The 44,574-nt window shown below is 37.7% G+C and carries 42 protein-coding genes (1 of these 42 cut by a window edge); 36 read left to right on the top strand and 6 right to left on the bottom strand.

The features are described from left to right. Window positions 1–319 precede the first annotated feature (319 nt). A complete protein-coding gene (gene cobT / locus AC25Y6_RS07565; RefSeq protein ID WP_488142553.1) occupies window positions 320–1,381 on the bottom strand; it encodes a nicotinate-nucleotide--dimethylbenzimidazole phosphoribosyltransferase in 1,062 nt (353 codons plus the stop codon). A gap of 879 nt (window positions 1,382–2,260) precedes the next feature. Here cobT and AC25Y6_RS07560 point away from each other — a divergent pair. Next, complete coding sequence (locus tag AC25Y6_RS07560; RefSeq protein ID WP_488142552.1) at window positions 2,261–3,070, top strand: alpha/beta fold hydrolase; 810 nt, start codon at window positions 2,261–2,263, stop codon at window positions 3,068–3,070. A gap of 215 nt (window positions 3,071–3,285) precedes the next feature. Here AC25Y6_RS07560 and AC25Y6_RS07555 read toward each other — a convergent pair whose 3' ends face one another. After that, window positions 3,286–4,764, bottom strand: a complete 1,479-nt coding sequence (locus tag AC25Y6_RS07555; RefSeq protein ID WP_488142551.1) for a catalase — start codon at window positions 4,762–4,764, stop codon at window positions 3,286–3,288. 1,064 nt (window positions 4,765–5,828) lie between these two features. Between AC25Y6_RS07555 and AC25Y6_RS07550 the strand changes: the two genes are divergently transcribed. Continuing rightward, complete coding sequence (locus AC25Y6_RS07550; protein WP_488142550.1) at window positions 5,829–6,299, top strand: peptide-methionine (S)-S-oxide reductase; 471 nt, start codon at window positions 5,829–5,831, stop codon at window positions 6,297–6,299. A 125-nt stretch (window positions 6,300–6,424) separates the two neighbouring features. Further along, window positions 6,425–7,141, top strand: a complete 717-nt coding sequence (locus AC25Y6_RS07545) for a dihydropteridine reductase (RefSeq protein ID WP_488142549.1) — start codon at window positions 6,425–6,427, stop codon at window positions 7,139–7,141. 215 nt (window positions 7,142–7,356) lie between these two features. Here AC25Y6_RS07545 and AC25Y6_RS07540 read toward each other — a convergent pair whose 3' ends face one another. Then, the gene (locus AC25Y6_RS07540) at window positions 7,357–7,644 is read right to left on the bottom strand and encodes a phospholipase (RefSeq protein ID WP_488142548.1); all 288 of its coding nucleotides are present in this window, start codon (window positions 7,642–7,644) and stop codon (window positions 7,357–7,359) included. A 510-nt stretch (window positions 7,645–8,154) separates the two neighbouring features. On the opposite strand from AC25Y6_RS07540, the gene AC25Y6_RS07535 reads away from it, so the two are divergent. From AC25Y6_RS07535 to AC25Y6_RS07525, 3 genes are all read left to right on the top strand, one after another. Next, entirely contained in the window at window positions 8,155–9,024 is an 870-nt protein-coding gene (locus AC25Y6_RS07535; protein WP_488142547.1) for a fumarylacetoacetate hydrolase family protein, read from the top strand. A 109-nt stretch (window positions 9,025–9,133) separates the two neighbouring features. Next, complete coding sequence (locus AC25Y6_RS07530) at window positions 9,134–10,681, top strand: Na+/H+ antiporter NhaC family protein (protein ID WP_488142546.1); 1,548 nt, start codon at window positions 9,134–9,136, stop codon at window positions 10,679–10,681. Window positions 10,682–10,712: 31 nt separating this feature from the next. After that, a complete protein-coding gene (locus AC25Y6_RS07525; protein WP_488142545.1) occupies window positions 10,713–11,420 on the top strand; it encodes a FadR/GntR family transcriptional regulator in 708 nt (235 codons plus the stop codon). Window positions 11,421–11,909: 489 nt separating this feature from the next. On the opposite strand, the gene AC25Y6_RS07520 is transcribed toward AC25Y6_RS07525, so the two are convergent. Next, window positions 11,910–12,059: a DUF3784 domain-containing protein gene (locus AC25Y6_RS07520; RefSeq protein WP_488142565.1), complete on the bottom strand. Its 150-nt coding sequence runs from the start codon at window positions 12,057–12,059 to the stop codon at window positions 11,910–11,912. A gap of 379 nt (window positions 12,060–12,438) precedes the next feature. On the opposite strand from AC25Y6_RS07520, the gene AC25Y6_RS07515 reads away from it, so the two are divergent. The 4 genes from AC25Y6_RS07515 (at window position 12,439) to AC25Y6_RS07500 (ending at window position 17,570) form a co-directional block, all read left to right on the top strand. Further along, window positions 12,439–13,413, top strand: a complete 975-nt coding sequence (locus AC25Y6_RS07515) for a formylglycine-generating enzyme family protein (RefSeq protein WP_488142544.1) — start codon at window positions 12,439–12,441, stop codon at window positions 13,411–13,413. Between the two features lie 184 nt (window positions 13,414–13,597). After that, on the top strand, window positions 13,598–15,883 hold the full coding sequence (locus tag AC25Y6_RS07510; protein WP_488142543.1) for an arylsulfatase: 2,286 nt from the start codon (window positions 13,598–13,600) through the stop codon (window positions 15,881–15,883). A 138-nt stretch (window positions 15,884–16,021) separates the two neighbouring features. Further along, on the top strand, window positions 16,022–16,747 hold the full coding sequence (locus tag AC25Y6_RS07505; protein ID WP_488142564.1) for an SDR family NAD(P)-dependent oxidoreductase: 726 nt from the start codon (window positions 16,022–16,024) through the stop codon (window positions 16,745–16,747). 370 nt (window positions 16,748–17,117) lie between these two features. Next, entirely contained in the window at window positions 17,118–17,570 is a 453-nt protein-coding gene (locus tag AC25Y6_RS07500) for a GNAT family N-acetyltransferase (protein ID WP_488142542.1), read from the top strand. 194 nt (window positions 17,571–17,764) lie between these two features. Here AC25Y6_RS07500 and AC25Y6_RS07495 read toward each other — a convergent pair whose 3' ends face one another. Next, entirely contained in the window at window positions 17,765–18,256 is a 492-nt protein-coding gene (locus AC25Y6_RS07495) for a hypothetical protein (protein WP_488142541.1), read from the bottom strand. A 449-nt stretch (window positions 18,257–18,705) separates the two neighbouring features. After that, window positions 18,706–19,908, bottom strand: coding sequence for an AI-2E family transporter (locus tag AC25Y6_RS07490; protein WP_488142540.1), 1,203 nt, complete (start codon window positions 19,906–19,908; stop codon window positions 18,706–18,708). Between the two features lie 305 nt (window positions 19,909–20,213). Here AC25Y6_RS07490 and AC25Y6_RS07485 point away from each other — a divergent pair, with 305 nt between their 5' ends. The 26 genes from AC25Y6_RS07485 to AC25Y6_RS07360 form a co-directional block, all read left to right on the top strand. Next, entirely contained in the window at window positions 20,214–20,867 is a 654-nt protein-coding gene (locus AC25Y6_RS07485) for a TVP38/TMEM64 family protein (RefSeq protein ID WP_488142539.1), read from the top strand. 220 nt (window positions 20,868–21,087) lie between these two features. Beyond that, window positions 21,088–21,582, top strand: a complete 495-nt coding sequence (locus tag AC25Y6_RS07480) for a YqeB family protein (RefSeq protein WP_488142538.1) — start codon at window positions 21,088–21,090, stop codon at window positions 21,580–21,582. A 31-nt stretch (window positions 21,583–21,613) separates the two neighbouring features. Beyond that, the gene (locus tag AC25Y6_RS07475) at window positions 21,614–22,117 is read left to right on the top strand and encodes a DUF418 domain-containing protein (RefSeq protein ID WP_488142563.1); all 504 of its coding nucleotides are present in this window, start codon (window positions 21,614–21,616) and stop codon (window positions 22,115–22,117) included. Between the two features lie 224 nt (window positions 22,118–22,341). Continuing rightward, window positions 22,342–23,442, top strand: a complete 1,101-nt coding sequence (locus tag AC25Y6_RS07470) for a hypothetical protein (RefSeq protein WP_488142537.1) — start codon at window positions 22,342–22,344, stop codon at window positions 23,440–23,442. A gap of 75 nt (window positions 23,443–23,517) precedes the next feature. Further along, window positions 23,518–23,841, top strand: a complete 324-nt coding sequence (locus AC25Y6_RS07465; protein WP_482104612.1) for a YnfA family protein — start codon at window positions 23,518–23,520, stop codon at window positions 23,839–23,841. Window positions 23,842–24,038: 197 nt separating this feature from the next. Next, the gene (locus tag AC25Y6_RS07460) at window positions 24,039–24,962 is read left to right on the top strand and encodes a DMT family transporter (protein ID WP_488142536.1); all 924 of its coding nucleotides are present in this window, start codon (window positions 24,039–24,041) and stop codon (window positions 24,960–24,962) included. Between the two features lie 108 nt (window positions 24,963–25,070). Then, the gene (locus AC25Y6_RS07455) at window positions 25,071–25,520 is read left to right on the top strand and encodes a universal stress protein (protein ID WP_488142535.1); all 450 of its coding nucleotides are present in this window, start codon (window positions 25,071–25,073) and stop codon (window positions 25,518–25,520) included. 236 nt (window positions 25,521–25,756) lie between these two features. After that, window positions 25,757–27,205 carry an RNA-guided endonuclease InsQ/TnpB family protein gene (locus tag AC25Y6_RS07450; protein WP_488142534.1) on the top strand — a complete coding sequence of 483 codons (1,449 nt, stop codon included), beginning with the start codon at window positions 25,757–25,759 and terminating at the stop codon, window positions 27,203–27,205. A 120-nt stretch (window positions 27,206–27,325) separates the two neighbouring features. Further along, on the top strand, window positions 27,326–27,796 hold the full coding sequence (locus tag AC25Y6_RS07445) for a GNAT family N-acetyltransferase (protein WP_488142533.1): 471 nt from the start codon (window positions 27,326–27,328) through the stop codon (window positions 27,794–27,796). Window positions 27,797–28,148: 352 nt separating this feature from the next. Next, on the top strand, window positions 28,149–28,823 hold the full coding sequence (locus tag AC25Y6_RS07440) for a DsbA family protein (RefSeq protein ID WP_488142532.1): 675 nt from the start codon (window positions 28,149–28,151) through the stop codon (window positions 28,821–28,823). Beyond that, window positions 28,823–29,263 (top strand): disulfide oxidoreductase, encoded by a 441-nt coding sequence (locus AC25Y6_RS07435; protein WP_488142531.1) that lies wholly within the window; start codon window positions 28,823–28,825, stop codon window positions 29,261–29,263. Before AC25Y6_RS07440 ends, AC25Y6_RS07435 begins: the two co-directional genes overlap by 1 nt. 521 nt (window positions 29,264–29,784) lie before the next feature. After that, window positions 29,785–30,843 (top strand): ABC transporter substrate-binding protein, encoded by a 1,059-nt coding sequence (locus AC25Y6_RS07430; RefSeq protein WP_488142530.1) that lies wholly within the window; start codon window positions 29,785–29,787, stop codon window positions 30,841–30,843. Between the two features lie 5 nt (window positions 30,844–30,848). Beyond that, window positions 30,849–31,619 carry an ABC transporter ATP-binding protein gene (locus AC25Y6_RS07425; RefSeq protein WP_482102903.1) on the top strand — a complete coding sequence of 257 codons (771 nt, stop codon included), beginning with the start codon at window positions 30,849–30,851 and terminating at the stop codon, window positions 31,617–31,619. Window positions 31,620–31,625: 6 nt separating this feature from the next. Beyond that, window positions 31,626–32,417 carry an ABC transporter permease gene (locus tag AC25Y6_RS07420; protein ID WP_488142529.1) on the top strand — a complete coding sequence of 264 codons (792 nt, stop codon included), beginning with the start codon at window positions 31,626–31,628 and terminating at the stop codon, window positions 32,415–32,417. A 373-nt stretch (window positions 32,418–32,790) separates the two neighbouring features. Next, window positions 32,791–33,135: an ArsR/SmtB family transcription factor gene (locus AC25Y6_RS07415; RefSeq protein ID WP_482104604.1), complete on the top strand. Its 345-nt coding sequence runs from the start codon at window positions 32,791–32,793 to the stop codon at window positions 33,133–33,135. A gap of 15 nt (window positions 33,136–33,150) precedes the next feature. Next, window positions 33,151–34,449 carry an arsenic transporter gene (locus AC25Y6_RS07410; RefSeq protein ID WP_488142528.1) on the top strand — a complete coding sequence of 433 codons (1,299 nt, stop codon included), beginning with the start codon at window positions 33,151–33,153 and terminating at the stop codon, window positions 34,447–34,449. 22 nt (window positions 34,450–34,471) lie between these two features. Next, window positions 34,472–34,891 carry an arsenate reductase (thioredoxin) gene (gene arsC / locus AC25Y6_RS07405; RefSeq protein WP_488142527.1) on the top strand — a complete coding sequence of 140 codons (420 nt, stop codon included), beginning with the start codon at window positions 34,472–34,474 and terminating at the stop codon, window positions 34,889–34,891. 89 nt (window positions 34,892–34,980) lie between these two features. Then, a complete protein-coding gene (arsD, locus tag AC25Y6_RS07400; protein ID WP_488142526.1) occupies window positions 34,981–35,340 on the top strand; it encodes an arsenite efflux transporter metallochaperone ArsD in 360 nt (119 codons plus the stop codon). Between the two features lie 12 nt (window positions 35,341–35,352). Further along, window positions 35,353–37,125 carry an arsenical pump-driving ATPase gene (gene arsA / locus AC25Y6_RS07395; RefSeq protein WP_488142525.1) on the top strand — a complete coding sequence of 591 codons (1,773 nt, stop codon included), beginning with the start codon at window positions 35,353–35,355 and terminating at the stop codon, window positions 37,123–37,125. Between the two features lie 83 nt (window positions 37,126–37,208). After that, on the top strand, window positions 37,209–37,634 hold the full coding sequence (locus AC25Y6_RS07390; protein ID WP_488142524.1) for a protein-tyrosine phosphatase family protein: 426 nt from the start codon (window positions 37,209–37,211) through the stop codon (window positions 37,632–37,634). A 29-nt stretch (window positions 37,635–37,663) separates the two neighbouring features. Then, entirely contained in the window at window positions 37,664–37,942 is a 279-nt protein-coding gene (locus tag AC25Y6_RS07385) for a HesB/IscA family protein (RefSeq protein WP_488142523.1), read from the top strand. Between the two features lie 51 nt (window positions 37,943–37,993). After that, window positions 37,994–39,379, top strand: coding sequence for an NAD(P)-binding domain-containing protein (locus tag AC25Y6_RS07380; RefSeq protein ID WP_488142522.1), 1,386 nt, complete (start codon window positions 37,994–37,996; stop codon window positions 39,377–39,379). 295 nt (window positions 39,380–39,674) lie between these two features. Further along, window positions 39,675–40,925 (top strand): benzoate/H(+) symporter BenE family transporter, encoded by a 1,251-nt coding sequence (locus AC25Y6_RS07375; protein WP_488142521.1) that lies wholly within the window; start codon window positions 39,675–39,677, stop codon window positions 40,923–40,925. Between the two features lie 247 nt (window positions 40,926–41,172). Next, window positions 41,173–41,667: a DinB family protein gene (locus tag AC25Y6_RS07370; protein ID WP_488142520.1), complete on the top strand. Its 495-nt coding sequence runs from the start codon at window positions 41,173–41,175 to the stop codon at window positions 41,665–41,667. A gap of 613 nt (window positions 41,668–42,280) precedes the next feature. Next, a complete protein-coding gene (locus tag AC25Y6_RS07365) occupies window positions 42,281–43,618 on the top strand; it encodes a gluconate:H+ symporter (protein WP_482102915.1) in 1,338 nt (445 codons plus the stop codon). Between the two features lie 228 nt (window positions 43,619–43,846). Further along, window positions 43,847–44,574, top strand: the 5' portion of a protein-coding gene (locus tag AC25Y6_RS07360) for an ATP-dependent Clp protease ATP-binding subunit (protein ID WP_488142519.1). The gene runs 1,399 nt beyond the window's last position; only the first 728 of its 2,127 coding nucleotides appear in the window; the start codon lies at window positions 43,847–43,849; its stop codon lies off the right edge, out of view.

The raw sequence follows: 44,574 nt of genomic DNA, 5'->3' as shown, positions 1-44,574 counted from the left end.
TCACGCAGGAGATCGCCGGTTCGATCCCGGTCGGGACCGCCATTTAAATTTAAATTCAGAACCAATTACGGGATTTCATTCCGGAATCGGTTTTTTTGTTGTGCACAGGCGCCTAGAACTTATTTAATTATAAATGAGTATGTTTAATGATTTTTGATATAGATCGTGTTGTGAAACTGTAATCTTCGAATTGAAAAAACAACATATCGACAATCGAAAACGTCAAGTTCTAAGAGAACTTGGCGTTTTCGATGTTTTTTTGGAACAATCATCCACCTTTGTGTCGTGTTGTAAAGGCGATATACGAGTAAGTGGATTTTTATGTTTTTACCGTAGTTTCAAGAACTTCTTTGCCTGATATGCCCGAATTAGCGAATGTAGCCATCTCATTTATCATATTGACAGCGGACTGTAAAATCGGAAAAGCAACGGCCGCACCGGTCCCCTCGCCGAGACGCATATTCAGCTGGATAAGTGGTTCTTTTCGTAAATGTTTGGAAGCTATTGTATATCCGATTTCTGCTGAATGATGCGATAAAATCATATAATCCACTACTGTCGGAGCAATCAGTTCAGCAAGGCAAGCGGACACTGTGCAGATAAAACCATCAAGAAGAATAGGAATCCGCTTTTCTGCAGCTGCAATCATCGCTCCTGCCATTGCAGCTATTTCAAGTCCACCCACTTTTGACAGTATATCAATGGCATCTGTTGGGTTGGGCTGATGCAAGCTGATTGCATCACGAACAACCGCTATTTTCCGTTCATGTTGTTCAGTGGAAATACCCGTTCCATACCCGACAAGTGTAGCGGGGTCCACGCCTGTAATCGATGCGAGAATAGCACTGCAGGTTGTCGTGTTGCCGATACCGACTTCACCGATAATCAGACATTTGACCCCGTTTTCAATAAATCGAATCCCCTCTTCATAACCGATGAGAACCGCTTTTTCTGCTTCTTCTCGTGTCATTGCCAATTCAGTGAGGAAGCTGCCGGTACCCTGGCGAACTTTTTTATGAACAACTTGCTCTTCTGTTATATCTCCCGCTACTCCTACGTCGACGACTTTGAGCTTTGCGCCTATTTGTCTACCAAATACATTGATGGCTGCTCCGCCATTCATAATGTTTGTAACCATTTGGTTCGTCACTTCTTGAGGAAAAGCGGAAACACCTTCTTTTACAACACCATGATCGGCAGCAAATACGATAATGCCTGGAGGTGTAATTTCAAGAGTTAAATTCTCAGTCATTTCTGCAAGACTAATTGCGATTTCTTCCAGTCTGCCCAAACTTCCCAGGGGCTTTGTTAACGTTGCTATGTAAGCGGCAGCTTTTTCTCCCGCCTCTTTGTTCAAAAAAGGTATGTCTGCATTCATCATCGTTTGTCCCAACTTTCTTTTCGATTTACGTGGAAAGGGATTATGGAGCAGTAAAAAAATGACTCATAACCTATTATACTGAATTATGTATTCGAAATGTTAAATGATTGCTAGCCATCTTTGATTCCACGACTGGAAAGCTTTATCGGATTGGTTCGGGAAAGGTATTTTCTAATTTTCATTAGTATTAGATAACTGTGCGCGGAACTATTCAGTAAATACAATTCTATAATAATAGAAAGTAAATCATTGCCTATGCGAATTTCTTTACTTTTTGTCTAATTACATGAATATTTGAATTGCTCGTTTTTTGTCTGGAGCAGGTATCTCTTTATCATTAAAAGGTCATTGCCTTATAGCTAATGGCCTTTTTTGTGTTTATTTTAATGTCAAGCTCTACAAGTTTGTTATATCTGCAAGCAGTTTTTAGTCGTTAATATGAAGAAATGGGCTGGTACGAAGTCCTCGTCCGCATATACGTTAGTATTTCTGGCGAGGATGTATTACAACGGCGCAACTTGTCGGGCGTTAATTGGTGGTAGCTATCGCAATTACGCAAGCGGATGAAACGGACAGAACGGCAGATGGAGACGGCAAATGCGAACTCGAATTGCCGAAGAGGAAGGACGTAAAAAAACTAATTGAATTCTAAAGGATGCATCGTTATTAATCGGCGTCGGTTTCGCATATAAGCAAGGGAGAGAACTAGTCGGGGTGTTTAAGGGCCGAGATGGCTGCGAAGGGATTACTTCGGAGTTACTATATATGCCGCAGTTCGGCGTTGTTTAGGAAATCGAGTTGGGAAATGGCTGCTGCTGACTTCCACGGATTTTAAATTATAGTAACGTGTGTAAAAATACAAACGATGAGGTGTAGAGCATGTTAAATTATACAGATGTAGGGGAAGGTGAAGAACTCTTATTAATTCATGGATTGGGAAGTAGAAGAGAAGCATGGAATCCGCAATTGTCTTTAAGCGCTAATCACAGACTGATTATTATCGAATTAAGAGGTCATGGAGATTCAGTTGAAACGCAAAATTTAACAGTAGAGCGGTTTGCAGCGGATATTATTAGGGTGTTAAACCACTTAAAAATAGAAAAAGTGCATATATGCGGACTTTCATTAGGCGGACTCGTAGCCCAAGAAATCCACAAACGGTATAAAAGCAGAGTTAAATCACTAATATTAAGCAATACACTTTTCTATATACCAAGCTTAGTGGGCAATCTCGCACTGAGTAGAACAAAGAAGTTATTAGGCTTAGATGGTCAACCTGAACAAATTAATGAATTGCTAAAAACTTGCATATACGATGATAAAGATGAAATGAAGATAAGCTTAGTCAAGGATTCTTTCCTAATTAGAAAAGATACTTATTTATCATCAGCTCAATCTTCTTTTGGCAGGAATTATTATTTAGACTTATTCAACATAAAAGTTCCTACGACAATTATCGGCTCATCTGAGGACAAAATGACGCCAATCTATAACTCATATTTAATGTATTATGCTATTCAGAATGCAAGATTAGTCGTATTCCAGCGCACAGGACACTTATCTAACGTAGATAAGCCAACAGAGTTTAACCAAGCGGTTAGCCAGCATATCGGTAGCTATGAAAGCGAAGGAGGGCGTAAGCAGTTTTTTAGTATCTGCGCGAAAAACTGTTCAGTAAATACAGTTTAATTCAATAATAATAAAAACGCCTATGCGACTTTTATTCTCTATTTATATAAACAATTAAAAACGTCAATTGTTCGTCATTGTGTCTGACACATCCTATTTTAAGTAATCAAAAAAGTGGCTAGTCGTAACATCTGTTACGACCGCCACTCAATGTTAAAAGTATTAAGAGGGGATGCTAAACCTGTTGACTACCTGTTTAGAATCATCTCTATTTGTTAAGCCATTGCAGCCTCGATATAGCCCCAAGGAATTTCCATTGCTTCTGCTAGTCCTTGTCCGTAAGCAGGATCTGCTTTATAGCAATGAATGATGTGGCGAACTTTAATGAATTCTTCAACGCCATCCATGTTACGTGCAGTGTTTTCAAACAATACTTGTTGTTTTTCAGGAGTCATCAGATTGAATAATTTTCCTGGTTGTTCATAATAGTTATCATCATCTTCGCGGAAATCCCAAACACCAGCATCTCCTTGAAGTGCTAAATGCGGATCTTTGTATTGAGGTTGTTCTTTCCATTGTCCATAACTATTTGGCTCATAAGGTAATGTTCCACCATGGTTACCATCTACACGCATAGCACCATCTCTATGGAAAGAGTGTACCGGGCATTTTGGTGTATTGACCGGAATTTGCTGATGGTTTACACCTAAACGGTAACGTTGTGCATCTGCATATGAGAATAAACGACCTTGTAACATCTTGTCTGGAGAGAAGCTAATTCCAGGTACAACATTAGACGGTGCAAAAGCGGCTTGTTCCACTTCAGCGAAATAGTTTTCAGGGTTACGGTTAAGTTCCCATTCTCCAACTTCAATAAGCGGGAAGTCTTTTTTATACCAAACTTTGGTTAAGTCAAATGGGTTGTAAGGCATATTATTTGCTTGTTCTTCCGTCATAACCTGAATATACATTTTCCATTTAGGGAAGTCGCCTTTTTCGATATTATCGTATAGGTCACGTTGAGAACTCTCACGGTCTACTCCTACAACTTCAACTGCTTCTTGGTCAGTGAAGTTTTCAATACCTTGTTGAGAGCGCATATGGAATTTAACCCAAACACGTTCGTTATTTGCATTGATCATACTGAATGTATGACTACCGAAACCGTGCATTTTACGATATGAGCTTGGTAAACCACGATCACTCATCACAATAGTTACTTGGTGAAGTGCTTCCGGTAATGATGTCCAGAAATCCCAGTTGTTATTAGCGCTACGCATACCAGTACGTGGATCACGTTTAATGGCATGATTTAAATCAGGGAATTGAAGTGGATCACGGAAGAAGAATACTGGCGTATTGTTACCAACTAAATCCCAGTTTCCTTGTTCTGTGTAGAAGCGCATAGAGAATCCACGGATATCTCGTTCTGCATCTGCAGCCCCACGCTCACCAGCTACCGTTGAGAAACGAACGAACATTTCTGTTTCTTTTCCGATTTCAGAGAAAAGTGCTGCGGAAGTATATTGAGTAATATCATGTGTTACAGTAAATTTCCCATAAGCACCTGATCCTTTTGCATGCATACGACGCTCAGGAATTACTTCTCTATTAAAGTTTGCTAGTTTTTCTAGTAACCAGACATCTTGTAATAATAGTGGTCCACGTGGTCCAGCCGATTGCGAGTTTTGATTATCTCCTACAGGCGCGCCCGCTGCAGTTGTCAATTTGTTGTTAGTTTGATTTTCTGACATTCAATTACCCCCTAGATTGTAATGTTTCTTATACGATAATAATTGTAGCATAAGAATAATTATATTGATAGATTTTAGCTGAGAAGATTTAACGAAATTCAGTTAAATATAATGAAAAAATATAACGAAAATTGCTGTAGGTGTTGATGTTAAAGGGTTTGTATAGAAAAAAACAATTCAAGTACTGACCTTAATTAATTCCTTAAAGGGAAATACATTCTCATTCATACGAGATGGAGAATTAGAACAATCAATTTAAATTCTCAATTAGATTCCCACAAGTGAGGGACCACTTTCTCTGTTGTCCAATTATCACTATCTTCTCACAATACAAACAAGTTTACATATAATTCCCTCGCTTTCTTTTGTAATATACATAGGCTTCTTGTAATTTGTAATGGACTTAAATTATAGGTTCCTATGATTGGGACTATTCAGTAAATATAACCCAATTCAATAATAATTCATAGTAAATCAATGCAATATGATTTTTCATTACTATTTGATAAATACTTGAATGTGTGAATTTTACGTCTTTTTGTCTGAAGCAGTACCTATTTTGAATAGTTACTAACAATTATATGGTGATTGAAATATACTAACGTACTTGGGTATTCATCAAAGTTTAAAGAAGAGGTGTTTTCATATTTAGTTTTTTTTAGTTCTAAGTGTGCGATTTGCAAACGTAAAGTTGATCCGTACCGACTCTATAAAGATATTTGAAACCGGGAGCTCGATTTGTTACTCGTAAGAGCGTAGGGGGCATTGAATGTTGCAGATGAATTGAGCCAGCGATTGTGAACCAGAGGGCCATAATAAGTAAAAGGATTATTTTAGTTACAAGTGAGCGGGAATATTCAGTAAATACAAAGCGAATTAATATCTATGCAATTTTCCTTTATTTTTTGTATGATTAATTAAATGTATGAATTGTTCGTCTTTATATCTGACAAAGTACCTCTTTTAAGTTTCTTGAGAGGGGACCAAAAGTGGAAGATGACCAGATGATCCTCCGGGAATAGGTCTGGGGCAAGCCGGTTTATTAAACAAGGAGGAGAGTCAATTTGGAAGTCTTATATTTTGCGGGTGGATGTTTATGGGGAGTACAAGATTTTATAAAAAATTTACCTGGCGTTATGTTTACAGAAGCCGGAAGAGCTAATGGAACAAGTCATACACTTGAGGGTGATTATGATGGGTACGCCGAATGTGTAAAAACAGGATTTGATCCGACAGTTGTAACGATCAGGGAATTAATGGGGTATTTATTTGAAATCATTGATCCTTACAGTTTGAATAAACAAGGACAGGATGTTGGCGAGAAATACAGAACAGGCGTATATAGTGAAGAGCCTGAACACTTAATAGTGGCGAAGTCGTTTCTTAGAGAGAGAAATGATTATGACCAAATCGTTGTTGAAGTATTACCTCTTACAAACTATGTGAGAAGTGCAGAAGAACATCAAGATAGATTAGCTAGATTTCCAAATGATTATTGTCATATTCCAGAAGAAATATTAAGTAGGTATAAGTAAGGGAGCCATTCTGGACTAAGATTTGGCACCCCTATTATATAAGGTTCATTTAATTGAGAATTGTTATCACTAATTGTATACTAGATGAGTATCAGATAAATATAATTGAGCAAGGAGAATATATAATGCAAATATACTGGACTAAAATAAATAAGATTATTGAAGAAACGCCCGAGGTTAAAACGTACCTGCTCGCCTGTCCGAAAGACTTTACATGGGAAGAAGGTTCCCACACCCACTTCGCACTGGAAGGTTTTAATGCCGGTGATAAACCAAACCGCGGCCTGATTCGTCACATGTCAATCTCCACTTTACCGCACGAAAATTCAATCGGTATCACAACACGCATCAGAGAGCAGTGCTCTGAGTTTAAAACGGTTTTAAGAAATCTTGAGGTCGGTAATGAAGTTGCAATATTTAAAACGCATTCGAATGTACCGCTTAAAAGAGAAAACAAAAATGTTTACCTACTGTCCTCAGGTGTCGGCCTGGCAACTTTCAGACCGCTTGTACTTGAATATTTCGAACGTGCTGACAACGTCAATCAAATTCATTCACTAAACATCGACTCATCAAAAGAGTTCTTATTCACTAATATTTTTGAATCCGCACCTGAAAAGAAATTCACATCACAGTTCGTCGATAACCGGAAAGACTACTATGAAGAAGTGAAGAATCTTACTGCGGACAAGAATGGACTCTTCTATGTTGTCGGCAGCGATGAATTCCTCGTGCAGAACATTAAAGTACTGCGTGAGCAGGGCATCCAGCCGGAACAAATTATGCTCGACAAGCGTGAACAGGCACTGTCAGAGTTTTTATCAATTGATGTGTCAATTTAATCGAGACAATATATTTTCTTGATTAATTACGCCTTGGCGTAATTGCGTCCAGATTTTAAATCGAGCTTGAGGCCTACAGGGGGAAGGATTGAACTGCATCTTTCCTTGTTGTTGCAGGACAAGGAAAGTGAACCGTTAAAAAAGATACCTTATTCTAAATCAACTCTGAATTGATTTAGAATAAGGTATCTTTTCAATTGGGCTCTGTACCGCCACTATCTATAAAAGTTGCAATTGAAACGAGCTTGTAATTTCATATAATTATAGAGCAGACGGGCATGTCTCCCTTGTTTGGTGTATGGATCTATTTTAGAGTGCAGGCGCTTAAGAAATTCTTGGTCACATTCACATGGATTACTGCCTCTTCGATAACATTCGTCATGTGTTTTACACATCGCATCTACATCATTTATGGGAGCACCAGGCCCATTATAACCAGGTCCACACCAGTTATAACCTGGGAAAACACAAAAACGAAATCTTCCATTTCCTCGATGTTGCATATCAAAAACCTCCTTTTGGTGGCTTTACAGCTACTTAATATAGATTATTCAAGGATTTAGAATAATACATAAGCAGTTACCTAGGAGTTTTATAATTAAATTGTAAAATGATGGAGAGATTTAATTTTAGGTCCCTCTTTTAATAGAGGTTATTTAAATAGTAAACCTTCACATTGATTTACAACCGCTTGATCACGAATTTTAATATAATTATCAAGTCCACGTGAAAATATATAAGTTTACAGGTTATGAAATCATTTCATAACCTGTTTTTTTGTAGTTATTTTCCATTCTAGAATAAAAACCAATTCTATCAATGAACTTTCTAAATAATTATTAATAGACGGTAATATTTGATAGGTTGTCTGAGTACAATAGCAATACAATCGTGGTCAGACCATACGACCATGATTGTAATTCTGAGGTGGGAATTTGATAGGTATGTCAGGTAACACGTTTAACAAGTACTTTAAGAATATAGAAAACCTAAAAATTGGAGGATGATTTTCATTGAAATTGCTATCTTTTATTTCTTCTGGTGAGGTTAAATTAGGTGTTAAAACAGAGAGTGGAATAGTCGATGTTGCGGCGACAGCAGCAAAAGAAGGGCTATCTTCACCTAAAGACCTTCAAGAGCTAATCAGCCAAGGAGAGGTAGGGTTTCAAAATGTGAATTCGATTCTATCCTACTCGCCAGTCATGATACCCGATGAAGAACTGCAATATGCACCTCCGTTAAATAAGCCTGAAAAACTAATTTTTGTTGGATTGAACTATGAAAAACATGCAAAAGAAGGGGGTATGCCAATTCCTGAACAACCGATTTACTTTGCAAAATTCGCAAATAGTCTTGCTGGTCACAAAGAAGACACCGTAATATCGGACTTTGTGAAAGAGGTTGACTATGAAGTAGAGTTGGTTGTAGTTATCTCGAAAAAGGCTAGTAATGTGTCCAAAGAAGAGGCATTGGATTATGTATTTGGATATTCGACTGGGAACGATTTTTCCGTGAGGGAACTTCAAACTCGGAGTAGTCAATGGCTTTATGGAAAAGCACACGACGGATTTGCGCCTTTTGGTCCATATGTTGTTACAGCGGATGAGGTGCAGAATCCACAAAACTTGAACTTAAAGTTGTGGGTAAATGGAGAGGAAAGACAAAATTCCAATACTGCGGATATGATTTTTTCCGTAGCAGATATCATTAGTGATCTCTCCAAAATCATGACGCTTGAACCAGGAGATCTAATTTTTACTGGTACTCCTGAAGGGGTTATTTTAGGGATGGAAGAAAAGGACTGGTTGAAGCCTGGAGACATAGTGGTCTGTGAAGTGGAAGGTCTTGGTGCGTTGGAGAATATGTTAGTGGGTGAAAAGTAAAGGCTTACAAGACTAAAATCAAAGAGTTAAATGAAAGCGCTTTCCGATTGAAAATAGGGTTGAATTATATAGTAGATGATTTGCAATCAAATACAAAAGGAGAGTTGCAATGGAAGGTACAATATTATCTCTTTTGCCACCAGTAATTACGATTGCATTAACAATCATTACGAAAAGGATTTTATTATCCTTAGGGGTAGGGGTAGTATTAGGGGCATTAATGGCGAATCAATGGAATATTATAGGTACCGTTTCCTCCATATATGACATCGTGCTGTCGGTATTAGGTGAAGGGAATATCTTTCTCTTCGTTTTATTGGTCGGTGCATTGAATACATTAATCTATATATCTGGCGGTGTACACTCATTTGCTGAATGGGCTATAACGAAAGTGAAAACACCCTTCCAAGCAAAGATGGCCGCAATTTTTTTAGGGTTTTTATGTTTCTTTGACGATGCTTTCAGCTGTTTATTCCGCGGAAGTTTAGTTCGACCAATCACAGATAGGCATCGAATTTCCAGGTCTAAACTCGCTTATATGCTGCACTCGACCTCAGCTCCAGTCATTATTATGCTACCGTTTTCTGCGTGGGCAGGATTCATAGCTGCACTAATTGGAACAATCTTAGTTGATAATAGCATCACGCAATATGAAGGATTTCAAGTGTATTTATTAACAATCCCAACGAACTATTACGCATTGACAACTATTTTACTCGTTATAGCGGTTGCTTATTTTAAATTAAACATTGGTCAAATGAAGCGGGATGAAAAACGTGCAACAGAGGAAGGAATTCTATTCGATACCTCTAGAGGAGCTGTTGCAGGAGAGGAAGAAAGCTCACTACCAGTTAAAGAAGGCGGAAAGATGATTGATCTCCTCCTACCTGTGCTGACGCTGGTCATATTGACCATCATTATCTCTGTGTATATCGGGGTTTCTAACATTGAAGGTAAAATTACACCTCTACAGATTCTGATGAACACGGATGTTATTAAGGCTCTAGTATACAGTTCATTTGTAGCAATAGCGGTAAGCATTATTCGCTTGTTACAACGTAAAGTTGCTATTGGAATCATAACAAAAGCAGTCGGTTCTGGAATGAAGGCAGTTTTGCCGAGTGTTACTATTCTTTTTATGGCTTTAATGACAGCTCAGGTAATCTCTCAGCTAGGTATAGGACAGTACTTGGCATCTCTTATTGATGGCAACATGTCACTTGCATGGTTCCCGATGATATTCTTCGCCATATCTGCTTTTATGTCTTTTTCGATGGGAAGTACTTTCGGAACATTTGGTTTGATGTTGCCGATTGGTGCGGAAATTGTTTCGATTATTGATATAACTTACTTGGTTCCTGTTTTCGGAGCTGTTCTTGCTGGCTGTATCTTCGGCGAACATAGCTCTCCGCTATCTGATACAACCATTCTTGCTTCTATTGGGGGAGGTGTCCATCCAATAGATCATCTCATGACACAAATGCCATATGCAATGATCTCTAGTGTAGTATCGATTATTGGGTATATAACACTTGGATTCACGAAAAGCATCTATATCGGACTGTTTGCGACACTTATTTCCCTTTCGGTGATGATATTCATCCTCTACAAAGTGAAGGACAAATCGTTTAGCAGGAGCAGTACGGTAAATGGGTAGAAACACAGTAAACTAAAAAAGGGGAAGTTCCATGATAGAACCAGTGAAGCGTCTCAATGTAGGTGATGATATTGTAAACCAAATTAAAGACTTGTTTTTATCAGGGAAATTAAAAACAGGTGATCGGTTGCAACCTGAAAGAGAGTTGATGGACTTGTTTCAGGTTGGCAGAACCTCATTGAGAGAGTCTTTGAAAGTTTTAGAGTCATTGGGACTAATCGTTAGGTCACAGAAAGGTACATTCATTTCCTCCAATTTCAATGAGTCCTTTACAGAATCTCTCGTTTACCAATTCTATTTTTCAGAAGCAGAATGGGAAGATATTTTCGAGGCGCGTTGGATTCTTGAAAAAGAGCTGGCTTTTTTAGCTGCTAATCGAGCAACAGAAGAGGATTTAATGGTTATTCAACAGACCATTGACGTAATGGAAGCTGCGTGTGTGGAAAATAATCAAGAAAATTACGTGGAATCTAATATGATGTTTCACGAAAGAATTGCAGCCGCATCAAATAATGTTGTCATGATTGATATGTATAATTCGATTAGCAATCTAGTATTAAAGATTCAAAGCACGTTAGGGACACATAAAGAAACTTCACTTGCTCAGAGTGTCAGGGAAGATTCATTGGAATACCATCGGAAAATAATGACGGCCCTTAATGAGCGGGATGCTAAAACTGCAAGCTCGCTGATGAAAAAACATATACAAATTGTACAAGGTTATTTCAAGAAAGCGTAAGAGGGTGATAGACTCTATATGACTCTCAGATCTTTAGAGAGTTTATTCTTGTAGGAAAATCTGCTGTCCGGTACGATTATATTAGGTACCAAGGCGCGGCACTATGTGTCTGACACAGGTACCTCATTTATGTACTATTTTGCACATCTAACCTTAAAACCCAGTAAACTTCTCATGTGAAGTTTGCTGGGTTCTGTATTTATTTACATCCAATTTTTAAAGAACTATTCAGATCTGCCTAGTAAAAAGACGGTTGCATAGTGTTCTGTAATCACGCCCGTTAGTTGACTTGTAATTTTAATATTGTTCCACTATTTATCTGCAGTTAGATTGATAAATAATTTACTTTTTAAATCGGTTTCCCGTATTAATATATAATCATAAATGCAACTTTGCCAAGAAATAAGACCAGACCAAAGTAGAATAACCAACTAATTTCAAGTGCTTCACTGAGTAACCAAAACAACATACTAAATGACAAAGAAAACATCATTTTCCCCATAAACCTGCAAAGGCAACTTCATCATATTTTTCCTTTTCCTCTGGGGGCATTGTATTATACCCTGCGATTAAGAAGGAGCCTTTTCCGTTGTTAAATACAATTCCTAACGCTATAAACAGCGCAATGACTAACATCATTACAACCACTTTTACCCCCCACTAAGAAGTAAGTTTTTGGTACGCTGTGCGTGAAACTCCTCTGCTAATTCACTACAATTACTTCTGCCTTCACAGTTCGGGACTTGCACCGTATAGACTACGCCCATGCTGGGCACACTACAAAAAGGAAAGAACGCTGAAATTAGCGTTCTTTCCTTTTTAAAGTTCTGAGTTGTTGTAATTTCTACCAATCACATTGACATGGTTATTTATTTTGATATAATCAAAATGTACGAATGGTAGACTAGTGTACGCTATTCGTACAGATTAATGTGCTTTTATATGTAAGCACTTTCATTTTTTTGATAATGATAATTAGTTCTAAAGTAGATTTTGTAATAGGTAGGAGGCGTAGGTAATGGTACAAAATGAAAATTCGCAATGCTGTGCTGCAAGTCGTTTGAATTTCAAGGATGATGATTTGAAACTAGAAAAAGACTTTAAATTGGACCCGAAGTTAACCGGAAAGAAATATTCAAGGGAGAATATGGTTTATATACCTGGAGGAAGTTTTCTCATGGGAACAAACGATAAAGAGGGCTTTCCTTTAGACGGAGAGGGGCCAATTCGAAAAGTATCTGTTAGTTCCTTTTATATGGATGAATGTGCTGTAACAAATGCTGACTTCAAATCTTTTGTAGCTGCAACAGGGTATATTACGGAGGCCGAGAAATTTGGATGGTCATTTGTCTTTTATCAGTTGTTGAGTTCTGAAACTGCTGCAAAAGTGGCGCAGAAAGTACAACAAACACCATGGTGGATGGTTGTAGAGGGGGCTTCTTGGAAAAATCCCGAGGGTCCTGATTCCACGATAGATGACCGCCTAGATCACCCAGTAATACATATTTCATGGAATGATTCGCAAGTGTACTGTAAATGGTCTGGTAAACGTTTACCTACCGAAACAGAGTGGGAATTTGCCGCTCGCGGAGGATTGGAGCAAAAAAAGTATCCATGGGGTGATGAGTTAACTCCTGGTGGAATTCACCAATGTAATATTTGGCAGGGGAGTTTCCCTAAAATAAACAATAAGGAGGATGGGTATGCTGGTACAGCACCAGCTAAGTCATTTCCAACAAACGGATATGGGTTATATAATATTTCTGGAAATGTGTGGGAGTGGTGTTCAGACTGGTTTAGTACAAACATTCATAATCGTGGAGGTCGTAAAAACCCTAAAGGGCCGAAAACAGGCGACATGCGAATTATGCGTGGTGGTTCCTATTTATGTCATCAATCTTATTGTAATCGCTATCGTGTGGCTGCACGAACTTCGAATACGCCAGATAGTTCAACTGGGAATATTGGATTTCGCTGCGTTGTTGATGTCTAAGAAGACCATTAGTGGGATTACAGAGAAGTTTTACTGATTTGGGATACAATGTTCCGTTCTCGTTGCAGTTTAGTAAAATTATCCTAAAAGCTGCTAGGTGATTACTAGAGGTTAGTCGTGAATGAAAAATGAATGAATCCGTAAAATTAATACAATTGTTGTGAGGATAAAAGGGGGAAGAAATATGGAGAATAAGAGGATTTTTTCTAATTATATTAATAAGTTAAGTGTGTTTGGGACAGCAGCTCTAATGGCTTCAGCATTTGTATTAGGTGCTTGTTCATCAGAGAAAAAGATTGAAACCCCAAAAAGGGAATCTGTAGTAACTGATTCAAACGTCATTTATATCGTGTTGGATGATACAGGTTTTTCAGATCTAGGAAGTTATGGATCTGAAATAAAAACCCCGGTTATGGATGGGCTCGCTGAAAATGGTCTAAGGTATAACAATGCCCATGTTACACCACTTTGTTCACCGACGAGAGCATCGCTACTGACAGGAAGAAATTCACACGAAGTTGGTGTTGGAACAGTTACCAATTTCGACATGGGACCGGAATTTCCGAATAAGCGGGGAGCGATTAAACCAGAAGCTGGAACAATTGCGGAAGTGTTAGGGGAGAATGATTATAATACTTTTGCAACCGGAAAATGGCATTTAGCTCCAACAGATCAAACAACTCCTGCGGGTCCTTATGATTATTGGCCACTTCAAAAAGGATTTGACCAATATTATGGCTTTATAGAGGATTCATCAGACCAATATAGACCAGATTTAACGATAGATAATACCCAGATACCTTCACCTAATGATGAGGAGTATCATTTTTCAGAAGCGATCGTTGAGAATTCGAATAGGTACATCACCAATCATACAAGTATTCATCCAGACAAAAACTTTTTCTTGTATCTGACGTTCGGTGCGCAACATTCTCCGCATCAAGTACCAGAAAAGTATATAGATATGTATGAAGGTGTATATGACAAGGGTTGGGATAAAATTAGGGAAGAACGTTTTAAAGAACAAAAAGAGTTGGGCATTATTCCGAAAGATACAAAATTATCGTCTAGCAATGAAGGGATAAAACCTTGGGATGAATTAACTGAAGTAGAGAAAAAGAACTACATCAGGTTTCAACAAACGTACGCTGGTTTCTTAACACATACGGATGAACAAATCGGAAAATTAGTAGATAATCTGCGTAACCTTAATCAATTGGAAGATACAATGATTGTATTAATATCGGACAACGGAGCCAGTGGAGGCGGAGGAGATAACGGTTCGTCTAGTAGAACTCTAGCCTTTAACGGCCAGGGGGAAACAATTGAAGAAGTAGACAAGCATTACGAAAATTTTGGTAATGATCAAACAGGAATGGACTATCCTAAGGGATGGGCGCAAGTGAGTAACACACCTTTTAGAGCATATAAAAACACTGCTTTTGAGGGAGGAACCCATTCACCATTAATTATCCATTATCCGAAGTTAATAAAAGACTCAGGTTCTATCAGATCACAATACGTTAACGTAAATGATATTACACCAACTGTATTTGACATATTAGGAATCACGCCTCCGAAAGAAATAGATGGAGTAAAACAAATGGCATATTCTGGAGAAAGTTTTAAAGAGACATTTGCAAATCCCAAAGCTAAAGGGAGAGAGACGCAGTATTTTGAAGTGTCAGGTCAAAGGGCTATCTATCATGATGGATGGAAAGCAGTAGCAAGTCATACAAAAGGGAAAACGTTTGAAGAGGATCAATGGTCTTTGTATAATGTTGTCGAGGATTTTTCTGAAACAGTGGATATTGCAAAAGAAAATCCCGATAAATTGGAAGAATTACAAAAATTGTGGTTAGATGAGGCGGAAAAGTATGGAGCACTACCACTCACTGATATCTTTATAGAAGGGTTTTTATCTATTCCAGATGATACGTTGAGAGCAAAAAATCATTTTACGTATTATAGAGGAATGAGCAGGTTAACTGACTCAGCAGCCGCACCGATTATTAACCGTTCCTATGAAATAAATATTCCAATTGAACGTAATAACAGCGAAGAAGATGGTGTTCTTTTAGCACATGGCGGCATCGAAGCCGGTTATACAATTTATATTAAAAATAATAAATTGTTGTATGAATATATATTAGGCGGTAGAGAATATAAAATTACATCTAATATTGATGTACCAATCGGTGACTCCGTAGTGACTTACAAATTCGATAAGACAGGTCCACATAAGGGTAAAGGTACATTGTACATTGATGATAAAAAAGTCGGAGAAACCAATTTAGAAGAAACGCAGACCTATAAAATGACATTTGAAGGCCTAGACGTTGGAAAAGACTCAGCCTATCCAGTTAGTCAAGAATATGCGGATCAAGGTGAATTCGAATTTAAAGGGAAACTCCTAAATGTTGAATATAAACTTGGGAATGATGAAGAGTTTATCACACCTAAAAGTTAATCGGCGAGGTGGGACTCCCTAATCCTAGGAATTATATGCCCGTACACTAAAAAACAGGAAAAAGCATTTACAATGCTTTTTCCTGTTTTTATGATATCGAAAAGCATTTGTTATTTGTGTTGAATCAAAAAACATTGAATTAGGCTGATAAATGGTTATTGGTTATTTATAGACAATGGTGCTAAAGTAGTTTTGGTAGATATTAATGAAGAGGCCTTAAAAAGCACAAAGTCTTCATTGAAAGGTGATAGCAATAATATACAAGTTATACAAGCCGATGTAACAGATGAAGAAGACGTGAAAAACTATGTAAAACAAACGGTTGAGGCGTATGGAAAAATTGATGTTTTTTTCAATAATGCAGGAATCAATGGACCCTTTACGCCAATCAAAGACTTAGAAAAAGACAAATTTGAGATGATTTTAAATATAAATGTAACGGGTGTATTTCTAGGGTTAAAGCATGTCATCCGGCAAATGGAAACGCAAGGATATGGTAGCATCATCAATACTGCATCTAACGCGGCTTACATAGGTTCAGCTGGTATGGCCGGATATATAGCCTCGAAGCACGCAGTAGCGGGGTTAACGAAAACTGCGGCACTAGAAGCGGCTGCAAGCGGTATTCGTGTGAATGCCGTTGCGCCAGCAGCAATAGATACGCAAATGCTGGCTGACATTCAGAACAACATTACACCTGGTGAACCAGAAACTTCAGGTGAAGCCATCAGACAAGGAATTCCTGTCGGGCGATTTGGCGCTCCGAAAGAAGTCGCACAAGTTGTCTTGTTCCTAGCATCTGAAAACGCATCATTTGTGACAGGGTCACTGTATAATGTGGATGGCGGTATGCAGGCGAATTGATTACTTGAAGTACTTTAGTCACATACTATCCAGACAATAGGCAACTATTGCATAAAGGAAAAGGAGAAAGTCGACTAGATAACAAATTGTCGGCTTCTTTTTAATTTGTTTGTCTAAAAAGCTATGAACCTTATTTTTCAAGTCATTCATTTCTTCTTCCAAAATTTTAAATACCTGTGCGCGGAACTATTCAGTAAATATAAAATAACTTTTTAATAATAAAAAATAAATCAATACCAACGCGATTTTTCTGCATTTTTTTATAATTGCTGGAATATGTGAATCGTCCTTCTTTGTGTCTGAAAGGTACCTCTATTATGTTAAACTAAATTACTCTTAATTAAATAAGATAAGAAAACGGAGGATAAATTTGATTAAAAAAATTGATATTACTTATCCTGAACTTGCTAAAGAAGTATTAAACATTCAAATACCCTCATACAAGGTAGAAGCTAAAATAATTAATTTTTATGGAATACCGCCATTAAAAGACACAGTGAACATGTTGCAGGAATGTGGAGAGACTTTCTATGGCTGTTATTTAAATGAAGAGTTATGCGGGGTTATTTCTATAAAAATAAAAAAAGGTGTAATTGATATACATCGGTTAATGGTGCACCCTAACCATTTTAGAAAAGGAATTGCCAAGATGTTATTGGATTTCATCGAAAGCAATATGGAAGGCTTTGAAACAATAATAGTGTCAACTGGATCCGAAAATGCACCAGCAGTAACCTTCTATTTGAAGAATGGATTTTTAAAGACAGAAGAAACAAGAGTAACAGAACACCTATCTCTAGCTTCTTTTAAGAAGGAAATTTAAGTTTTAGGTACCTGTGAAACTTCTCTGGTAATTCACTAAAACTGTATAAAAACAGAATGATAATCAGACAAAATGGCGTATGTCTGATCTTTTTTCGTATATATTCAGGTATGTGAATTGTTTACCGTTGTGTCACACAGGTACCACTATTTGAAAAACAGGTGGGCGTTATTTGGCGCATACTTTTAAAATAACTAGCACATGACAATAATTTTGTAGGGTGTGGTTTGGGCTGGTATACTTCTGGTGGTTGCACCATAGACGACAATTAGATTTCGGTTTGCAACACTTCCGATAAAGGTTTGCCCATTTTCTAATAAAATTAGCGTATTTGGAGCAATATTTAATTTTAAACTGCCATCACTACTCACGAATTGGCTGTTAAAATAGTCTACTTTCACATCTTGAAATGGATTATCCTTTGCCATAACAAGTGCTCGATATTGTGGAGGATAGATAAGGGGCACTGGTGCGTTTGCATCATAAAATCCAGTTATTCGGTCACCAACTACAACCATGACATGATCTACAAAATATGTTGTGGGTGACACTACAAAATTCACTTCATTTCCGTATCCATTATCTACAGAAAATATTTTATAACAACCAGCACTTTCAGCGTTTTGCCCAATCGGAAAATCACTAATCTTTGTTACGATCCCATTAAAAGATTGAAAGTTGATCATTCTTTTACCCCCATTGCATATTAAACTCGAATCTATATAGACTATGCATTCTAAGAAAAAAAGTGCAAGTATAAAAAACCTACAATAATAAACATTCAACTAATAATTGATTATCCGCATAGGGCGATTAGAATAAAGGGTAAGTAGTTACTTTAATAACTTTTGGTACCTGGTGTACGAAATAAACAAATTATCTTGATTAACGATAGCTTCGGATAGATACTGTTTTAAATTAGAGGAAATTAATACATAATATGTATTTTTACCATTTACATACTAAATACCTTGATCAGTTCTCTGTATTATTTTTGCATTTCAAAAAAACGCAAAAATCCCCAATCTCAAATTTTCCATTAAATCCTTTGAGATTAGGGATGTAATTCATTTATGGAAAAGAATTTTCGCATGAATAAATAATATGTTATCTGTATAGCATCCTGCACAGACACTCATTTTTTTCTTTTCCCAATAGGTGTGCTTGGTTTAGGGGCGGGATTATAGTCCTGCTCATATAAACCTGAATATGTCTGGTACCGTTTAAACAGATGCTCAAAAATCACTTTCATTACGGCATACGCTGGAATTCCAAGAATCACTCCAGGAATACCAAATAATTTTCCAGCCGTCAGCAAGACTACAATAATGGTTACTGGATGTATTTTTAAATTACTGCCTAAAATTAATGGTTGTATTAGCCGTCCTTCAAGTGTTTGTTCAATGGCAAAAACAATAATCACTTTAACAAGCATCGCAGGTGAAGTCACTAATGCGATGATTAAGATTGGAATAATTGCCAGAAAAGAACCTAAATAGGGCACTAAATTTAATACCCCAGCCAATATCGCTAGTAATACTGCATATTCAAGACCAATAATTGCAAACCCAATCCAGAACATGAGTGCAACAAAAAATGCTACCAATAACTGGCCACGGATATACTGACTAATTTGCGAATTGATTTCTTTTAATAAGTTATACGTACTTAATCGCATTCTCGTAGGAATGAGTTTCATTGTATAGTAAGGTAAATTTCGACCATCTTTTAATAGAAAGAACAAAATTATTGGCATTGTAATAAGTGCGATTACAATATTGGTCATTGTTCCTAGCACACTACCAATTCCGGAAAAGGTTGAATTCACGACACTGTTTGCTTGCTCAGAAATAGATTTTATAATGCTTTGATTTACATCGGTTAATTGAACCTGTAATTGGGAAAATATATTACTTCTCAATAAATTATCGAATTGAGCAATGACGTTGTCCCAATAATTCGGCCAGTTTTCAATTAGACTCATTGTCTGTTCACGTATAATTGGAATTAGTATGATAATTCCCCACACAACCAAACCGATAATAATCATAAAGACAATCGCGATTCCAGCAACACGTGGGATTTTCTTTTTCTCCATCCAATCAATCAAAGGATTTACCAAATAAAATAAAATACCCGCCATCAAAATGGGTAATCCAATCACACTGAAAAATCCTTTGATTGGATTAAATACATACGTGATTTTAGAAAATACAAGGACGTTTAGCAAAAGCAATAATGAGACCAGTAATATTGTTACAACTTTATTATTTAAAAACCATTTCCAAAACCAAGTAGCCGCACTTTTAACACTAACTTTGTCTTTTTCTTGCTCCATGTTCCATGCCTCCTACTACACAATGACTGTTTACCACATTGTACCATGACCGTCGCTCACTACGATGGAAATACAAAATTTCTGCACCTAACTAAGCCTTCACCTTATTGATCTGAACTGGTAAATTTATTTGGCGGTGCGTGGCGAATTCCTTGGCGTGGACTGGTAAAATAGATGTCACAAGTGGTAAGGTCAAGTGACCGTAATCAACGATTTCTTTTATTGTTGGAGTAACATTTTATATGGTGGATTAACACTAGGATGAATATCAAGTTAACCATTGTTTTCAAGGAAGGGTGAGCTTATTGAACAAAGGGAAAAAAGCGGCAGTTATTTTTCTCGTATTTATAGTCTTGTTCTTCGTTAATGTAAATACCGATTTATTTCAAAGCATTATCTCCGGAAACATTCAGTCCATCACTTCTATATTAGATGATCATATAGCTTTCACTCTGTTCATCACCTTAATGATTATGTTGGTTCATAATGCGTTTCCTGTAATTCCACTTTTCCTCGTCATTTTGATAAATAATACTCTTTTTGGTTTTCAATTAGGTATCGTGTGGAGCATATTAACTAGTATTCTCTGTGCAATCATCGTATTTCTAAGTATTCGATACGTCCTCCAAGATTTGGTGTTGAAAAAAGTTAATTCGGCCATTATTAGTAAGGTAGAACGGAGTGGACTATGGTATGTATTTGGGGCAAGGATATTTCCTTTTGCTCCTACAAGTATCATTAACGCCGTTTCAGGTGTAAGTAATATTCGACTCTTGTATTTTACAATCGCAACAGCATTAGGAAATATTATTATATTCTTTGTTTATACTCTTATTCAGGCCGGATTGTTGTCACAAGGTTTTAATGAATATGCAACTGGAATCATCATTCTATCAGGATTTATTATATATTACTTTTTTAAAAAGTTTTTCTTTGCGAAAAAAGGAAATAAACAATAATTTAAATTAACCATTTTAGTTTTCCCGAACCAGAATCTCCTAATATAGAAACAAATTTGCCACTTTCAAAGCTTATACTCATGTCGGGCATAATAGATAATGACTTTTCCAGCAAGTTTATATGATGAATTGATAACAGCGTGTGGAAAATAATTAAATAAGGCAACCATTTGGTTTATTAGTATTCTCTGCAACAGTTAAGGAAAGGAGGGAATCGAATTTGACAGATAACGAAACTGTTCTTGGATTCAGTAAGTTCGAAAAAGCACTTATTGTATTCTTCCATATGGCAATGGCTGGATTGGTTGGTTGGTTTGTCCCTGTTATTGCAGATTGGGTACTAACGCTTCCAATGGTTCCAATCGAGAAGTTAATCTCGTTAATAGCATCACTTAACAGCCTCCGGGTTTCGATTGTGGCTACTGTTATTGGAATGTTTGTTGGCGTATTGTTGGCAGCTATTATTTTTGGCGAGCGTGTTGAAATTACGATTTCCTATCAAAACGTACAATTAAAATTAGGAGATAAGGTAAAAGCCATTGAGAAAAAAGACATTTCAGCAATTTATATGGAAAATAAGCAGTTAGTTATTCTTGGAGAAAATAGCAGTGAATTATATAGAGAAGTAGTTAAAGCGAATTTGGATTCTGTTCGTGAAGCATTTTATCAGTATCAATATCCTTGGGTAGATAAAGATCCGGATGAGAGCCTTTAGGACTTCCCGATTTTCCAGGGGAAATTGACGAATCGCTTTATGTGGAAGAAAACAGCTGTTGACGGCGTCGGAGCGGCATATGAGCAGTTTGAAAATAATAGCTGTAGCTGGAATTTTAGTTTCTATTCTTGGGGCTTTGCCATTAGTATTGATCGATGAAGTATGGCAACCAACTCTCTTTGTAGCTGGAATTAGTAATGGAATTCAAATCATTACAGGGATTGCAGGAGGGATAGGATATGCAGCATTATTTGGTCTTATCGGTGTTCAAATTAAAACGCCTGGCTTGATAACCTATTCATTGACTGCATTAGGAAAACGATCGCTCACATTTTTTGTTTTCAATGAAGCAGTGCTAGTCATCCTATTATCTCCCGCAGTATTGAACTTTGGAGGTATATTAAATAACACGGATGTTACACTAATTGCTATTATTATTTGGATATTAGCCCTAGTCATTGCCACCATTTTAGAAAGGTTCCATATGAATGGACCACTCGAAACTCTCATGCAACATCTAGTTTATAAAAAGTAGTGATATTAAAAAGTTTCTCCAATCACAATTTAAATTAGTGAGCCGCTCTAGTTAGAAAGCGGCTTTTTTTTTATTCTATAGAAATTATAAGAGGTAATCGTAACTTTCCCGCACTAGTCCATCCTTTTGTTTTCACTTTACAATGCTATGGTGGGGATGATGGTACAATATAAATATACTCAATTTTACAGAAACTTAATTTCTTAGATAAGGGGTAATCACATATGAAAAAGGTAATCCTGTGGATTATAGGTATTGTAATAGCGATACTTTTTCTTATACTGGGTCTAGTGTTAGCAATTGGCTTTTGGGTTACCAAGGAAGCCAAAGATTACTCTGGTTATTCGAATGATGATTTGATTAAATATGTGGAGGAAAAGTATGATGTACCAATCGAAGTTGTAAGCAATGAGGGGCGTATACCGTCAAGTTTTGGGGGTCTAGAGTTTTCCGAAGCCCATGTTCGTACAATAGAAAAAGAACCAATCGATTTTGTTATTCACATTAATGTAGCCGGTCATATTTCTAAAGATAATTATCAAAAACAAAAGAATAGATTTGACTTGAATGAAACTCGGGAAAATTCAACAACTTTGAATGAATTAAAAGCATATGGGTTTCGAAATAGTTCATTTGGGGATTCTGAAGAAGATCCTGCATTTTATATGGATTTACCTGAGAATTTATCATTTCGGGATCCAGATGCATTTCAATTAATTTACAAGGCTTTACCCGTGTTAGAAGAGCTTCAAAAAGAGGTTATAAAAGTTTCTTATGATATGCGAACCATTTCAGTTGGGGGGGTACTCTTGAACTTAAATGAGACTTATAAAAATGCTGAAAATGTAAGGAATAAACTAGTGAAAAACAATGTTGATATTTTTGCATCCTATTTATTTGAAAATGATTTTGCATTGATTGAACCACTTCTGACTCTAATTGAAGAACAAGGCTTTAAGACAGACAGGGATATGAAATATGCTTTAAAATGTTATGAAATGACAAGGTATGATAGATGTGATGCTTATTCCTTTATTTTATATCCATTTGAACAATCTACTAATCGTAATGAAAAGTTTCGATATGATAGTTTAGAGGATAGAGAAAGATTATTGATAGCTATCCAAGAGATTCAGAAGGTCCAATTACCAATAAAAAAAGTAATCGTAGATCGTCTATATGTTCCTAAATTATCTAAAAACCAGCATATGACTGAAGAAGAGCTATTGAAACAAGATCCAATGAGTCATTTTGTTAGCAGGAAAGTTGAAATTCAAACGACTAAAAAGTTTCAAACAGTAGATGACTTGAATTTTGTCTATTAAAAAATAAATCAAAGAGACTTAGATGAACAAGTTAAAAGCGTCAGGTTTTTTAGATTACGAAAAGGTGATGTTATTTTGATTACAGTAATACTGCTTTTTTTGTTTGCGGGTCTCGCTGAAATTGGTGGAGGCTATCTCATTTGGCAGTGGTTAAGGGAGGGGAAGCCGGCATATTTGGGACTTGTCGGTGGACTTGTCTTGGCTATGTACGGTGTGATTGCTACTTTCCAACACTTCCCGACATTTGGCAGGGTGTATGCGGCTTATGGCGGTGTATTCATTGTGCTGTCTGTACTTTGGGGATGGGGAATCGATAAAAAGATGCCGGATACATATGATTGGATTGGAGCCGTGATTTGCATAATTGGTGTTTCTGTTATGTTATGGCCTCGCGGTTAGTGCCAACAGTTGTGCAGTTCATTTCCGACGGCGAAGATAAGGTTCGAGCTATTCGAAATCGAGAATCATTGAATACGTCGAATATTCTTCTTTGGTGTATAGTGGAATAAGCTAGAATCTATTGCTAGGAGCATAGTTCAAGCATAATCTGAAATATAGAGTTGTTACTGTTCAACTATTGAAGGGAAGATACGCAATTGGGTAAGCTCTTTACAAAATCGACAGGTGCACTTCTATTTTTAGTCTTCGTTTGGGGTGCTAGTTGGCCAATCTATAAATTAGCAATACCTTATACACCTCCATTATTGTTTGCGGGTATGCGTGCAGTGTTAGGAGGCTTTATATTAGCAGCCTTCATCTATAAAATGCGAAGCAAGATCAACTGGCGTGAAAATTGGTCGAAATATTGTATTTCGGCATTCTTCAATACGATTCTCTTTTATGGGTTTCAGACAGTCGGGCTCGTCTATATGCCGGGTGGCCTATTATCAGTCCTTGTCTTTTTTCAGCCAGTTCTACTTGGATTATTTGCTTGGATTTGGCTGGGAGAACATATGTCACCGGTTAAAATAATCGGTTTAGTCATTGGGTTTCTTGGAATTGTAGTCGTCAGTGTCAATGGATTAACCGTACAACTTTCAATCATAGGTGTTGCTTTAGGATTGCTTACGGCAATTAGCTGGGCACTGGGTGTGGTTTATGTGAAGAAAGTGAGCAACGAGGTAGATGCTTTCTGGATGGTGGCTTTGCAGTGTATTATTGGAGGGTTTATTCTAATAGGTACCGGATCAATCGTTGAAAGCTGGTCTGCCATTGAATGGAATGGTAAGTACCTTTTTGGCCTCGGATACGGTGCGACTTTCGGCATACCCCTGTCATATGTCATTTATTATAAGCTGATTAATGCGGGAGAGGCGAGCAAAGTCGGTACTTTCACATTTCTGGTACCCATTATTGCAGTCCTCATGGGAACGGTGTTTCTAGATGAACCGGTAACGTACCCACTAATCGCAGGCTTGTTGCTAGTAGGTTTAAGTATTTACTTCGTGAACTATCGCGGGAAAAAGGCGGGTGCTCCATTATTCAATGAATCGAAGGTAAAACTTAATATGGAAGAGTAAAAGCATAATTTTAGGTATCTCTTATAATTTTGTCGAAAGATAATGATTTTTTTGTTATTTGGAAGGAAAAGAAGTAGTATACTTAAACAAGGAATGGAGTGAAAATCTATGACATTGATATACAAGCAAATAATTGTCGCAGTAGATGGGTCAAAAGAGTCAGAATTAGCTTTCAAAAAGGCGGTGGCAATTGCTGACCGAAACGATGCCACATTGAATTTGGTCAACATCATCGATACACTATCGTATTCTTCTGTTGAGGCTTATGACCGTTCTATCGCTGAGAGCGCACATAAATCCGCGGTGGAATTGCTAAACAAATACAAAGCGGAAGCTGTTCAAGCAGGCGTGCAAAACGTTAATGTGATTGTCGAAAATGGCTCACCCAAAAAAAAGATTTCAAAAGATCTTCCGGAAAAACTGGGTGCAGATCTAATTATCTGTGGTGCCACGGGTCTAAATGCAGTTGAACGCTTCATGATTGGTAGTGTTTCTGAAAACATTGTACGTTCCGCAAAATGTGATGTACTCGTCATCCGTACCCCTGAAAACTTGTAACGGGAAAGACATAAGGAGTCCGGCGTAAATGCATTTTTAAAAAAAGGGCTGTCACAGAAAGTTAGTATAAACTGACTTTCTACGACAGTCCTTTTATTTTATGGATTAAGCCGAGAACACCCGTGACTTCAGTCGTGGGATGAATTGGCTTTCTTTTTTTCGTTATAAAGTGATATCACTAGACGAACACACATTCCATTTGATAGAATATTCTTAAAGAAGGCAGGTGACAAACTATGGAGCCGAATAAAGAATATCGAACTTTTCAAATCAACATTAAAAATGGCCATAAAATGTATACTTATTTCGATGAACTTTGTCTAAATAGTAATAACCTATATAACACGACAAACTTCTTTATCAGGCAAGTTTATACTACTTTAAACAATGAAGGTGTATTACAACCTTTACAACAAGAAGTAATAAAAGTGATTCTTGATAACATCAATAAAATGAATGTCAATCAACAAAAAGCTTATCTGAAAAAATTAGAAAAAGAACAAATGAAACCAAGAGACGAACAAAAAGAAATAAAGGTAAATCTATTTGAGCTGCCTTCAAAAGAAAAATCCTTCTTAGGTTACAATTTTCTTGATTGTCTATTTAAAACAATTAAACAAAAAGACTATTATTCATTGCCAGGTCAGATAAATCAACAAGTTCTTAGAAATGTCGTGCAAAATTGGACTAGTTTTTTCGCAAGTTTGAAAGACTTCAAAAAGAATCCAGGGAAATATCAAGGAAGACCTTCTATTCCTGGTTACCTATCAAAAGGAAGCAGAAAAGAATCAATCCTATCGAATCAAATTTGCAAAATTAAAGACGGTAAATATCTAAGCTTCCCAAAAACTAAAAAAAAAATAAATATTGGTAAGTTAGCAAATTTCAAAGGTAAGTTTCAACAAGTGAGAATCATACCCAAGCACAATTGTTTTACTGTTGAATTAGTGTTTTTAATTGAGTTGAAAAAACAAATATCTACCAAAATGGAACGATGCATGAGTATCGATTTAGGTCTTGATAACATTGCAGCGCTAGTTTTTAATACAGAGCACGTTCCAGTCCTTTTTAAAGGCGGTAAAGTTAAATCTATCAATCAGTGGTACAACAAAATGCGTGCTTACTACTACGCGGCTCTTCGTAATGGAAAAAAACCAAAAGAAGGTCATTTCTATTCAAAAAAATTAGTGAAATTAGATTCCGCAAGACATAGACAAATCAAAGACTTTTTCCATAAAGTTAGTTTCAATATCGTACGAATAGCGGTGGGAAATAACATTGATACGATTGTCATCGGTAAAAATGTGGGTTGGAAACAAAAAATCGAATTAGGGAAAAGAAATAATCAAAACTTCGTTCAAGTACCTCACTCATTGCTAATAGAATTAATTACTTACAAAGCGAATGCCGAGGGTATTTCGGTGATTGTAACTGAAGAAAGCTACACATCGCAGGCTAGTTTTCTAGATAATGACATTATTCCAACCTACAAATTGGGGAACAATGTCAAACAAGTATTCAGTGGGAAAAGATTAAAACGCGGTATTTACCGTACTAAAAATAATTTTTTAATAAATGCAGATGTTAATGGTGCAGCAAACATCCTAAGAAAAGTAGTGCCGAAAGCATTCGCTAACGGTATAGCGGCTGTGTGTTCCCAGCCTCAAGTGGTCAATGTGCGATAGCACCAACCCTGAAACCCGTGACTTCAGTCGTGGGAGGTTCATATTTCTTTAAGGCATATTTCATTATTTGTGTAAAAATTAACTTAATTGTATATTTATAAAAGGGAAGAGAGGATTACTATGAAAATTAGACTTGCAGAAAGATCTGATGCATCAATAATTCACGACTTGATGATTAAAGCGTTTATGGAATATAAAGACGAAATACCCCCATCTAGTGCTTTAGAGGAAACGGTACAAACTATATCAACAGCGTTAGAAAATGGTGAACAGGCTTTCATTAGTTATATTGATGATGAGCCGGCAGGGATGGTGCGTTTTCGATTAGAAGATAAAGGTGTTTATTTTTATAGGTTGTCTGTTATTCCAGAAAAACAGGGGCAAGGTATTGCGAAAGAAATATTAAAGTCTTTAGATGATTATGCAAAACAAAATGAAATATTTACGATGCTATGCAAAGTTCGAATGACCGTGTCTAAAAATATAAAATTATATAGTTCAATTGGATACCGTATCTATGATGAGGAAGTTGTACATAAACCAAATGGTATAAATATTAAAGTTGTTTCTATGGAGAAGCAACTTATTTAAATTTTGATCTTCAGCATCAGCTAATATGTGTGTCAATTTTATGTTTTTATATAAAGTAGCTGTGAACAATTCGTGTTTTTTTCTAAATAGAATGTCTTTTTGTGTCGCTATTCTGTACAATAAGTTTTGATTCAACTCTAGTATTGCCGTTATCGAGAGGAATCGAAGAAATGAAGAGGATAATTTGGGCAATATTAATGTTCGCATTTTCAACCACATTCTCTGCACATACCGGTTTAACGAGTTCTTCACCGGCAAGATATAACCGGAGATGTATATGAAATTGTATTGGAATTTAATTCGAAAATCGAATCGACAAGTACGTAGATAAATAATAGAGAAGAGGTATTTGATGAAACAGAATAAGAATTCAAATATGAAATTTGTAGTTGTATTAACGCTTGTGGTAGTAGTGATATTGGCCGCAGTCGCAGTACTAAGCAATAAACAAGAATCATTGCCAACAGAAATAAAGCAATTCGATGTCACTGGGCAGCCCACACTTGGGGAGAAAGATGCCCCTGTAACGGTTGTTGAATTCGGCGATTTTAAATGCCCTTCATGTAAAGCATGGGGTGAAATGATTTATCCGAAATTAGTAGATGATTATATCGAAACAGGTAAAGTTAAATTTTCATTCGTGAACGTTCTATTCCACGGTAAAGAATCGACTTTAGGGTCGATTGCCGCTGAATCTGTTTATGAGCGGAACCCCGATGCGTATTGGTTATTCCATCAAGCGCTGTTTGATGCACAACCTGTTGGAAATCATAATGCAGAATGGATAACACCTGAAAGAATTCTTGAAATTGCAAGTGGTTTCCCTGAGATTGATCAAACATTGTTGAAAACAGATATTGAACAGGAAGCGACTATGGAAAGCGTTAAAATCGATGAAGATTTAGTAAGTGAAGCCGGTGTCTCCATGACTCCGTCCATTGTGATAAATGGGAAAATGATAGAGGATCCCTTTGATTACGAAGCCATTAAGACGGCAATAGAAACAGAGATAAAGGATAATGACTGATGGGAAATAAAAGTGCGAAATCGACACCACAAGGATTTTTATTATATGGTGCTTGGGTTGTCTCACTTGTTGCAACGTTTGGAAGCTTGTACTTCAGTGAGATTAAAGGGTTTATTCCATGTGAGCTATGTTGGTATCAGCGGATTTTCATGTACCCCCTTGCGTTAATACTAGGGATTGGAACTTTCCAGAATGATAGTTCCGTTAAAAAGTTCGTGCTTCCATTAGCGCTTATTGGGGGAAGCATATCTCTCATGCATTATTTAGAGCAGAAGATACCAGGCTTTGGAGGCTTCAAGCCGTGTGTGAGTGGTGTGCCTTGTAGTGCCCAATATATTAATTGGTTTGGGTTTATTACAATACCATTTTTAGCATTAGTGGCTTTTGTGATTATTGCTTGCTGCATGTTTTTCATAAAATCAAAGAAACCAATTGAGTAAATAGCTGTATGAGTGAAGTCAAAGAAGCGACGTTGTCGTTCCTTTGGCTTCTTTGCGTTAGAAAATACATGAAGGAGGAAGGCTGTTATTTATAAGTTAGATAAACAGAGATATTTCGATAGCCAAATCTTGTATAAATACCCAGTAATTAAACTCTTCTTTGTTTTAAACTAATCGAATAATAAATTTGTACAATAATAAAAGAGCTCTAATTCCGATGATACAAATTAGCTGTGAGTCACCTGTATATACTGCACTGAAATCAGAAAAATAGACATATACTATGTGGAAATATATAAATCTCCTATTTCTGCTAAGAAAACTTTAAATAGTCGATATAATTCAGATATTACATACAATTGTGTACTTATTTGTGCTATTCTAAAAAGTATTGAAAGTTGAGTTTGAAAAGTGGCGAATGGACTTTTATTGAATTTATCAATTATTTAAGGTTTTTTTCTGTTGTTTTTTGAGTCAATAAGTAAATGAGTTGCACTATTATAATCTGGAGGTAGGAAGACATGAAGAAAAGAATCTTATTTACATTTATTACTGTCCTAATTTTAGCAATTGGACTAGCAGGATGCGCTGAAAGCGAGTCGACAAAAACAGCAGGTTCTGATGCTGAAAAGAGTACTGATCAAGCACCTATTGAAATCGGAATGCTGAAATTGACAAGCTCAGCGCCTTTATTTATCGCACTTGAAAAAGGTTTCTTTGAGGATGAGGGAATCGATGTCAAAGCAAAATGGTTTGAGGCGGCACAACCGATTGCAGTTGCAACAGCCGGAGGCGATGTTGCTGTTGGGGCTACTGGAATTACAGCAAGCTTGTACAATATGGTTGCGAGTGGGGAAAAGTTAGTTATTGTTGCTGATAAAGGGCGAGAGCAGGAAGGTTATTCTTCATCTGCCATATTAGTGCCAAGTGATTCGACTGTGAAAAGCGTCGAAGAGTTAAAAGGTAAAAAGATCGGGATTACACAAACCGGTTCTACATATCATTATATGGCTGGAAGACTATTGGAAGAATACGGACTTACGACTAAAGATGTCGAACTAGTCCCACTAAACAGTATTCCGGGTCTTATGGATACGCTAGAGAGTAAACAAGTGGATGCTGTTTTATTGAATGAACCAAATGTATCTCTTGCCGTTGAAGAAGGCTATGGTAAAGTGATTGCTCAAGTAGGAGAAGAGATTGAGTATCAAACTTCTGGAATCTTCTTCTCACAAGCTTTTGCTGAGAATAAAGATGCCGCTACACGTTTCCTTAAGGCATATGCAAAAGCAACACAATATTACTATGATGCTGTATTAACAAAAGAAAACGATGAGATTGTACCGGGTGAAAATTATGATGAAGTCATTTCTATCATCGCTGAATATACAGACCAAGAACCAGCTATTATTGAAAAAGGTCTCCCTTATATGGATCGGGATGGAAAACTTCTTGAAACAGATATCCAGACACAAATCGATTGGTATGTGAAAGAGAAGTTAGTGGACACATCGATTGATGCATCCGACATTGTTAACATGGAATTGCTTGAAGAAGCTTTAGCTGAACAAGGGAAGTGAAATAGATGAAAATCGTCATTGAAGATGTCAGTAAGATGTTTGGTGATAAGAAAAAAGGTGAAGTATTGGCGTTAGACAATATAAACTTTTCTATTGAAGAGAAAGAGTTTGTTGTCTTAGTAGGCCCAAGTGGTTGTGGGAAGTCGACGCTTCTAAATATTGTCGGCGGCTTATTGTCACCTACGAGTGGTACGGTTTATTTTGAAGGTGTTATGGAAAAGAAGCCGAATTTGGCAATTGTTTTTCAGGAGATTGCTTTGCTGCCATGGCGTACCGTTTATGAAAATGTTATTTATGGATTAGAAGAAAAAAAGGTAAGCAAACAAGAGCAAAAAGAAAAAGGCGATTTTTATATAGATATGGTTGGTTTAACTGGATTCAAAGATTCATATCCAAAACAATTGTCCGGTGGTATGAAACAGCGAGTCGGAATTGCGAGGGCTCTTGCAGTTGAACCGGATTTACTGCTGATGGACGAGCCGTTTTCTGCATTAGATGCGCAAACGAGAACGCTGATGCAAGAGGAGTTATTGACGATTTGGAATCGTACGAAATTGAGTACGCTTTATGTGACACACAACATTCAAGAGGCTGTTTATTTAGCGGATCGAGTTATTGTTTTATCTAGACATCCGGGACAGATTAAAGAAATTATTACGATTGATTTACCTAAAATGGGAAGAAATGAAGAACAACACAGAGCCAAATTTGAGCAATATGCAGATGATATTTGGCAGCTTATTCGTCAAGATGCTGAGGAAGCGCTAAAGGAGTGAAAATGAATGACTAAACATAGACAAATAATTACCAACCGCGTTGCTTTTCTTGATAAAAAAGTTCCACTTTATGCTTCTTTTTTAGGTTTAGTCGGTCTAATTGTGCTGTGGGAAATTATATGCAGCTTGAACATTGTCTCTCCTTTATTTTTGCCGGCGCCTTCAGCAATTGTCATTACAGGTTGGGAAATGCTTGTGAGTGGCGAAATTTATGAGAACCTGGTTCCAAGTCTATACCGAATTGTTGTTGGATATGTTATTGGATCCATTTTGGGTATTTTAATCGGCCTAATCCTTGGTTATTCCAAATGGGCAGATGCAATCGGAACACCGATTGTGTACTCAATTTATCCAATTCCGAAAATCGCTCTTTTGCCGTTATTCATCTTATGGTTGGGTATTGGCGAATTATCAAAAGTGACGATTATCGCATTGGGCGTCTTTTTTCCAGTCGTCATTAATACGTTCTCTGGTGTAAAGAATGTTGATCCTATCTTGATAAAAGCGTCAGTTACATTTGGATCGGGTCCATTTAACCTCATTCGTAAGGTTATTTTACCTGGCTCACTTCCGATGATTTTTGCAGGTCTAAAACTTGCTGCAGGGACGTCACTACTGTTGCTTGTCTCTGCAGAAATGATTGCAGCGCAAAATGGTATAGGGTCAATGGTATTACATTATGGTAATTTAATGATTACAACGAAGCTTATGGTAGGGGTACTGGTTTTATCCTTACTAGGATTGAGTTTTAATCGATTTCTTCAGTGGTTGGAGTATAAGCTCATACCATGGAAGTGAAAGTAGTAAATCAAAAGGATTAGTTCTTGTTGCTATCGACAAGAACTAATCCTTTTGTCATCCCAAAAATTACTGTTCAAATCTTTGGAGTACGTAGCTGACCCCATTTGGAAAAATAGATTAAGATTATGACTCAATGTGGTTCGAACTGTTAAGAAGACAAATGGGTCTAGAGGGTGTTTGATTTTAGGTATTTAGTGAATAGTGCAAATTTAGTCAATACCCATGCGGTTTTTCTTTTCTATTTCTATAATTAATCGAGTGCGTAAATTGTTCTTCTTTTTGGAAGAAATGAATTTCAAGGGAAGTATAAAACATACTTGCACATATAAGCATATGGTTATACAATGATGATGAAGTGGAGGGATGATACATGACAACAGGAACAATTGATCTGCAGCGAGCATCGCAATTATTAAAGTTGCTCGGAGATCCAACTCGTTTGACGATGATGAAGTTACTTAAGTCACACGAATGCTGTGTGTGTGAATTCGTTGAGATTTTTAAGATGAGTCAGCCGGCGATTAGCCAGCACTTACGTAAACTTAGAGATATTGAGTTAGTGAAAGAAGAACGTAGAGGTCAATGGATTTTCTTCTCGATTAATGAGAATCATAAAGATTACCCGTTTATTCAAGGCATCCTTGAACATCTACCGGAACAGAATGAATCAATCGCTGAGCTGGAAGTTAAAGGGCTTCGGGTTTGTTGTCAATAAGGAGGAGAAAGAACGTTGGTTTCAGTTATAACTGCATCATTGATTTTCATAATCACACTTATTTTTGTTATTTGGCAGCCTAGAAATTTATCAATTGGATGGTCTGCTTGTATTGGTGCAGTAATCGCATTGTTAGTGGGCGTAGTTAATTTTCAGGACGTTATCGATGTAACTGGTATTGTATGGAATGCTACGCTTGCTTTTGTTGCAATCATAATTATCTCATTAATCTTAGACGAGATTGGTTTCTTCGAGTGGTCTGCCCTACATATGGCTAGATTGGCTAAAGGCAGTGGGATTCGGATGTTTGTGTATGTCAGCATTCTTGGAGCGATCGTTGCTGCTTTGTTCGCAAACGATGGGGCTGCCCTTATACTAACGCCAATTGTGCTTGCGATGGTACGCAATTTGAATTTCAGTGAAAAGATGATTTTTCCATTCATCATTGCCAGTGGTTTTATCGCAGATACGACTTCGTTACCATTGGTAGTAAGTAACTTAGTTAATATTGTTTCAGCAGACTTTTTCGATATCGGATTTGTCGAATATGCCTCTAGAATGATTGTCCCAAATTTATTTGCATTAGTTGGGAGTATTTTAGTGTTGTTGTTATTCTTCCGTAAAAGTATTCCTAAAGACTATGATGTCTCAGATTTAAAAGAACCGAAGGATGCTATCAAAGATTTAAAGTTGTTTCGACTAGCTTGGGTGATCTTAAGCGTATTACTCGTTGGGTATTTCTCTAGTGGGTTTACAGGATTGCCTGTATCTATTATTGCTGGGATTACGGCGATATTCTTTATGGCCATGGCTCAAAGGAGTCCAGCTGTTCACACGAAGCAAGTCCTTAAAGGTGCACCTTGGTCCATCGTATTCTTCTCAGTTGGGATGTACGTTGTCGTTTACGGATTGCGTAATGTCGGTCTCACAGGCGTACTGGGTGACGTCATTCAATTGGCAGCCGATCAAGGACTCTTTGTAGCAACGATTTCGATGGGCTTTATTGCTGCGGTATTGTCTTCAATTATGAATAATATGCCTACGGTCATGATTAACGCGTTGGCTATATCAGAAACGACTACGTCAGGTCCTATTCGCGAGGCTTTGATATATGCAAATATCATTGGGTCGGATCTAGGTCCCAAAATCACGCCAATCGGTTCTTTGGCCACTTTATTGTGGTTGCATGTATTGTCTCAAAAAGGCGTAAAAATCTCTTGGGGAACCTATTTTAAAATCGGTATTATCTTAACAGTTCCTACACTGCTGATTACACTAATCGGACTGTATTTATGGTTGTCATTCATACAATAGAACACAAAAGGGGATCTTCATTATGTCGAAAAAAACACTCTATTTCTTATGTACAGGTAACTCATGCCGTAGCCAAATGGCTGAAGGGTGGGGCAAAAAGGTTCTTGGTGAAGAATGGGAAGTTCTCAGTGCTGGGATTGAAGCTCATGGCGTTAATCCAAATGCTATAAAAGCTATGAATGAGGTTGGTATCGACATTTCTACTCAAACTTCAGATATTATTGATCCGCAAATCTTAAATAATGCAGATTTTGTCGTCACTCTTTGTGGGGATGCTGCTGACAAGTGTCCGATGACACCACCCCATGTAAAACGTGAGCATTGGGGGTTTGATGACCCTGCAAAAGCAGAGGGAACAGATGAAGAAAAATGGGTATTCTTCCAGCGTGTACGCGATGAAATTGGTGCAAGGATTGCACATTTTTCTAAAACAGGTGAATAAGTCAAAGAAGCCGTGGATTCACATCCCGGCTTTCCTTTACCAAATTGAATAAGGATATCATTATGTAGTAATGAAAGGGTTGTTTAATAATGACAAAGGTTGAAATTTTTGATCCTGCAATGTGTTGTTCAACGGGGGTCTGCGGACCAGGTGTTGATCCAGAATTAACGCGTGTCGGATCCGCTGTCTATTCACTTGAAAAGCAGAAATTTGATATTACGCGCTATAATCTTGGGAATGATCCGGGTGCATTTGTAGACAATGCAGTAGTAAATAAAGTGCTTCTTGAAAAAGGACCAGATGCTCTACCTCTGATACTTGTTAATCATGAAATTGTAAAAGTGGGTGCCTATCCGACAAACGAAGAGTTAGCAGAATGGCTTGATGTAAAGGCAGCTGAACTTCAGGATAAACCACGTGTACGTGTTTCTGTCAAGTTTGACAAATAAGGGGGAATAGCCATGTATCCATTATTCAATCCTAACAAAACCGTACTAACCCCATTTTTGTTTTTTACCGGAAAAGGCGGTGTCGGTAAAACATCTACAGCTTGTGCGACAGCAGTGACACTCGCCGACCAGGGGAAAAAAGTACTTTTAGTAAGTACCGATCCTGCTTCAAATTTACAGGATGTCCTCGATGTAGAATTGACGAATGAACCAATAGCTATTCCGAGTGTAACCAACTTATTTGCTTGCAATATAGACCCGGAAGCATCAGCGAAAACATACCGTGAAAAAGTTGTTGGTCCTTATCGGGGTAAGTTGCCAGATGCTGTTCTCGCAACAATGGAAGAACAGTTATCGGGTGCTTGCACAGTTGAAATTGCTGCATTTGATGAATTTTCTCATCTGTTGTCCGATGAGGACGTGTTAAATCAATATGATCATGTATTATTTGATACTGCGCCGACCGGGCACACACTGCGTCTTTTACAATTACCAACTGCGTGGACCGGGTTTCTAGAAGAAAGTACACACGGTGCTTCCTGCTTGGGTCCACTGTCGGGTCTTGGTGAGAAAAAAGAGTTGTATGCGAAAGCTGTTGAGTCTCTTTCTAATCCAGAAAAAACGACCCTAATTTTGGTGTCGCGTCCAGATGTATCTTCTTTAGTTGAAGCGAATCGAGCTTCCTCAGAGCTGAATGAAATCGGCATTAAAAATCAGTTACTCATCATTAATGGGCTTCTTCAGACGCATCGTCCCGAAGATGAGGTGTCAACCGCGTTTTATGCGCGACAGCGCCGTGCACTGAAGGAAACACCCGAAGCATTAAAACAGGTTGTGACGTTCTCCCTTCCATTCGTGTCGTATTCATTAACAGGAGTTGATAACCTCCGGCACTTATTTAACTCTTATACTATTAACCTGTTTGAAGATGACAGTCTTAGCAAAGAAACGCTTCATCTTCCGGGCTTAAACAAAGTAATCGATGATTTTTCATCGAAAAACATACGTGTAATCTTCACAATGGGTAAAGGTGGGGTTGGCAAAACATCGATTGCATCAGCAATTGCGGTCGGTCTGTCTGAGAAAGGTCATCGCGTACACTTGACTACAACAGACCCAGCAGCCCATATTGCGTACACGTTTGAAGGTAGTATTTTGAAAGACAATCTGACGATTAGCAGCATAAATCCAGAAATTGAAGTAGAAAGATATAAGCAGGAAATGCTATCGACAGCAGGAAAAGGGCTGGATGAAGAAGGGCTTGCGTATTTGAAGGAAGACCTCGAATCGCCATGTACAGAAGAAATCGCGTTGTTCAGAGCATTTGCGGAAGTAGTGGAGAAGTCGGAAAATGAAATCGTCGTGATTGATACTGCCCCGACCGGTCACACATTGTTGTTGCTCGATTCGACGGAAGCTTATCACAAAGAAATGAGCCGTTCGAATGGTGATGTATCTGAAAGTGTGAAGAAGCTTCTTCCACGTTTGCGAAATCCAGCAGAAACTGGTGTAGTCATTGTGACTTTGGCCGAAGCTACACCGGTTTTAGAAGCCGCTCGATTACAGGAAGACCTTAAACGTGCCCAGATTGACCCGAAGTGGTGGATTATTAATCAAAGTTTGTACGCAACGGATACAACTGATTTTGTCTTAAGAGGGCGTGCACTTTCTGAAATAGAATGGATTAAAAAAGTGAAAGATGAATTAGCCTCGCAATGTGCAGTGATCCCGTGGTTGCATGAAGAGAAGATTGGTTACAACAAATTAAAAGAATTTATTCTGTAAAATTTTAGAGGTACAGCACAGTAGTAATCCTAAGTACTCTGTGAGAAACATTGGAGTTCAACATTGAGTGAGGTGAAAGAAGTATGACGACAAAAAATTATCAGGAATTAATTGATGGTATTTTTATTGGCAGTGCAGATGATGCAGTGGATATTATGAAGAATGAAAGAGTAGATGTAATCGTAGATTTACGTGCAGAATCCACGAATATTTCATCGGATAAAAATCAAATTCAAAGTCCGATTGTAGATGATGCCGATCAGCAGGATGGATCTGTTAAAGAAGCTATCAATTTGGTCGTCAACTCTTATAATTATGGAAAGATAGTTTTCTTTCATTGCGGTGAAGGCAGTAACCGAACAGGTACTGTGGCTATCGGAACACTATTAGCCCTTGGCAAAGCGGACACAATTGCTGAAGCGGAGGAAAAAGTGAAAACAATTCGTCCTAAGATTAATGTGAAATCAGCGATGAGAGACTCATTAAAAAGAATATTCCCCGATGCCTAGTCTGGATGTAAAAAGAAGGAGAGAAAATAATGAATATCACAAATGAAGCCAAAGAGTATATTCAATCACTTTTGAAAGAGCAGCAAGCTAAAGGACTCAGGGTCTATGCTATTGAGGGGTGCTGTGGACCGCAAATCGGTTTATCTCTTGATCAACCTGAGGAATCGGATACTGTTTCTTTGATAAATGACATTCAGGTTGCCATTTCCACGTTAGCTTTAGGGCTTCTGAGCAATTTAACACTGGATTTTGAAACTGAAGGTGAGCAATCCGGACTTGTCATGGTTGGTGTGCCGAATAATTGTTAATACAAAAGAGCTCATTCAGTGTGCTCTTATTGTTCTTAGGAGGTCTGTAAAATGATAGAACAAAGTAATATACAAATAACGAATGGGAACTGTTGTTCAACAAATACTGTGCCACTGCATATCGAGCTCATCGAAAAAGAAACGAGTTCATTGCCTGTCGTCATTATTGGTGCAGGTCCAGTTGGATTAGCCGCAGCCGCACATTTGGCTAAGTCAGGTGAACAGTTTCTGGTTTTGGAATCTGGTAGAAACGTTGGTAACCATATACTTCAGTGGGGACACGTTCAATTATTTTCGTCATGGCAATACAATGTTGACAAAGTCGCCCGTGAGTTACTTGAAAAACATGGATGGGACGCCCCTACCCCTGATGAGCTGCCAACAGGAAAGGAATTGGTGGAGGATTATTTAAAGAAAATGGCAAGTTTACCGGAAATCCAGCCGTACATTCATTTGAATACCAAAGTGTTAGCCGTTAGCAAAAAAGGGTTGGATAAGATGAAGTCAATTAAACGTGAAAATGTTCCGTTTGTTCTTTACTGTGATCAAAATGGTAGTACTGAACAAATTGAGGCAAAAGCTATTATCGATGCAACAGGAACATGGGGACAACCAAACCCTGTAAACGCGGATGGTGTATGGACGAAGGAAGAAATTTCATTACAAAACAATATTCATTATGGGATACCCGACATTAACGGTAAAGACCGAGAGAAATATACAGGTAAACGTGTGGCTGTAATTGGTGGTGGTCACTCCGCAATCAATACAATTCTAGAATTGACTAAACTCAATGAAAGCAGTTCCAATGAAATCATTTGGATTCTCCGCAAAAGTAATGTTGAAGAGGCTTATGGGGGTGAAGAAAAAGATGCTCTCCAAGCAAGAGGGGAACTTGGATTGAAAATTCATCAATTGGTGAATTCCGGACGTGTCAAAGTTTATACGCCATATCAAGTTCAAAAAGTTTTGATGGAAGATGATTCATTGAAAATTTTTGGTAAGTTTAAAGGTGAAAGCCTTTCTATTGATAGGATAGATGAGTTGATTGTTAACACTGGAAGTCGCCCTGATTTCACATTCTTAAATGAAATCAGATTACAAATTGACTCTGCTACTGAAAGCGCTGCAGTACTGGCTCCGTTAATTGATCCCAACATCCATAGTTGTGGAACCGTTCGTCCCCATGGGGAGAAAGAATTAAGACAACCAGAGAAGGACTTTTATATTGCTGGTATGAAGAGTTATGGAAGAGCACCGACGTTTTTAATGGCAACTGGATATGAACAAGTGCGATCAATCGTGGCTTATCTGACGGGCGACTATGAATCAGCAAAGAAAGTAGAGCTGGACTTACCTGAAACAGGTGTATGCAGTGTAAACCTTGCATCAACAAAACCAGAACAATCTTGCTGTAATGTAACACCTAATTCTTAGGGTATTTTAATGGGATAAAATGGACAATCATGCACTTAACAAAGAGTCTACTTCTGGTAACTCTTGTTAAGTGTTTATTTGTCATTGCGATACGAACATGTAATCTTACTTTAGTATCTCCTATTATTTACAGTCATCGAAACAGTGTTTAAATATCGCTGAATGCATTTTTTTACAGCTTCAATTTTTTTAGAATTGGGACTTTTCACTCTTTTTAATCAGAATACCCACAATATTTAAAAAAATGGTGTATATTACTAGGAGAAGTATTGGTAGATTTAGGGGGCTAGGGGGCATGAAGGAAAAAATTTTACTCTTAAATATTAAAGATTTACGTCAGAATCTAAATGTGAATACGGTTAGTGCTGGCTTAGTTGCAGCAATATTTGGGTGTACGGGTCCTGCTTTGATTATCATTGGAGCTGCGACAAGTGGGGGCTTGACGTATGCTGAAACCATTAGTTGGATATTTGCTGTTTATTTTTTTAGTGGATTGCTCGGTATGTTTTTATCTATAAAGTATCGTCAGCCCATCGCAGGTGCACATTCGATTGCTGGTGCAGTATTAGTTGCAGGTGCTTTGACTCATTATTCATTCCAAGAAGCTATAGGCGCTTATCTATTTTCCCATATCCTCGTGATTATTCTCGGTGCGTCAGGCTTAATCAACAAAGTGATGAAATGGATTCCTGTCCCGATTGTCATGGGTATGATTGTTGGCGTAATGATCCGTTTTTCGACGGAAATGATTACGTCGGTTACCATTTCTCCCATACTAGCAGGTTCTGCAATTCTAGTTTTTTTACTTTCTACACGATTCTTCAAAAAAATCCCACCTGTTTTATCAGCATTACTTGTCGCAGTTTTGTTGGCCGTCTTTACAAATGAATTTCAGCTTCAGAACGTCCAGAATGCATTCATTCTTCCACAGTTAATCCTACCTGCATTTAGTTTTGATGCCTTACTGTCGATTGGAATTCCACTTGCGTTACTCATAATCTGTACCGAAAGTGCTCAAGCGTCAGGTGTGTTAATGGCTCAAGGCTACAAGCCCCCAAATAATGCGATGGCGATTTACGGTTCAATTGTTGGTGTAATCGCTTCGTTTTTTGGCGCTCATGCTATTAATATCGCAGGACCGATGACAGCGATCTGTTCCGCTGAAGAAGTTGGGAAAAAAGAAAGCCGGTATGCTGCAACCGTTGTATGTGGAGGGGTATTCTCGACTTTTGGACTGTTTGCGGCTGTAGTCGTTCCGCTTGTGATTGCCATGCCAGGTGTAATTGTTAGTGTAATTGCTGGTCTTGCGATGCTAGGGGTACTTATGAATGCCCTCAAAATAGCCTTTTCAGACAGTAAGTTTCAAATGGGTGCTTTTTTTGCCTTAATAATAGGCATGTCAGGTGTGAGTTTCTTCAATATTGGCGCACCATTATGGGCAATTATCGGTAGTTTATTCGTCTCTATTGTTGTTGAAAAAGACCATTTTGTATGGAAAGCAAAGGTAGAAAAAGCGATAGGATCGAAAGTGGAAACGACCGTTTAAACATTTGCATTCAATTGAGTGTCAGGTACCTCTTTTTCAACGGCCACCCGTTTGATAGGTGGCCGTTATTTGATGCGTATCAGTCACCTTTGTTAAAAGGTGTAGGACGACGAAGTAGAATGCTGAATTCATGGCATTAAATGAGACTCTATTAAATCATAACTTGCGAAAAAATAGAAAAGCTTATAATGTAGATAAGTAAACAATAACGGAAAAGTTTTTCGGGGTAATAAAAGGAGCAAATTAAATGGTGTTGGGAAAAAATACTGTTATTCGAAAAGAGTTATTTAAAGCAATTGATCCATTGACAGATGAGCAGTTCAATAAAATACCTTCAAATGGGGGATGGTCTCCAAAACAAATCTTCGAACACCTAGCGAGAATGGAAACAGTGATTGCGACTAATATTGCCAGAGAACTTAATAACCCCGAAAGTCTAAAATGTATGAAAAAACCGATAGCATTGTCTACGAATCGCTTAATTAAAGTGGAAGCACCGGAGTTTACAGTTCCGACAAAAGAGTATAAATCAAAAGTAGAAATGAAAAATGAACTCTATCATTCCCGTATCTTCTTATTAGATGTGTATGAAACAAGCACAAAAGAAGTGCTCCGTGATAAATCACTCAAACATCCGATATTTGGACAAATTCCATTGAGTCAATGGTTTCTATTTGTCGGATTGCATGAAAAACGTCACTTGAAACAATTGAAAAAAACAATTGAAATGGACGTTGAGTGACTTTCATCAGCCGAGGGACGGGCATTCATGGGTTGGTCAAGTGGAGCAGTAGGTCCGGTAAGAAGAATCATTGTATTGAAGAAGAGCATCGGGAGAACTTTGCCGATGCTCTTTTGCAGTTATTCCCTTTCAATAACGGAATTCCATGTTCATCCGCAAATTCGTAGATTGATATTTCCTTAATTCGGAAGTTATATTAGGTGAAAAAAGTTTTAGATACATAGTAAAAATGAAAAAGAGCCAAGCATGAGGAGAGGATATTTCACAGAATTGAATTTTTATTTGATATTGAAAGCACTTTCATTATATACTGAGTGAAGTAAATCGGTTTACTAAACCGATTTATCTGAAAACAGATGAGAGTTAAGAGCTTTTCTTTCGGAGAGAGGTATTTGTGGTGTTGTCTACTATTGGTGTGTAAAGCTAGGCAACGCATAAATGATGCATGATAATCTGCAAATATCGAAAGTGTTGATTAATTGGTTTGGAGTAAGCGGTTACAAGGTTACTGTGCTTGACTGACCATCAATAATTAGAAATGTCAGTCCACATGCGTAAAAGCAATTCGAAGCTATTAGAACAAACTGAAAGTAGACTTGGGGGGAGAATAAAGATGGATTGGATTATAACTTATTTACCGCTTATTTGGGTAGCTCTTGGTGTAGCGTTGCTTCTTTACTTGAACATCGTGGTAAAACTGAATAGTGTACTTGCCCTTTTGATTGTTGCGATATTGGTAGGTATTTTAAACGGGTTAACATTAGATATGGTCGTCGTATCGATAAAGACAGGTTTTGGAGGAACGCTCGGAAGTTTGGCAATCATTATCGGAATGGGTGCTGTGCTTGGTAAATTAATGGTGGATTCCGGTGCTGCTCAACGGGTAGCTTCTACCTTATTGAACAAGTTTGGCGTAAAGAATGTTGAATGGGCAATTTTAATTGTTGGTGCCATTTTTGGTGTCTCAGTATTTTATGAAGTGGCGTTTATCATATTGGCACCACTTGTCATCAGTATTGCAATTGAAGCGAAAATTCCATATTTACGCTTAGGTATCACGATGGTTGCCTCGGCTACAATGGCGCATAGTATATTCCCACCACAACCTGGACCAACTGCACTTGTTGAGGCTTATGGTGCAGACATGGGGATGGTTTACATATTGGGACTGATCGTAGTCATTCCATCAGTAATTGCAGCAGGTATTATTTTACCTAGAATGCTACGTAATTTGGATCGTCCTGTACCACCGATGTTGAAGAAGCCGAAAGAATTTGCTGAAGATGAAATGCCTGGATTTGCTGTAAGTATAATTGTACCGTTATTGCCAGCAATCATCATTACATCGGCAACGATTTTGGATTTCTTTATAGAAGAAGGAACGATGTTCTATCAAATTATTAATTTCCTTGGTAGTGCCGAAATTAGCATGATTCTCGCTGTATTGGTTGCCATTTATGTATTCGGCATACGCAGAGGTAGAACAATGCCGGAAGTTATGAATTCGTTCTCAGGTGCTATTGAAGGTATTGCGATGATTATCTTCATTGTTGGTGCTGGTGGAGCTTTCAAACAGATCATTTTGGATACAGGTATTGGTGACTTCATCGCAGGAATGATGGAAAATACAAGTGTATCGCCATTAATTATGGCCTGGGTCATTACTGCAATGTTACGTATTGCTACGGGGACGGGTGTTGTTTCTGCAATTACTGCTGCTGGTATTGTAGGTCCGCTAATTCATACATTTGATGTGAATCCTGTATTAATGGTTTTAGCAACAGCGGCAGGAAGTAATACAATTACTCACGTAAATGACGCATCCTTCTGGTTGTTTAAAGAGTACTTTAACTTATCCATTAAAGATACGTTTAAAACCTGGGGCCTGTTATTATTCACGACCTCGGTCGTTGGTCTTGGTGTTGTACTACTGCTTAGCTTGTTTATCTAATAAAAAACTGTCATTCAAGTCCACGGTAATGGATTTGGTTGACAGTTTTTTTATTTGAGGATCATGTGGCTAAGCTGATTTTACGTGTAGTCTTCATTAAAAATATTCAAGGATATGCAAGCAAGTTTCTTGAAAGTCAAAAAAGGTCAGTGTATAATAAGTGCATAGATCAAATATAGTCAAAGTCAGGAAAGATAGATAAATGAAAAATTGAGGGAGGAATAGAACATGAAATGTCAACATTGTGATAAAAACGAAGCGACGATGAGTTTGAGATTTCAAGTAAATCAGCAAGGAATGCACATTAATATGTGTCATCCATGCTTTCAAGAAATCCAAAGTCAATTACAAGCAGGTAAGATGCCGTCATTTAGCAACAATGCGAATCCCTTTTCCCAAGCTAACGGCGGCCAACAGGCAAGAACTCAAACAAAGCAAACACAAGAAGGTCACGGCAACGGTTTGTTAGACCAACTTGGTAAAAATATATCAAATGATGCAAGAAATGGACTGATTGATCCAGTCATCGGACGCGATCAAGAAGTGAAACGCGTCATTGAAACGTTAAATAGAAGAAATAAAAACAACCCAGTGCTAATTGGTGAGCCTGGAGTTGGTAAAACAGCAATCGCCGAAGGGCTCGCAGTAAAAATCCATGAAGGCGATGTTCCGGTGAAACTAAAGAATAAAGAAGTGTACTTACTAGATGTTGCTTCACTTGTTACCAATACAGGCATTCGTGGTCAGTTTGAAGAGCGGATGAAACAACTCATTGAAGAACTTCAAGTCCGGACAGATGTTATTTTATTCATCGATGAAATTCACCTACTCGTTGGTGCGGGTTCAACAGAAGGATCGCAAATGGATGCCGGTAATATTTTGAAGCCAGCCTTAGCACGGGGAGGTTTGCAACTCATCGGGGCAACGACATTGAAAGAATATCGTCAAATCGAAAA

The sequence above is a fragment of the Sporosarcina sp. Y1004 genome (assembly GCF_057669665.1).
This window is presented reverse-complemented; position numbering and strand designations above follow the sequence as displayed.

What these genes read in the sequence shown, in the direction of transcription:
- cobT (WP_488142553.1), bottom strand. Translation starts at nt 1,381, where the DNA reads ATGATGAATGCAGACATACCTTTTTTGAACAAAGAGGCGGGAGAAAAA.
- AC25Y6_RS07560 (WP_488142552.1), top strand. Translation starts at nt 2,261, where the DNA reads ATGTTAAATTATACAGATGTAGGGGAAGGTGAAGAACTCTTATTAATT.
- AC25Y6_RS07555 (WP_488142551.1), bottom strand. Translation starts at nt 4,764, where the DNA reads ATGTCAGAAAATCAAACTAACAACAAATTGACAACTGCAGCGGGCGCG.
- AC25Y6_RS07545 (WP_488142549.1), top strand. Translation starts at nt 6,425, where the DNA reads ATGCAAATATACTGGACTAAAATAAATAAGATTATTGAAGAAACGCCC.
- AC25Y6_RS07540 (WP_488142548.1), bottom strand. Translation starts at nt 7,644, where the DNA reads ATGCAACATCGAGGAAATGGAAGATTTCGTTTTTGTGTTTTCCCAGGT.
- AC25Y6_RS07530 (WP_488142546.1), top strand. Translation starts at nt 9,134, where the DNA reads ATGGAAGGTACAATATTATCTCTTTTGCCACCAGTAATTACGATTGCA.
- AC25Y6_RS07525 (WP_488142545.1), top strand. Translation starts at nt 10,713, where the DNA reads ATGATAGAACCAGTGAAGCGTCTCAATGTAGGTGATGATATTGTAAAC.
- AC25Y6_RS07520 (WP_488142565.1), bottom strand. Translation starts at nt 12,059, where the DNA reads ATGATGTTAGTCATTGCGCTGTTTATAGCGTTAGGAATTGTATTTAAC.
- AC25Y6_RS07515 (WP_488142544.1), top strand. Translation starts at nt 12,439, where the DNA reads ATGGTACAAAATGAAAATTCGCAATGCTGTGCTGCAAGTCGTTTGAAT.
- AC25Y6_RS07510 (WP_488142543.1), top strand. Translation starts at nt 13,598, where the DNA reads ATGGAGAATAAGAGGATTTTTTCTAATTATATTAATAAGTTAAGTGTG.
- AC25Y6_RS07495 (WP_488142541.1), bottom strand. Translation starts at nt 18,256, where the DNA reads ATGATCAACTTTCAATCTTTTAATGGGATCGTAACAAAGATTAGTGAT.
- AC25Y6_RS07490 (WP_488142540.1), bottom strand. Translation starts at nt 19,908, where the DNA reads ATGGAGCAAGAAAAAGACAAAGTTAGTGTTAAAAGTGCGGCTACTTGG.
- AC25Y6_RS07470 (WP_488142537.1), top strand. Translation starts at nt 22,342, where the DNA reads ATGAAAAAGGTAATCCTGTGGATTATAGGTATTGTAATAGCGATACTT.
- AC25Y6_RS07455 (WP_488142535.1), top strand. Translation starts at nt 25,071, where the DNA reads ATGACATTGATATACAAGCAAATAATTGTCGCAGTAGATGGGTCAAAA.
- AC25Y6_RS07450 (WP_488142534.1), top strand. Translation starts at nt 25,757, where the DNA reads ATGGAGCCGAATAAAGAATATCGAACTTTTCAAATCAACATTAAAAAT.
- AC25Y6_RS07445 (WP_488142533.1), top strand. Translation starts at nt 27,326, where the DNA reads ATGAAAATTAGACTTGCAGAAAGATCTGATGCATCAATAATTCACGAC.
- AC25Y6_RS07440 (WP_488142532.1), top strand. Translation starts at nt 28,149, where the DNA reads ATGAAACAGAATAAGAATTCAAATATGAAATTTGTAGTTGTATTAACG.
- AC25Y6_RS07435 (WP_488142531.1), top strand. Translation starts at nt 28,823, where the DNA reads ATGGGAAATAAAAGTGCGAAATCGACACCACAAGGATTTTTATTATAT.
- AC25Y6_RS07430 (WP_488142530.1), top strand. Translation starts at nt 29,785, where the DNA reads ATGAAGAAAAGAATCTTATTTACATTTATTACTGTCCTAATTTTAGCA.
- AC25Y6_RS07425 (WP_482102903.1), top strand. Translation starts at nt 30,849, where the DNA reads ATGAAAATCGTCATTGAAGATGTCAGTAAGATGTTTGGTGATAAGAAA.
- AC25Y6_RS07420 (WP_488142529.1), top strand. Translation starts at nt 31,626, where the DNA reads ATGACTAAACATAGACAAATAATTACCAACCGCGTTGCTTTTCTTGAT.
- AC25Y6_RS07415 (WP_482104604.1), top strand. Translation starts at nt 32,791, where the DNA reads ATGACAACAGGAACAATTGATCTGCAGCGAGCATCGCAATTATTAAAG.
- arsC (WP_488142527.1), top strand. Translation starts at nt 34,472, where the DNA reads ATGTCGAAAAAAACACTCTATTTCTTATGTACAGGTAACTCATGCCGT.
- arsD (WP_488142526.1), top strand. Translation starts at nt 34,981, where the DNA reads ATGACAAAGGTTGAAATTTTTGATCCTGCAATGTGTTGTTCAACGGGG.
- arsA (WP_488142525.1), top strand. Translation starts at nt 35,353, where the DNA reads ATGTATCCATTATTCAATCCTAACAAAACCGTACTAACCCCATTTTTG.
- AC25Y6_RS07390 (WP_488142524.1), top strand. Translation starts at nt 37,209, where the DNA reads ATGACGACAAAAAATTATCAGGAATTAATTGATGGTATTTTTATTGGC.
- AC25Y6_RS07385 (WP_488142523.1), top strand. Translation starts at nt 37,664, where the DNA reads ATGAATATCACAAATGAAGCCAAAGAGTATATTCAATCACTTTTGAAA.
- AC25Y6_RS07380 (WP_488142522.1), top strand. Translation starts at nt 37,994, where the DNA reads ATGATAGAACAAAGTAATATACAAATAACGAATGGGAACTGTTGTTCA.
- AC25Y6_RS07375 (WP_488142521.1), top strand. Translation starts at nt 39,675, where the DNA reads ATGAAGGAAAAAATTTTACTCTTAAATATTAAAGATTTACGTCAGAAT.
- AC25Y6_RS07370 (WP_488142520.1), top strand. Translation starts at nt 41,173, where the DNA reads ATGGTGTTGGGAAAAAATACTGTTATTCGAAAAGAGTTATTTAAAGCA.
- AC25Y6_RS07365 (WP_482102915.1), top strand. Translation starts at nt 42,281, where the DNA reads ATGGATTGGATTATAACTTATTTACCGCTTATTTGGGTAGCTCTTGGT.